The following is a 56659-nucleotide window of genomic DNA, read 5'->3' as shown; positions in this document are numbered from 1 at the left end:
GCCGGTAATAGTCGAACCCGGCCAGTACGTTGTGCTCCACCGCGCCGACCGCGAAGGTCTTTTCAAGCGAGTTGTCGGCAGTGACGCCGTAGGACACCTCGTCACGCACGCTTGCCCGGCGATAGAGCTGCCCATCTGTGACGGGCAGGAAATTGGCCTGCATGTAGTCCCACTGCACATCGGCCTGGTAGTAACGCGCCTTGCTGCGCAGCTTCAGGCCGTTGTCGAACTCGTGCTCGAACAGATAGCCGAGCGTGTACATGTCGCTCTCATAGCGATCGAAGTCCGGCACGCCGAGGAACAGGTTGCGCGGGATGGTTCCGCTGACGACGTCCTCATAGAGCAACGGCGTGGAGAACCGCGTATTCACGTGCTGGTAGCTGGCGAGCACGGTGAGGCTGGTGCTGTCATTGGGCGCCCAGGTGATGGCGGGCGCGATATAGACCTTGTCGTCGGGCGTATCATCGACCCAGTTCCCGGCGTCGCGATACAGGCCGGTGAGGCGATAGAGCAGCGTGCCGTCCTGCGTCAGCGGCCCGCCGAAATCGGCGGAGATCTGCTTGCGGTCATAGCTGCCATATTCGAGGTTCACTTCGTGCAGCGGCTGCTCGGTCGGCCGCTTCGAGATGGCGTTGATGATGCCGCCCGGCGCCAGCTGGCCATAGAGCATAGAGGAGGCACCGCGCAGCACTTCCAGCCGCTCCAGCCCATAGGGCTCCTGCCCGCCGTCATAGACGTTGGACTGCAGCTTCATGCCGTCCCGGAGAAAGCTGCCATAGGCGGCCGCAGCGTTGAAGCCGCGGATCATGACGTCGTCGACCATGCGGCTGAAGGATTGCGACTGCGAGACGACGCCGGGCGTATAGACCAGCGCGTCGGATACCGAGACCGCCTTCTGGTCGGTGATCTGGTCCGCGGTCACCACCGAGACGGATCGCGGCGTCTCGATCAAGGGCGTGTCGGTCCGGGTAGCGGTCGCGCTGCGTGTCGCCACATAGCCGTCCACCGGCCCCCAGGCGTTCTCGCCCTCGACGCTGATGGTGTCGAGCGCGATGGTGCCCGGCTCGGCACCGCCATCGCCCGCGCTCGCCGCAGTGGCTTCCACCAGCGCCGCGCTCCGCGGGCCGGTATAGCGGACACTGATGCCGGTTCCGGCGAGCATCGCCTGCAGCGCCTCGCGCGGCGCCATCGCCCCGGACACCGGACGGGTCCGGGTCTGCGCGATCTGCGAGGAATAGCCGACCTGCCACCCGCTGGCGCGGCTGAAGACATCGACAGCGCCGGCGAGCGGTTGGGCCGGGATCGAGAAGCGGATCGTCGGCGCAGCCGGTTCGGCCTGCTGGGCAAGCGCCACAGGCGTGCCCGCAGCAACGGCTCCGCCCAGTATGGTCGAGCCGAGCAGGAGCGATGCGAAACACCGCCGAACTCCTGCTGCCCCGCGAGCAGCCGCAACCTCGTGACCGACCCTGTCCGTCCGCCTCGCCATCAGAACCCACCCTCACTTATTGCGCCGAGGGCCGCATTCCGCATGGCACGGCAACCGGGGCCCTCGTCGATCTGACGCGCGAGGGGACAGGGCGTCACAAAATTAGATCGGGCTCAGCGAATGATCAGCACGCCGCCCGGCAGCCGCGTGGTCGATGCGCCCGCGGAAGCCGCGAGGGTGCGGATCGCGGCCTCGGGATCGGCAATGCGGAAGCTGCCATTGACCGGCGTGGCCGCGGCCTGGCTGTTGGCGATGAAGATCACGCCGTCAAAATATCGGCGCAGCTCATTGAGCGCTTCGCCGAGTGGCTGGTCGCTGATGACGATGCGGCCGTCGAGCCAGGCCAGCCGGCGGCTCGGGTCGACGGCGACGGCATCGGAGAGCTTCGAAGCGGTGGCCTCGACCATCTGTCCCGGCGCCAGCAGCCGGCTGTCGCGCGGATCGGCGAGCCGGCTCACCTCTACCGCGCCGCGCGTCAGCAGCACCCGATCCTCATCGTCGTCGGTGCGCACCGCGAACGCGGTGCCCTTGACTTCGGCCGCGCTGAATTGCGCCGTCACCCGGAACGGGTGGTCGGGGTCCTTGCGGACGTCGAAGAACGCCTCACCCTGCAGCAGCGTCACCCGCCGGCGTCCGTCGGCGAAGTCGAGCGCCGCTGCAGAGGCAGTGTTGAGCGTCATGGACGAGCCGTCGGGCAGCGCGATCGTCCGGATGTCGCCGGTTGCCGTCGCATAATCGGCCTGCCATCGGATCGCCAGCAGGGGATATTGGTGGAGGCCCACAGCGAGCAGGATGATGGCCGCGGCCGCCATCGCCGCCATGGTCCAGCGCCGCGGCCGCGAGCGCCGCGGCATCGCGACCACGCCGCCCGGCGCAGCGCCGAGGCGCAATGCATCCTGAAGGGTCGCTTCGCGAAGCGCGGGAAGCGCGCGCATCCGCTCCAGCCGCGCAATCGCCTCTCCCCTGGCGGGGTCGCCGGCCAGCCATTGCTCGAAGCCACGCCGCATCGCGGCGTCGCCGGGCGCATCCTGCAACTGCATAAGCCAATCCAGCGCCTCGTCGGTCGCCGGGTCGCGATGGCTGTAGCGATCCGGCCGTGCGCTGTCGTCGTGTCCGTGTCCCACTCAGGCTATCCGTTGTTCGACAGTCCGGATGCTCTCATGGAGAAGACGTCTCACGAGCCTGCCTTTCACAAAGATTCCGGCGATGCGCATTGGTGCCTGAAGCACGCCTCCCCGGAAAGGCCGAAGCGGCGCAGGCGGCGGGATTGTGAGGGAGATTACCGGTCCATGCGCGCGAGGGCGTCATGGCAATGGCCCATGACCAGCTTTACGTCGTTGTAGACGGTGTTGCGCGAGACGCCGAGGTGCTCGGCAATGCTGGCGTACGACCAGCCTTCGAGGAACGACAGCGCCCAGGCACGCCGGGCACGCTCCGGCAAAGCCTGCATGACCTCCTCGAACAGGCGCACGCGCTCGCGCTCGATCAGCTTGGTCTCGATCGAAGGGCAGTCGGCGGCAATGTTCTCGACGTCCTGCGCGTCGGCACTCGCGTCTTCGTAGCGCTCGCGCGTGCGCCGGCGGCGGACATGGTCGAGCGCGAGGTTGCGGGCTGTCTGGTGCAGGAACGGCTCGACATTCTCGATCGGCCCTTTCTCCGCGGCCTTGCGGGCGCGCAGATAGGCCTCCTGCGCAAGGTCCTCCGCGGTCTCGCGGTCACGGACAATGCGCAGGACGGTGCCCAGCAGGGAACGGCGCTGGCTTATGAAGGCGGTGTTCAGGAGGAGCGACATGCCATGGCGAGCGGTGAAAAATTTCGCGCACAATGGAGAATGAGAAATTCACGTTCAATATTAATGATTTAGAATGGGTCTAGGGAGTTCTCCGTGCCTCGTGCGGCGTTTTCCGGTCGGCACGCCGGCATCGCGTCGCCTGTTGATTTCGCGTGCTTTTTTGTTCCGGTTCATCGTGTGATGCGGGAGGCGACTGTGCAGCGGGGATGAGTATTTCCGTCGCGATGTTGCCGGGCGGCCACGAAGCATGGTGCCCCGGGCAACCGGCGGCGGTTCAGGCCGCACCTAGCAACGAACAAGGCAAGCCGGTATTCGTGCCAAGCCGGTATTTGAGGGAAGCATGATTATTGACGCGCACACCCATGTCTGGTCCGGCGATGTTCGGGAATACCCCTGGCAGCCTATCCTCGCGCATGTGCCGCCGCCGACAATCGCCGCCCCGGTCGAGATGCTGCTGGCGGATATGGATAGCGCGGGCGTCGATCGCGTCGTGCTGGTGCAGCCGAGCGTGTATGGCTGGGACAATCGCTATCTGATGGCCTGCCTCGCCGCCTGGCCGCAGCGCTTCGTCGGCATTTGCCTGATAGACCCACGCTCGACCCGCCCCTATGACGATCTCGCCCGATGGTGCGGCCCCGGCGGGTGCAAAGGGCTGCGCTTCAATCTCATCCGCCAGGGCGATGCCTCGTGGCTGGCAGCCGACGAGCGCCGGCCGCTGTTCGAAGCCGTCGCCGCCCACAGGCTCTCGCTGTCCTTCCACATGGATATCGATCAGGCTCCGGTCATCGCCGCGCTCGCGGCGCGCTATCCGTCCACGCCCTTCATCGTCGACTATCTCGGCGCCGGCATTCATGGCCGAACCGACGCCGTGTCCTATCTCGATTTGCTTGCCGCACGGGAGAACGTCTGTTTCAAGCTGCTGTGCGTGGCGGAAGATGCGCGAACCCCCTACCCGTTCGCCGACATCATCCCCTTCTACAGCGCCGTGCTGGAGCGCTTCGGCGCCGCGCGCACCATGTTCGGCTCGGATTATCCCGGCGTCGGCACGGTTTGCTCGTATGCGGATGCCATTGCGTGGGGCGCGAATTTCCCGGGCCTCACCGGCCGCGAGCGCGACCTGGTGATGGGTGGCACCGCGGCACGCATCCTCGGGATTTCGCCTCCCGAGATGTAAGACAAGTTTACGCCTTGCCTTGACAGCCCGGGGCGCCACCCTAGAATGCGACACACGATCCGGTCGTGCCGAGGTGGCGCCTGCCGGGAGGGTGGCACACCGGCCTTCATCGCCGGCCATGAAAGAGCGACCATGCACGGCGATCTGACGAAATCGGTCGTAGCGGTACCTCCGCTCGCCCGGAACACCGATCTCACGCTCAATCGCGCGGCGAATGCGGCGCTGATCCGGCATATGGAGCAGGGCGGCGTCTCGACGCTGATGTATGGCGGCAACGCCAATTTCTACAATATCCCGGCCGGCGAATATGCCGCCACGCTCGACATGCTGCTGGAACTGGCCTCCCCCGGAAGCTGGATCATTCCCTCGGTCGGGCCGGATTTCGGCAAGATGATGGATCAGGTCGAGGCGCTGCGCGCGCGGCCGTTTCCGACCGCCATGGTGCTTCCCGCGTCGGTCGCCTCGACGGTCGCCGGCGCGGAGAACGGCATTGCCCGCTTCGCCGAGCGCCTCGGCAAGCCGGTCATCGCCTATGTCCGCGCGGAGAACTACCTGTCGCCGGCGGCGATCGCCCGCCTCGTCGACAAGGGCCTGGTCACCGCGGTCAAATACGCCATCGTGCGCGACGATCCGAGCGAGGACAGCTTCCTCGCCGAGCTCATCGAGCGGATGGACAAGTCCCGTATCATCAGCGGCATAGGCGAGCGCCCGGCCATCATCCACTGGCGCGAATTCGGCCTTCACGCCTTCACCTCGGGCTCGGTTTCGATTGCACCGCGCGCCTCCACCGCCGTGCTCGAAGCGTTGAAGGCCGGGGACTATGAGACAGCGGAACGGCTGCGCGCGGCCTTCCTGCCGTTCGAAACCCTGCGCGACACCATCAACCCGATCCGGGTGCTGCATGACGGCGTGAGCCTCGCCGGCATCGCCGACATGGGCCCCATATTGCCGCTGCTGTCGAACCTGGAGCCGGAGGCGCGCGAGCGCGTGGCGCCCGTGGCGCGTGCGCTGAACACGTTCAGCGGCACACTGGGCCAGATCGCCGCGTAGAGATTACGGCTCGGTGCTGTCGGTCAGCACGCGGATGCGGGCATTGTCGATATGGGTGCGCATCGCCTCGCGCGCCTCTTCCGCCTCTTCGGCCTCGATCGCCTTCATGATGCGCAGATGCTCCATCTGCACCGTCTGCAGCCGTCGCGCACTGCGGCGGAGCGACAGCTTGCGGGCAAGCTCGATGCCGCGCAGCGTGTGCTCGCCGAACACGTCCATGGCGTGCACGAACAGGCGGTTCTGCGTGGCGGCGGCGATGGCGATATGGAACGCCTGGTCGGCCTCGCTGCCGATCTCCTCATTGGCGATCACCCGCTCCAGGTCGTCATAGGCGCGCTTGATTCGATCAAGATCCGCTGGGGTTCGGCGCAGCGCCGCGAGGAAGGCGGACTCGCCCTCCAGCGCGACGCGGAACTCCATGCAGCGCATCAGGTCGGCGACATCGCCGATCGGCGCCAGCTGAGACAGCGCCTGGTTGGGCCGGCGCTGGACGAACGAGCCGGAGCCGTGGCGCGAGACCACAACGCCGTCGGCCTGCAGGCGGGAGAGCGCCTCGCGCACCACGGGACGGGAAACGCCATAGATTTCAGAGAGCTGGCTCTCGGACGGCAGCTTGTCGCCTTCCACCATCGAACCGGTGACGATGCGGTCGAGTATCTGCTCATAGAGCTGGTCGCCGAGGCGGGAGGGCCGCTGCGGCGCCTGCGAGGGCCATTCCATCCTGTGCCGCAGCTTGAGTTCGGCGGGTTTCCGGGCCAAGCCTCTACCTCCTGTTTCTGCTTCCGGCTACCACTGGACCGCGCGCTCGAGGCGACTTGAAACCAGTTTGGCGATTCCCTGGTATTTTGTAAAATCGTCCGACAAGTAAAGCTCTATATTATCCCTTGAATAACGGTTCCATGACTCCGGTGACGCCGGCATGCACCGCGAACAGGCTGCCGGCCTGCGGCTGGCCCTCCACCGCGGCCGGCCGGATCGAGGTGACATAGATGGTGTCGAGGCGCGGGCCGCCGAACGCCAGCATGCTCGGCTTGGCGACCGGCAGCGCGATGCGGCGATCGACCTCACCCTTCGGCGTGAAGCGGACGATCTCCCAGCCATCATTGGCCGCCGTCCAGTAGCAGCCGTCGGCATCGACCGCGCCGCCGTCCGGGCGGCCGGGCATGCCGTGGGTGTCGACGAAGACGCGGCGGTTGGTGATGGCGCCGTCGTCGGCGTCAAGGTCCCATGCCCAGATGGTGCGCACCGGCGCATAGGAATCCGAGTGATAGAGCGTGCGCCCGTCCGGGCTGAAGGCGAGGCCGTTGGCGACGAACAGCCCGTCGCAGGCCGGCACGCAGCGATGGTCGGCACCGAAGCGGTAGAGCGATCCCATGGCGCGCGACGGCTGCACCGGGTCCGCCATGCTGCCGACCCAGAAGCGGCCCTGGAAATCGCAGCGCCCGTCATTCAACCGGTTGCCCGGCAGATCGGGCTCCGGGCTTGCCAGCAGGTTGAGCGCGCCGCTCGCCAGATCGTAGCGGGCGAGGCCCGATTTCAGCGCCAGCAGCACGCCGCCATCCTCGCACAGTGCGAACGAGCCGATCGGCTCGGGCAGCGTCCACACCCGGTTGGCGCCGCTCGACGGGTCGAAGCGGTTCAGCCGGCCAGCATATATGTCGATCCAGTAGAGCGCATTCTCGCGCGGCGACCAGACCGGGCATTCGCCAAGCTCGGCCCTTATATCGAGCACGCAGTCGACGTCAGGCTGGCTCATCGGCGGGTTCCTCGCGGCACGAAGGCACGCCCGGACTCAGGGCGCGGTTTCCAGCTCATAGCGGATGCGGGTGGTCCTGCCGCGCTGGCGCGGATCAGGCTTGGGGATGGCAGAGATCAGCGAGCGCGTATAGGCGTGCTGCGGGTCGTCGCACACCGACTGCGTCTCGCCGAGCTCGACGATGCGGCCGCGATGCATCACCGCCACGCGGTCGCACATGTAGCGGATCACCCCGATGTCGTGGCTGATGAACACGTAGCTCATGTCCAGCTCCTGGCCGATGTCGAGCAGCAGGTCGAGCACCTGCGCGCGCAGCGACACGTCGAGCGCCGAGGTCGCCTCGTCGGCGACGATGAGCTGCGGCTTCAGCGCGATGGCCCGGGCGATGCCGATGCGCTGGCGCTGGCCGCCGCTGAAGGCGTGCGGATAGCGGCGCATCGCCTCGCGCGGCAGGCCGACGCGCTGGAGCAGTTCGGCCACGCGCTCCTCCAGCTCCGGGCCGTGCACGATGCCGTGGTTGCGCAGCGGTTCGGCGACGATCTGCAGCACCGTCATGCGCGGATTGAGCGAGGAGAACGGATCCTGGAAGATCATCCGCATGTCGCGCCAGTACGGCTTGACCGCGGAGCGCGGCAGCGGGGCGAGATCGACGCCGGCGCTGTCCCGGCCCTTGAAGACGATCTGGCCGGAGGTCGGGTCGAGGATGCGCATGATGCAGCGCCCGAGCGTGGTCTTGCCGGACCCGCTCTCGCCGACGATGCCGAGCGTCTCGCCGCGCTTGAGCGAGAAGCTGACATTGTCGAGCGCCTTCACCGGCCCCTCCTGCTTGCGGCCGAAGAAGGGCTGCCGGCCGCCGAACGACATCGACAGGTTCGACACGTCGAGGATGGCGTCGTCGCGGTTCGACTTCGCCGTCTTGCCGGCAAGGTGCGAGCGCTGCTCCAGCGCCAGCACCGAATTCAGCAATTGCTTGGTGTAGGCGTGCCGGGGCGCGAAGAAGATGTCGTCGACCGGGCCGTGCTCCACCACCTTGCCGCGGTACATCACCGCCACGTCGTCGGCGATCTCGGCGACCACGCCCATGTCGTGGGTGATGAACATCAGCGCCATGCCGTGGAGCTTCTGCAGCCCCTTCATCAGATCGAGGATTTCGGCCTGCGTGGTCACGTCCAGCGCGGTGGTCGGCTCGTCGGCGATCAGCAGCTTGGGCTCGCACACCAGCGCCATCGCGGTCATGGCGCGCTGGCGCATGCCGCCGCTGAACTCGAACGGATAGCTGTCGAAGCTCTGCTCCGGACGCGGGATCTTCACCTGCGCCAGCATCTCGATCGCCCGCTCGCGGGCCTGCGCCCGGCTCATCGGGCGGTGCAGGCGGATGGCCTCGGTGATCTGGTGGCCGATGGTGTGGACCGGGCTCAGGCTCGACATCGGTTCCTGGAAGATCATGCCGATGTCGCGGCCGCGGATCGCGCGGATCTGCCGGCCCTTGGGGTCGAGCGCGGCAAGGTTCAGCGCGGTGCCGTCCGGGCCGGCGCCGTGCAGCAATATCTCGCCGCCCATGATGCGGCCGGGCTTCGGCACGATGTTGAGGATCGAGCGCGCGGTGATGCTCTTGCCCGAGCCGCTCTCGCCCACCACGCACAGCGTGCGCCCACGCCTGAGCGTGAGGTCGATGCCGTCGACCGCCTTCAGCACGTCGCGGCCGGTGTCGAACCAGGTCGACAGGTTCTTCACCTCCAGCACGATGTCGTCGGGCCCGCTGGTCATGCGCTCTGCCATGCTATTGCCGGTAGGGGTCGGCGGCGTCGCGCAGGCCGTCGCCGACGAAATTCAGGGAAAGCACCGCGATCACCACCGCAATGCCGGGGAAGAACAGCCAGGGCGCGGTGGTGATGGAGCGGATATTCTGCGCCTCCTGCAGCAGCACCCCCCAGCTCACGATCGGCGGCTGCAGCCCGAGGCCGAGGAAGCTCAGGGCGGTCTCGGCGAGGATCATGGCCGGGATGGCGAGGCTCACCTCGGCAATGATGTGGCTGACGAAGGACGGCGCCATCTGGCGGAAGATGATGCGCGGCTCGCTCGCCCCGTCCAGCCGCGCGGCGGTGACGAAATCCTCGGTGCGCAGCGACAGGAAGCGCCCGCGTATCACCCGCGCCAGGTTGGTCCAGCCGATCAGCGAGAGGATGATGGTGATGGCGAGATAGATGCGCAGCGGCGGCCAGTTGGTCGGCATGGCGGCGGCAAGGCCAAGCCAGAGCGGGGTGGTCGGCAGCGACAGGATGAACTCGATGACGCGCTGGATGATGTTGTCGACCCAGCCGCCATAATAGCCCGATATGCCGCCGAGGATGATGCCGAGCACCAGGCTCAGCGCCACGCCGATGAGGCCGATCGACATGGAAATGCGGGTGCCGTAGATGATCCGGCTCAGCATGTCGCGGCCGAGGCGGTCGGCGCCGAGCAGATACATCGGGTCGCCTTTCTTCAGCGGCCCGAACAGCTTGGTCTCCAGCGTGAAGATCCCCCACATGTCGTAGGGATCCGACTTCACGAAGAAGCCGACCGGATATTTCTGGCTCTCGTCGACCACGAAGATGCGGCGCAGCGCGGTCGGCTCGATGGTCACCTTGTAGCCATTGACGTGGGGGCGCCATACCAGGCTGCCCTCGGCATCGCGGTCGAAGAAATGCAGCGCCTGCGGCGGCGCAAAGGTGTAGCGCGGGGTGAAGGCGTTCGGCGAGAACGGTGCCAGGAACTCGCAGAACACCGCCACCAGCAGGATGAAGGCCAGCACGACGGTGCTCACCATGGCCAGCCGGTGGCGGCGGAACTGCCACCACATGAGCTGCCACTGCGAGGCGGAGCCCTTGTGTGCCAGTGCCGGGACGTTTGGCGGCAGGTCCGGCAGCAGCGCGGTTGGCGGGGACGCGTCAGTTGTCATAGCGGATCCGCGGGTCGAACCACACGAGCAGGATGTCCGACAGCAGCGTGCCGATCAGCACCAGGATGCACTGGAACATGATGAGGGCGCCGCCGAGATACATGTCCTGCGTCTTCAGCGCCTGGATCAGGATCGGCCCGGCGGTGGGCAGGCTCAGCACGCTGGAGACGATCACGTCGCCCGACACCAGCACCGGCAGGATCCAGCCGACCGTCGAGATGAAGGGATTGAGCGCCACCCGCGTCGGATAGCGCAGGATCAGCTTCAGCTCCGGCAGGCCCTTGGCGCGGCCGGTCTCGACATAGGGCTTGCCGAGCTCGTCGAGCAGGTTGGCGCGCATGATGCGCACCAGCGAAGCGATGCCGGCGACGCCGAGCACCACCACCGGGATCCACAGATGGGTGAGCAGGTCCCCCACCCGGCCGAGATCCCACGGCGCGTTCACATAATCCGGCGAGAACAGCCCGCCGACCGAATAGCCGAGGAACTCGACCGACAGGTACATGACGAACAGGGCGAGCAGGAAGTTCGGCGTCGCCATGCCGAGGAAGCAGAGGAAGGTGATGATGTAGTCGCCGATGCTGTATTGCCGGACGGCGGAATAGACCCCGATCGGAAACGCGACGATCCACACGAACAGCAAGGTGCAGAAGGCGACCAGCGCCGTCATGCCCAGCCGGTTCCAGATGATGTCGGCGACCGGGGTGCGATACTCGAACGACATGCCGAGATCGCCGTGGAGCGCATTGCCGACCCAGCGGAAATACTGGACCACCATCGGCTGGTCGAGGCCGTAGCGCAGCCGCATGGCGTCGAGCGTCGCGGGGTCCGCGGGCGAGCCGGACGTGGCGAGGTCGGCGGCGTAGCTCGTGACGAAATCGCCCGGCGGCAACTGGATGATGGTGAAGGCGACGACCGACACCGCGAAGAAGGACGGGATCATCCAAAGCAGGCGGCGAAGGATGAAGCTGAACACGGTGCCTCCTGCATGGTCGGGAAAGCAGAGGCGCCGGCCGCTGGGGGCATTGAGCGGCCGGCGTCTCCTGTAATCGCTACTTCGCGGGATCGAAGTAATAGGTCTCGGTGCCGCTCGCCACCGGGGTCGGATAGGTCCAGGCGAACGGGCGGGGATAGACGTTGTGCAGGTTGGTCTTCGACACCGAGTAGAGCGGACCGGGCGAAGAGATGCCGATGGCATAGAATTGGTCGGCCGAGATCTCCAGCAATTGCTGCATCAGCTCGTTCTGCTTCACCGGATCGGCGTAGCGGGTGATCTGGCGGTAGAGATCCATCTGCTTCTTGACGATGGCCGGCGGCTCTTCGCCGGACTTGCCGCCGGAGGCGAACCAGTTGCCCCATGGCACCGCGAACAGGGATTCGTTCCAGAACGGGAAGTAGAAGGTCGGCTCGAACAGCGCGTCGACCATGCCGCCGCTGCCGAGGAAGACCGCGGCGTCCTGGTCGTTATTGTCCTTGCGATCGTAGAACAGGGTGCGATCCACGGTCTGGACCTTGGCGTCGATGCCGACCGCCTGCCAGTATTGCGCGGCGAGCTGGGTGGAATCGAGGAAGTCGCCCAGCGCCGGCATCACCATGATGTTGAAGCTGATGCGCTTGCCGTCCGGGCCGAGCCGGAAGCCGCCGCTGTCTTTCTTCGGATAGGCCTTGTCGAGCGCGGCATTGGCCTTTTCGACGCTGTACTCGGTGTACTGCGTGGCGAGGCGCTCATTATAGAAGGGCGACTCCTTGCGCGGTGCCGCCTGCCAGGGATCGCCCTGCCCGACAAAGGCCGCATCGATGATCGCCTTGCGGTCGATCGCGTAGCTGAGGCCGATGCGGAAATCCTTGTTGTTGAAGATCTCGCGCTTGACCGGATCCTTGTGGGTCAGGTTCAGCGAGATGATCGTGGTGTTCATGTCGGCATTCGGGCCGTCGGTGATCTTGATCTTGGCCTTTTCCGCCGCATCGGTGAACACCGCGCGGTTGGAATTGGCGTTGATGTGGCGATCCTGATAGTCGATCTCGCCATTCACCACCTTCAGCACCAGCGTCTGCTTATCGGCATTGACCGAGATGCGCAGGTCGTTGATGTAGGGAAGCTGGTTACCCTCGGTATCCACCTTGAAGTAATAAGGGTTGCGCACGAGCGTCACGAGCTGGGCGCCGCTGACATAGGGGTCCTTGATGACCCAGGGCTCCATAGTCGGGCGGTCGGGGTTCTGCCAGCGCTCATTGGCTTCGGTGTCGACAGCGCACTTCTTGATGAACAGCTCGGTCCAGCTCTGCACGCCCGCGGCCTTGATCAGGGCGTCGAGGCCGGCCTTGTTGTAGGCCGGGTGGAACTGCGAGCAGTAATGCTTGGCCATCATCGCCATCTGCACGCCATAGACGCTGGCGAGCTTCTGCGGGAACAGGCCGTAGGGTTCCTTGAAGGTCAGGGTGAAGGTGGTGTCGTCGACCTTGGCGAACTTGGCGAGCTCGCCGCCCGCCACCACCCAGTCGACCGCATTCGGCAGCAATTCCTTGTTGCCGGCGATGTCGTTGATGAAGAAGCCGATGTCATCGCTGTCGAACGGCTTGCCGTCCGACCATTTCAGGCCCTTGCGCAGCTTGATGGTGAAGACGGTCGCGGTGTCGTTGCTGCTGACGCTTTCCGCGAGATTGGGGATGACCTTGCCGCTCCACTCGCGGTCCCAGGCCAGCAGCGGCTCGTAGCCCGCGATGCGGAACAGCCAGTTGCGGTCGGAGCCGCCCACCATGCCGGAACGCCAGGTACCGCCATATTTGCCGACCTTCTCGAACGGCGTGACGACGCGCGGGCTGTCCGGCAGACGGTCGGACACTTTCGGCAGCTTGCCGGCCTTGACCAACTCGCCGAGCATCGGGGCTTCCTTGTAGTCGGCGGCGCTTGCGGCGCCGAGGCTCAGCCATGCGGCGCACAGCGCGACCACGCTCGGCCGCAGCGCCGTTCGGCTGACCCGCCATAGCCCTCCAGCACCAGTTGTTCGGGGACTACGATCACGCACCGCCATGACAACCTCCGCTGTTCAACCAGTCGAATTGGGAAATTCCCACCGTTACTTCAGCCTTGGTTCGAAGGCTTGCATGACGTACCGGACCTGTCAATAATTCATAAACTTGTCAGGCAGGTATTAAGCGCCTGATCTTCCCGGCGCCGGAAGCCGGCGCGCCGAGGCGCGGTAAAACCTCTTGCCTATCGCCAAGCAAGCATTCACCTTCCTCGACCGGGACCGGCGGAAACGGCGACAATGCCGCTCTCCGTCAGGATGTAAGACGAGTTACGCGACCTATCCCGCCAGATTTGGAAGGCGTTCATGAGCACCGCACCTCTTTCCGACGAGACGCGCAGCCTGCTGGCACAGCTCAGCACCGCGACATTGACCTCGCAACTCATGGCGCGCGGCCTGCGCAATACTTTCATGCAGGGGGTGCGGCGGCTCACCACCGGCGGGCCCTCCATGGTCGGCGAGGCCTTCACGCTGCGCTACATCCCCTCGCGCGAGGATATCGACGTCTCCGCCGTGTTCGAGGATCGCAACCACCCGCAGCGCAAGGCGGTGGAGACGGTGCCGCCGGGCCATGTGATGGTGATCGACTGCCGGCAGGACAATCGCGCCGCCGGCGCCGGCAGCATCCTCGTCACCCGCATGATGGTGCGCGGCGCGGCGGGCGTCGTCACCGATGGCGGCCTGCGCGATTCCCCGACCATCGCCGAGCTGGATTTTCCGGTGTATTGCGCGGGCCCCGCGGCGCCCAGCAACATCACCCGGCATCACGCCGTCGACATCAATGTGCCGATCGGCTGCGGCGAAGTCCCGGTCTATCCCGGCGACATCATCGTGGGCGACCGCGAGGGCGTCGTCGTCATTCCCCGCCATCTCGCCGACCAGGTCGCGCGCGACGGCCATGAGCAGTCGCTGATGGAGGATTTCGTCACCGAGCGGGTGATGGCCGGCGAGTCCATCTTCGGCCTCTACCCCGCGAATGCCGAGAGCATCGAGCGGTTCAAGGCGTGGCGGCAGGGGCGCTGACGGGTCGCCTGAGCCGTCTTCCCCGTCGGAGCCTGACCGCAAACTCCAATTGGCCTCATCCCCGGACTTGATCCGGGGATCCAGCCCATCCGCATGCACCCGCTCCCAAGTCTGGATCCCCGGATCAAGTCCGGGGATGAGGGTGGAACGGTGGCTCCTTCAACGGATAGGTCCAATCTTGGGTCAAGCTCTCAGGATGAGGGGGAGGGTCTCGCCGCCGCGTTTCAGATCAGCCTGTCAGCGGTGCGAGAGCCGGGCGAGCCGGTCACCTCACAGTACGTGATCGCCCAGCTTCGGGATGGTCTCGACGCCCCAGATCATGCGCTCGCGGATGATAGCGCGCGGGCGCTCGGGATTGACGCTCTCGAATTCGCGGGCGATGCGGTGGCCGTCGAAAATGGCATCGGCCAGATAGCGCGGGGCGAGGCAATCGCCGGAGCGCACCACCACTTCCAGGCCGACATCCGCCCAGCGCTCCTTGCGCGCGACCAAAGCGTCGTAAAGCTCGCGCTTCGACTCGCGCGCCGTGCACAGCACGACGGTGTCGCAGGCCAGCACCTCGACCGCGTCGCCGACCCGGCGCGGATACACGCCGGTCTCAGGCTGCGTGGTGCGGCGATAGCCGTCGCGATAGCGGTCATAAAGCACGACCTCGACCGCGCCGGGGCCGCCGCGCACCTCCTCGACCCAATGGCCGACCCGCTCATGGATGCCCTTCTCGCGCATCATGCGGCGGATGTTGTAGCCCTCAAGCGTGCGCTCGGTCATCGGCGCCACCGTCTCGTAATGGGTGACGAGGGTGACGTGCTTGCCCTGGTCCACCAGCGCCTCGGCGATGCCGATGGCCATGAAGTAGCCGTCGGAATCCATCACCACCACGCGGTCGCCGATCGGCTTGCCGGCGAAGTATTGTTCCGGCGTGACGAAGTGATCGAGCCTTGCATCGACGCCCGGCACCGGGTCCGGCCCGCTGGCGCCAAGCCCGTTGCCGACCCAGGAGGCGCCGTTCGCCAGCACCACGCGCGAGGCGCCGTATTCCAGTATGTCGTCCGCCGTCACCAGCCCGGTGCCGCGCATCAGCGTGACGTTGGCCATGCGCTGGATCTGGCTCTCGCGGTAATGCACCACGCGCGCCCATTCGGCGAGGCCCGGCAGCTTCACCACGTCCTGCATGTGGCCGCCAAGGGTGTCCCTGGCCTCGCACAGATGCACATCGTAGCCGCGGCGGCCGAGCACGCGGGCGCATTCGAGGCCGGAAGGCCCGGCGCCGACCACCAGCACGGTCTTGGCATGCGGCGTAGCCTCGAAGCGCTCGGGATGCCAGCCACGCCGGTATTCCTCCAGCGCGGTCGGGTTCTGGGTGCAGATGATGGCGTTGCTCATATTGTAGCGGGAGATGCAGGCATTGCAGCCGATGCACTCGCAGATATCGTCCACCCGGCCTTCGTCGATCTTGCGGGGCAGCCACGGATCCGCGATCGACGGGCGGGCGCAGCCGATGATGTCGAGCTGGCCGGTGCGCACGATGCGCGCCATCTCGTCGGGATCGGTAAAGCGGCCGACGCCAACCACCGGCACATTGGCGATGGCCTTGACCGCCGAATTCCACGGCGCCTGGTGGTTGGACTTGTAGAAGCGCGAGGGGCCGGAATCCTCGCCCCACATGTCCTCGCCCGAGCCGCCGATGATGACGTCCCACATGTCGACGAGGCCGAGCTTGGTGATGTACTCGACGAAGGCCAACCCCTCGTCGCGCAGTTCCAGCCCCCACGGGCCGGCAAGGTCGTCGATGGAGATGCGGGTCGCCACCGCGCAATCGTCGCCCGCCACCTTCTTCAGGCGCTCCAGCGCCTCGACCCAGAAGCGGGCGCGGTTCTCGAACGAGCCGCCATATTTATCGGTGCGCCGGTTGTAGTGGCGCGACAGCGCATGGACCGGGAACACACCCGCCGCGCCATGGACATAGAGAATGTCGAAGCCGGCATCGCGAGAGCGCCGCGCCGCGTCCTCATACATCTGCATGACGCGGTCGATGTCCTCTTCCGCCGCGGGATAGGTGTAGACCTTGGGGATGCCGCCGGAGGGAAAGCGGTCGAAGGCCGGCGCGACATAGCGGGTGAACAGATTGTCCTTCACGCCGCCGGCGCCGAGCTCCACGGCGGCGAGCGCACCCCATTTGTGCACCTCGTCCACCATGTGGCGGTGGTTGATGACATCGCCCTCGTCCCAGATCGTCGCATTGGTCGAGCTCGTCTGGTTGACCTCGGGGTGGATCGAGCAGGATTCGGTGCAGAGCCCACCCCAGCCGCCCTCGGCCTTCACCGCGCGATGCGCGGCATTGGAGCCCGGCCGCACATGGCCGATGCCAGTGCATTGCGGCACCTGGTAGAAGCGGTTCTTCATGGTCTTCGGGCCGATGCGGACCGGCTCGAACAGGATGTCGTAGCGGGGATCGCGCTGTGTGTTGCGCGGCGCGGCGGGATCCGAGCGGGTGTCCTCAGAACTGACGAACGGCGCGTTCATGGCTGGCTTTCCCGTGTCTCGAATTCCGGCAGATGCGAACCCGCGCAGGCTCCCCCCTGCGCGAGACGCCGCTCAGGGTTCTATTTCGGCGATGGCTTCCACCTCGACGCCGACGCCGCGCGGCAGGGTCGGCGCGCCGACCGCGCTGCGCGCATGCCGCCCGGCCTCGCCGAAGATCTCGATGAACAGGTCGGACGCGCCGTTGATGACCTTCGGCATATCGGTGAAATCCGCCGTCGCATTGACGAAGCCGGTCAGCTTGGCGATGCGCTTCACGCGGGAGAGCGAACCGCCGCAGGCGGCCTGCAGCTGCACCACCAGATTGAGCGCGCACAGCCGCGCGGCGGCATAGCCCTCCTCCACCGTGAGGTTCTCGCCGAGGCGACCGACGCACATCAGCCGGTCGTCGCGGCGCGGCACCTGGCCGGCGAGGAAGACGATGTTGCCGACCACGACCGCCGGAACGTAATTGGCGCCGGGCACGGTGGCATTGGGCACCTCGGCGCCGAGGGCGGCCAGCTTCTCGTCGAACGTCATGCTCATGCCCGGATCCCCGTCGGCTCGGAAGAAGTGTCGGCTCAGAAGAAGGTGCGGATGGCGTCCACCACGGCATAATCGTCATCGACCACCGGGATGACCTGCCATTTGTCGAAAGTGGTACAGGGATGCGAGATGCCGAACGCCACCATGTCGCCGACCTGGAGCGGGCTGTCGGCCGGCAGCACCAGATGGCAATGCTGGTCGTTGAGGCCGGCGACGGCATGGCGCTCGGGGATCGGCAGCGGCGGCCCGGCGCGGCCCGGGCGGTGCCAGTACAGCGGCTCCGGCATGCGCGAGTCATAGGACACGTCGCGCTTGCCCATGGCGAGGATGGCCTTCTCGGCCTCCGGGCGCGACTGCACATAGGCCCAAACTTCGAGCGCGTGGACCGGGCGCACGTCCAGCCCGTCGATCCCCGGCATGCGCTGGCGCAGATCGAGGAAGCGGTCCTCATAGGTGCCGGAATCATGGGTGAGGTAGCAGCCGCTGCGAATGACCACCTGGAACGTACGCGACAGGCCGGCCGCCTTGAAGCGGGCGGCGACGAGGTCGTAAAAGCTCGATCCGCCGGCGGTCAGCAGGATCGGGCCGGGCGCGAAGGCGCCGCGCTGCTCGCAGGCCAGCGCGATCTCGACGAGGAAATCGAGGAAGCCATCGACCCTCGCGGCCGCGTCCTTGCCCGCCAGCAGCCCCTCATAGCCGCCGACGCCGCTGAGTTCGATATAGGGCGCGGCGGCGATGATCGCCGCCATGACCTCCATCGCGTCGTCCAGCGTGCGGCAGCCGGTGCGCCCGCCGGGAAAGCCGCCTTCCAGTATGACGCGGAGCGGGCGCCCGCCGCCGGCCGCCTTCACCGCCGCGGCGAGGCGCTCGACGCCGGCCACCGAGTCGACGAACGACCAGAACTGGAAGTCGGGATCGCGCGCCACCTCCTCGGCCATATAGCGCGCGGCCTGCGCCCCGGTGACCTGGTTGGCGAGCAGGATGCGATCGAAGCCGTACTCGCGCGCCACCCGGATCTGCTGCACGGTGGCGAGCGTGATGGCGAAGGCGCCGTCGGCGATCTGCCGGGCGAACAGTTGCGGCGACATGGTGGTCTTGCCGTGCGGCGCGATGCTAGCGCCGGCCATGGCGAGGAAGCCGCGCATATAGGCGCTGTTGCGCTCCAGCGCCGAGCGCTTCAGCACGGCGAGCGGCAAGGGAAGATCTTCCCGCAGCACGTTCCAGCCCTGCCCGCCCACCGCGGACAGCGCCAACGGCCCGGCGCCGGGTGGAAGACCCTTGGTGCGGCCATCGACAAGGCTGCCCTCGATCCCGCTCAGATCGATCGCCGACATCCGCGCTCCCCATGCCCGCTGTGACTGGACAATTGTAAACTTATCAGACAGCTTCGTGCAAGAAGCTCAAGACGCCCAGCGTGATGATGGAGAAAGCGCTGTGTCCGGGGACGATCTGCTCGCGCGCCATGGCCTCACGCCGCTGCTGAACGCCTCAGGCACGGAAACCGTGTTCGGCGCCAGCCCGGTCCATGCCGACATCATCAGTGAGATCGCCGCCATATTGGCGGTTTCCGTCGACATGGCCGAATTGCAGGCGCTCGCCAGCCGGGTGATCGCCGGGGTCACCGGCGCTGAGGCCGGCTACGTCACCAATTGCACTTCGGCCAGCATCGTCATCGCCGCGGCGGCGGTCATGACCGGCGACGATGCCAGCCGCGCCGAGCGGCTGCCGGACACCCAGGGCCTGCGCAACGAGATCGTTCTGCAGAAGGGCCATGTCGTCAACTACGGCTCGCTGATCACTGGCGACATAAGGCTGAGCGGCGCCCGCCCGGTCGAGATCGGCGCCGCCTTCGATGCCGCCCCATACCAGCTGCGCGCCGCGCTCAGTCCCGCCACGGCGGCGGCGCTCTATGTGGTCTCCCACCACACCGCGCAGAGCGGCATGATCGCGCTCAAGGATTTCATCCATGAGGCGCATGCCGCCGGCGTGCCGGTGATTGTCGATGCCGCCGCCGAATATGACTGGCCCGGCATCATCGCTGCCGGCGCCGACCTGGTGCTGTTCAGCGGGCAGAAGGCCATGGGCGGCCCGACCGCCGGCATCATCGCCGGGCGCGCCGATCTGGTGCGCGCCTGCGTCATCCAGCGCCACGGCGTCGGCCGCCCGATGAAGGCCGGCAAGGAGGCGGTCATCGGCGCCATCGCCGCCATGCAACGCTGGAGCCGCCGCGACGAGGCAGCGGTGCAGGCGGCGGTGCTGGAGCGTGCGGAAAGGCTGGTCGCGCTGTTGCAGGGCCTGCCCGGCATCGGCGCATCCATCGTGCCCGACGAGACCGGCAACCCGTTCCACCGGGTGATCCTCGAGGTCTCGCCGGCGCTGGCGGGCGGCAATGCCCACGCCTTGGCCCGCGCCATCGCCAACGGCACGCCGCGCATCATCGTGCGCGACCTGCTCGCCGATCGCGGCCTGTTGCAGGTCGACGTCCGCCGGCTGGACGCCGACAGCCTCGCCTTGCTGGCCACCCGCATCCGCGATGCGGCGGGCGCGCTTCAGGCCTTGCGCGGCACATAGCCGGGGGTGATGAACGGCCCGCCCTGGTACTTCACCGCGGGATCTTCCATGTCGCGCGTGTCGCCGTCCGGGATGAGCGCATCCTTGAAGCTCTCGGCATTGTCCTGCGGGCGGTAATCCACATTCGGCGCCGCCGCATTGCTCCACCAGGAGCGGTCATTGTTCGACACGCCGTAAAGGATGGTGCAGCCGAGATGGGGCGCGGCGAAGCACGCCTCGATCAGGCGCAGCAGGTCCTCATAGCTGTGCCAGGTGGAGAGATGGCGGGGGTCGATCGGATCCAGCCGCGCGGTGCCGATGCGCAGGCACGCGCTCTCCACGCCGTATTTGTCGTAGTAGAGGCTCGCCAGATCCTCGCCGAATGCCTTGGACACGCCATAGAGCGAGTCCGGCCGGGTGCGCACATTGGCGTCCAGCCGGTCGTCGCGCGTGTAGAAGCCGATGGCGTGGTTCGAGCTGGCATAGACGATGGGCCCTGCCCCGAAGCGACGCGCCGCCTCGTACACATTGTAGGTGCCGAGAATGTTGGACGACAGGATGCGGTCGAAGCTGGTCTCGTAGGAGATGCCGCCGAAATGGATGATGCGCCCGGCGCCCTCCACCAGACGGTCCACCGCCGCGGCGTCCGCGAGATCGGCGATGACGATTTCCTCGCCGGGCAAAGCCGGCCCAAAATCGACGATGTCGGTCGAGCGCAGCGCGCCGTATGTCTCGATCAGCCTAGGCCGCAGCCACTTGCCGAGAATGCCGCCCGCGCCGGTGAACAAGGTAGGACGGTCATTCGCCATTCGCGGAGCCCTTCAGCAAACCGGAGGCATCTCCGGCGGAATCGACAACTTGTAAGACGATTTTATAAGACTGTCTCCGCTATACAATGCCCTCGGCAATATGTGCCGCGACGGGCGCTCTCAATGAGGTTTCCCGGCTCCGACCTGGAAATCGGTAGCCGGTCGACCGACAGGGTGTCGAGGCGCCCGTCCGGATGGAAGGGCGTCGCGGCGACGACGTAGGCGCCCTTGGCGGACGCATCGTGCGTCAGGCAGTGCCGTCCTTCTTCGCCGCCTCATAGCGGGCCTTGGTATCCGCATTCATCGGATAGAGGCCGGGCAGCGGCACATCGCGGCCAACCTCGTTCATGATCCAGGCCTCAGTCCGCTCCTGCTCCGGTGCTTCGGCCAGGACCTCGGGCAACAGCGCGGCGGGTATCAGCACCGCGCCGTCGTCATCGACCACGATGACGTCGTCCGGGAACACCGCGACGCCGCCGCAGGCAATCGGCTGCTGCCAGGCGACGAAGGTGAGCCCGGCGACCGAAGGAGGGGCTGCGACACCGTTGCACCAGACCGGAAGGCCGGTGCCGAGCACGCCGGCAACGTCACGGACCACGCCGTCGGTGATCAGCGCGACGACGCCGCGCTTCAGCATGCGGGCGCACAATATGTCGCCGAAAATGCCGGCGTCGGTGACGCCCATGGCGTCTACAACGGCGATACAGCCGGCCGGCATCGCCTCGATCGCGGCGCGCGTGGAGATCGGCGAGGCCCAGCTTGCGGGCGTGGCGAGATCCTCTCGGGCGGGAACGAAGCGCAACGTGAAAGCCGGGCCGACGAGGCGCGGTTGGCCGGGCGCGAGCGGCTTGGTGCCGCGGAGCCAGACATTGCGCAGCCCCTTCTTCAGCAGGACAGTGGTGATCGTCGCCGTGGAGATTGCCTTGAGCGTGTCGACGACGCTTTGTTCGAGTGCCATTGGTTTCCTCAGATGCTCTGGATAAGGCCGCCATCGATGCGGATGACCGAACCGGTGATGTAGGACGCGCGCGCGCTGGCGAGGAATGCGACAACGTCGCCATATTCCTGCGGATCGCCGTAGCGGCCGACCGGGATGGAGCCGGTGCTCTCGGCGGCGACGTCGGCGACGCTGCGGCCCTCGCGCTCGGCCTTGCGCTCGTCGAGGAAGCTGATGCGTGGGGTGGCGATGCGGCCGGGAAGCACGATGTTGCAGGTCACACCGTCGCGACCGACTTCACGCGCCAGCGTCTTCGACCAGCCCACCAGCGATAGCCTGAGCGCGTTGGAGATGCCGAGATTGGCGATCGGCGCGACAACGCCGGACGAGGTCGAGGTGATGACCCGGCCCCATTTGCGCGCGCGCATGCTCGGCAGCACGCGGTCCGTGATCGCGATGACCGAGAGCACCATCGACTGGAAGCTGCTCAGCCAAAGGGCTGGATCCTGCCCGGCGGCCGGCGTCGGGGGTGGCCCGCCGGTGTTGTTGACGAGCACGTCCACGCCGCCGAAATCAGCCTCGATGCCGGCGATGTTCGCCTCGATCACCGACAGATCCGCCAGATCCCAGCCGATGGGCCGGGAGTGGCCGCCGGCACCGGCGATCGCGGCGGCAGTCGCCTTGGCGGCGTCGAGATTGATGTCGGCGACGATCACCGCCGCGCCTTCCGCTGCCAGCGCCTTCGCGATAGCGCCGCCGAGCCCGCCGCCAGCACCGAACACGAGTGCGGTCTTCTGCTGAAGTCCGAGGTCCACTAGGGCATCTCCATGTGCCGGTTTGTGTGGCGGCGGAGCCGCCACAATGTGCGAGCGGCGGTGCGGACGCCCGGGAGCACCGCCGCGAAGCCATACGCATTTCCTTCCGGCAGTCTGGCTTCGGCGCGGAAGATTGGAAATATCAACGATGCTATTTTCTAATGATATAAAATGTATATGGACACGCGCTTCCTCGAGAGCTTCCTCATGGCATAGCTCGGTTATCCGACGACTGGTCATGCTTTTGGTGGACCGTGCTCAACTCTCTGTCGTCGCCGGCCGGAAGCCGGCCCCTGCGAGCGCGGCGTGGCTCTCGGGGGATACCAATGCAGCGAGGAATGCTTGCACTGCCGGTCGCTGCTTTCGTGATGTCACTACCGCGAAATCGTAGTGTTCTTCCGCCAGCGGAATGAAGCCAAGCCCGGAGGCACGCGCCACTGGCGCGGTGGTCATACCCCAGTCGGCGCGATGCTGGCCGACGGCGGCGGCTACGGCGTTATGCGACTTCGGCTGATTCCAATAGCCATTCGGCCGCGCCGACCCGAGAAGGCGATCGATCAGGATGCGGGTGCCGGCACCCTGGTTGCGGTTGACCATGATGCAGGCGGGGTCGGCCAGTGCCGCATGTACCGCGTCCTGCGCATTCAAGCCCTCGAAGCGCGGATCGTCCACACGAAACACGATCCCCTGCATGCGGCGCCAGCCAGGCACCAGTTCGAGACCTTCGGCGAGGAACGGCGTGTTGTAGCGCCCGGTCTTTTCGTCGAACAAATGAATCGGCGCCAGGTCGCACTCGCCACGCTTCGCTGCCGCGATGCCGCCGAGGCTCCCGACCGAAATCGAGCGCACCGAGAGGCCGGCGCGCGCCAGCGGCGCAGTGACCAGATCAAGTCCGGTGCAATGGCTGCCGATGATCACCAGATCCGGTACGCGGACATGCGGCGTGAACAGCGTCACCGCGGTCTCGGTGCCTGCCGGCATCTGGTCGGCCAGCGCATCGATTCGCAAGAACCCGTCGGCCTGAGCAAAGGATGTGATCGCGCCCGATCCCTTGCCGCTTGGATAGGCTATCAGGCCGCCGTCTGCAGCGACCAGCGACACCATCACGAATTCGGTACGGCCGAGCTCCGACGCGATCCGCACCGGGATCTTCGCCGAGACCTGCGCCTCGGCGCGCGGCGGCAGCCCGGCGAGGCGTCGCAGAAGGGGGACAATGATGTCGTGGAAGGTGAACATCGCCGAGGTCGGAAAGCCCGGGAGGATCACGACGATTTTGCCGTCGCACACCGCCAGGCACAGCGGCTTGCCGGGCTTCAGCGCCACGCCATGGGCAATGATGCCGGGCAAGCCTAGCCGCGCGATGATCCGGTGCGAGACGTCGCCCGCCCCCTTCGAGGTGCCACCGGACAGCACCAGCATGTCGCAATCCGCCAACGCCTCGCGCATGGCGGCTTCCAGGATTTTCTCGTCATCCGCGATGGCGCCAACGAAGATCGGATCGCCGCCGTTCTCGATCACGGCGGCGGTGACGATGGCGCCGTTGGTGTCGTAGATCGCGCCGGGCCGCAGCGTCTGACCGGGCTGCACCAGTTCATCACCGGTCGACATCACCGCGACCCGCGGACGCCGCACCACCGACACATCGGCGATGCCGCAGGCGGCGAGCATGCCGATCTCTCGCGATCCGATCATGGTGCCGCCGCGCAGCAGCGTCTCGCCGCGCGCGATGTCGGATCCGGCATAAGACACGAACTGGCCGGGGGACGCGGCGCGGCGAATCTCGATCGCATCGGCGCCAAGCGGCTGGGTGTGCTCGACCATGACGATGGCATCGGCGCCGCGCGGGACCGGCCCTCCGGTGGCAATCGACGTCGCCGTGCCCGTGAGAACCGGCTGAACCGGTGCTTTGCCGCAGGCAATCACCTCGTCATTGAGCGATATGCGCGCCGGCGCGCTTTCGCCGGCACTTGCAAGATCGGCGGAGCGCACCGCAAAGCCGTCAACGTTCGAGCGATCGAACGGCGGCACGTCGATCGGCGCGACGATGTCAGCAGCCAGCGCGCGGCCCAGGGAGTCGGCGAGCGACTTCCGCTCACTCGGGACGTCGCGCGGAAACAGCGCCGCCTCAAACCGCTCAATGGCGTCCTCGCGCGACAGGATGTTCAGAAACTGGTCCTGATCAACGCCCTCACGAGGCTTCGCAACCGTGTCATTCGGCATCGTGAACTCACAGGTGGGTCTTCAGTCGCAGGTCTTCAGTCGCAGGACTTCAGAAGATAGGCATCGACGACCGCTCCCGCCGCAAAACCCTCGCTGCCTGCCGGAATGGCGCACCAGGCATCGGCCGAAGCGATTGCGTCCAGCGAAAGATCGCCAACCGCAAGCGGCATCCATGTCGCATTGGTTTGCCTGAGCAGTGCAATTTCGGCAACACCGACGCCCGATGCGATCTTTCGCGCGAGCGGTAGCGTCACCATTGGTCGCGATACCCGCAAGGCGAGGTGATCCACCATAGGCAGTGCCAGCGTCCACCACGCCGCCAGCGCCTGATCCGGTGCTCCAGGCAATGCAATGACGGGGATGTTCTCGTTGATGCCGATGGCAGTGGTCCGGCCGGGCTGTAGTGCGATGCCATGAGCCAACACCACGCCGGATTGCGCCAGCGCGAGGACGGTAGCGTCGCCGCGGCCGACGCCGGTGCCGCCAATGGTGATAAGCAGATCGCTGGCGTCGCCCCGCAGTGATGCGGTATCGCCGCGCGTGACCATGGTGCCGGCGGCCTGCGCCAGCTCGGCGATAAGGTGCACGGTAAGATCGCGCTTCTTCGTCGTCGGCATGTCGATCAGCCGCAGGCTCGGTCGCCGCACCGATATCGATGTGTATCCTGCCCCCCTCGCCCGCACGAGGTCGAGGCTGCGGATCGGATGTCCCGCGGCGACAAGCGCGCCGCCCCCGGCGATATCGCTACCCGCGCGACGAACACCCTGCCCCGGAATGGCTTCTGCCGTTACCTGCACCAGCGGACCGAACGCATCGACGACATCGGCGTCAACCACGCAATCGCAATCTTGAGGCATCGCATCGCCGGCCTCGACCCAGCAGGGTGCGGCGGCCATCGCCAGCGGCGCATAAGACGACGCGCCGACCAGATCGCGCGCGGCAAAGGCCCAGCCGTCGAGGGTAGCGATATCGCGCGGCGGAAATGGTTCTGTCGCCGCCATCTCGGCGGCCACGCATCCTAGTGCATCTGCCAGCAAAACATCCCGCGGTGCCACCGGCTGCAAACCACCGCACAGCATCTGCCGCGCCACATCGAGGGACGTCAGCGACAGTGGCAGGCGCTGCGTCATGAAGCAGTCTCCAGAGGCGACGCCAAGCGACCACAACCAGCTTCGGATTGTCGTCGAAACTAGGTCCGTTGTCCGGCATAGACAAGCTAAGCCGCCATCAGCCGCATTAGCGATCATACGGCTCGACTGACCATCGCACCGCGAGGCTGTACCCCACGCTTGATCGTGCGGATGCCCTCAACAGCTGGCGCGTCGCGAAAGTCGTCTTGTCCGCTCACTTTCCAGAGCAAGATGGCTGGACGCATCGTGACATCGGGGTCGACCGCGCAACCGCAACCTCTGACCTCGTATCGTCGGCTTTAATCCACTCCAACGCGACGGCCATCGTTCGCACCGGGAGGAGGAACCAAGCGTGACCCCCAAGGCTTCTCCATTTATCAAGGAGTGCCACCATGCGTATCGCCATCGTCCTCCTTTCGACATTTGCCTCGGTGTTTGCCGCATCCGCGCAAACCGGGACAAATTCCAATGACAAGAAGCCGGGGGACTCGCAGCACAGTACCGGGAGGACCGTGCTGCCCGAAAGCAACAAGGGACAATTGCAGCCGCAGGGCTGGACCGGTCCGATCAGTACCGAAAACGGCGGCGCGCCAGCGGGAAGCCCGCAGGGACAGTCCGCGCCTGGCATGCAAGCGGCGCCCGAGGGATCGTCAAAGACAATCGTGGATACAAAATAATTTACCGGCCTCTCACGCCCGGCTGATGTCAGAGGCGCACACTTGGCTCAGCAAAGGCGTCAGCGGCTGATTTCTGGACAAATTGGTCGAGCACCACGCCACCGGTAACTGCAATCAGGACGGCAACTAGACAGGCCGCGATGAACGCCCGCATCAAAGCCTCCAATTTTTGTCTCTGCTCGAGAGCATTGTATGGTCTATTCGCAATATGATCATTTGTCGATGTCTCGCCAATATTCCGCTTTGTGCCGCATCAACCTTCTAAGCTAAATGCCTCGGTTTCGATATCGATGAAGACGCGGCCAAGCGTGCCGACATGCACGTAGAACGCTGTCGCGTTAGACTTTTCCAGATCGACGAAGAACGACCTGAACCACGGCACCACATGCGCCTTGAAGAATTCGCGGTCGGCGCCGGCCGGCGCTGCTATGTTCCCGCCGATCAATCCGGCCATGATCTCGCACACGATCGCGGCGTGATCCTCAGGTTCGGATTGCGAGGTCTTCTCGATTGCCAGCTCCCGCAGCGTTTCCCGCAGCCGTTCCAGAGGTCGGCCATATAGCGAGCCAGCCAGATAAAACGACGCGTAAGGCATTAGCCCGTTTTCGCCGAGGCCAGCGAAAAGATCGAAATACTCCCGCCGTACCGTCTCAGCGTTGGCACTGGCCGCGGCAGCGCCGAGCGCCGCATGGGCAAGCCCGAGCGGACTGTCGTTACCACGCAGCAAGGCCAGGCGTTCCAATACGGCCGCGTCGGGATTGCGCATGAGCAATGTTGCCAGCAGCGCATATTCCTGCGCGCGTGCGTGATCGAGATCGTCGATGGTGGGGTCTAGATCAGTGTTCACCTCGGCAGTGCTCCGCCCTGCGGCCGCCGCCGGCGCGACATCCCCTCCCCGACCGAGACCTGGCTGTCTTCCAATGCGACAGCGCCGGGAGATCCGTCTGCCTCTGTGTTGGTCACGGCTTCAGCCACTGGCGGCGGCTCTCGGCGAACCGCAGAGCCTTCAACAGGATTTGCCTCCGGAGCAGCGTCCGACGCCGCAATTACCCTTTCCGCGATGTCTTCGGGTCTTCCGAGTGCCTGCGCCAGCAGCGCCGGCAAATTATCGGTGGCACGCAGCGGACCGAAGCCAAAGATTGAACTCGGATCGTTGAAATTCCACTGATTTTCGGCAATGCCGATGAAATCCCGGATCGATGGATCCCTTGCCCAGGCTCGTCTCAGCGCCGCCCGCGTCAATTCCGGCGGAACATGCGGTTGCAGGAAGCCGCGAATATCGGTGCCGATCTCGATCGACTCGATCGGCGGCAGGCTGGCCGGATCGAAAGCCGGGTCAGGCTCGTCGACAGGCTGGGAATCGACGAGTGTTTCCCGAGAGGCGCCTTCATCATCGCCTATCGCGGGAGGCGCTTCGACACCAGAGGTCTCCACCGCCCCTGGCCCGACCTCCGGTTCGCTCTTCAGTCGCGACCAGCGGCTGAAGAAGTTCTCGGTGCGGCTCATTTGCCGACATCCGTTTCCGGACCGAGCGCATCCGAAGGCGTCCGGCGTCGTTTCTTGAACGGCCGCTCGACGTGATATTCGGCGATGAATTGGCGGACCGTCTCGAGCACATCCGCGGGCATCGGCAGCGCCTCCACGATATTGTCACCACCATCCGTAAAGGCCTCTCCCTCGCCGGGATCAGCAGTGACAGACAGCACGCGGTACGGAAACTCGGAAAGCACCGGCTGCAGCACGACCCACAGCATCGGTGCGTCGGAGTTGATATTGTCGCGGTAATAGACAGTTTCGGTGCGATGCAGTTCGATCGCGGTCTCACCGGCATAAAACAACGTCGCACCGGTAGTGGTTTCAATCGGCGTCCCCGGCATAGCAGCGGGCGTTCCGATCAGGACTGATACCGGGCGCCACAGATAGTCTGCCCACTTGCTCCTTGCCGCGCGACGTTCAACCACGACGCCGACGGGAATTACCAACAATGCGGTCGATCTCATTTGACCAACTCCGCGCTACGGATCGGCAATCCGTTGATGATGTTGTGCGGCTTCATCTGCAGCAGTCCATCTTCGTCGACGGCCATCAGGACATAGACCGGCTCGCCCCTGACTGACTCGATCATATCTGCTGGATGGACGAATATCAGGCGGTAAAGCGCGATCAGACGCGCGCGCGCGGCGTCATCGATGCTACCGGAGCGCCACAGCAAATCGCCGATCCGGGTAGCCTCGGCATCGAGGCCGACATACCAGGACAGCGGTGCCTCGCGCAGTTCCGTCAGCGGATCAATCACGGTGTCGATCGCCAGCAAATGGGAAATCCACCGGGTCAACACCAAGATGAACGCCGCGGCGCCCGGCTCGCCGCCGCGCAGATCAAGCGCAAAGTCGAACAGGTCACTGCGATCCCAGTAGCTATCAGCATTGCTGGCGCAGAGCGTCTCATTTCCCGACTCGGCTGGCATTCCAAGCAGCGAATACAGCGGTGACGCTGCATGAGGGTTGAAGCACGGCGTGTTCTCGTCATCGCTGACGGTCAGTTGTCCCCCATCCAACCGAACCTTTTGCGGACGAAAAAATAGCTCGCTCGCGCGCAGTACGAAAGCGTCGTCGCAATCATCCAGCAAGTTGCGCAGGATCAGATGAACCAGTTGGTCGATGAAGATGCGCGGATACACCACGTTATGACGGACAAGATTGAGATAGGCGGCCTCGATCGTGTCGTGCCGGACCAGATGATCGCGCCAGGCAATCATCATCTCCCAGTTTTCACGTGCATCGGCGTCGGCGATATCGGCAATCTGCAATACCGTAATTGCCGCTCGCGGATTCCGAAGCAGCATCTGATGCAATCCGCGTTCGGCGTCGCAGGCTTCCGGCGGCGGTACCAGCTCCGGCCGCGCCAGATAAGCCTTCAGGAATTCTTCGGTGACCACGAGTCGCCCCTCGGCATTGCGGTCCAGCAAATGGTGGCCGCTGGAGAGCCAGAAATCACGCCGCGTACTCACGTCCGGTCCCCGCGCTCCAGCGTTGTGAGGTCGAAATGTTCCTCGGGCGCCTCATCATCGCCGATCACCTCGACGAACTGGAACGGTCGATGGCCATCGGTATCGGCGCGCGGACGCAGCGTGCGAAACACTTCGCGAATCCCAGTTTCTTCGCAGCTGCGCGAGACCGCGATCAGCAATCCATCGGGATGCTCGCACAGCGATTCAACGAAGGCGACCTCCTCTTCCGCCGCGGGCATGGCGGTGGTGAGATCGGGCGCGCCGCAGCGGGCAATGAGCTGGGACGCGAGCGATCCAACCAGTTCATGGCGATCCTGCGCGCTGGCCTCTACCACTTGTGCCAACGACGAATGGCCGAACGATCCCACGCCGAGAAAGCCGGCACGAAATGCGGTACGCGCCTTACCTTGCAGTTCAGTGATGTTATGTCGCGCGAACATGAAAGCGCCGGAGACCGCCCACTCGCCAGGCTCGGCCGCCTGTTCGAACACGAATGTGTCCGAAATATCCAGCCGGATGGTGCGCAGTAGCTTCACGTGCGCCTCCTGTCGTTTCGCGATCCAGGCCGAGGCCAAAGCCGCGCGTGAGATTATAAATTTCTCGTGATACATCGCCAAATATCGGCAGGTGCAGGCATTCGCATTCGGATATCGCGCTCTGTATTTGTCGAATGCTGAGCATATAGTGTAATCAGGTTTTCGACCAATTGGCGTCGGCCCGTGCAGCCCGGTTTGCGGAGCAATTCGGCTTCATGACATCTCCTTCCGAACAAATCCTGATTTGCTCCTGTGAGGACACAGTACCACTCGACGCGGATGCGGTCGGACGTGGTTGCAAAGGCAGCGAGATTCTGACGGCGCGAAACCTTTGCGGCCGTGAAATGGACCGCTTTCGCGTGATCGCCGCAGCGGATAGAGCGCTGACAGTCGGGTGTACGCAGGAAGCTGCCTTGTTCTTGGACGTGTCATCGGAGACGGCGCGGGCCAATGCCATCAAATTCGCCAATATCCGCGAGACCGCGGGCTGGTCCAACGATGCCGCCAGCGCAAGTCCCAAAATGGCTGCGCTGCTTGTGGCTGCCGCCGAGCCGATGCCCGATGTCGCCTCCATCAAGCTTGAAAGCGGCGGCGTCATCCTGATCTATGGCCGCGACCAAGCCGCGGTGGATGCCGGCAAGCTGCTCAAGGATCACCTCGACGTCACCGTGCTGGTTGCGCCTGGTGCCCATATCATTCCCGGTGCGACGACGAGCTTCCCGATTGCGCAGGGCAAGGTGCGCACCGCAAGAGGCCATCTCGGCACCTTCGAGATTACCGTCGACAGCTTTGCGCAGTCCCTGCCATCGTCCCGTGACGTGCTGAAGTTCGGGCCGGTGCGCAACGGCGCGCGGTCGAACTGCGATGTCGTGCTCGATCTGTCCGGCGGCAACGCACTATTTCCGGCGGCTGACCTGCGCGACGGGTATCTGCGCGCCGACCCCGGCAATCCGACAGCGGTGCTGGAAGCTGTGCTGAAGGCCCGCGATCTGATCGGTACCTTCGAGAAGCCGCGCTATATCACCTTCGACGCTTCGCTGTGCGCGCATTCGCGCTCGCAGATCGTTGGCTGCACGCGCTGCCTCGATCTTTGCCCGGCCGGCGCGATAGCGCCGGCTGGCGATCACGTGGCGATCGATCCGAATAGCTGCGCCGGCTGCGGCCAATGCGCCGCTGCCTGCCCGACCGGCGCCGCCTCTTACGCGGTTCCGCCCGAAGACGCCTTGATGCGCAAGCTGCGCGCGCTGCTGCTGACCTATCGCGAGGCCGGAGGCGAACAGGCGATTTTGTTGTTTCACGACGAGCCGCACGGCGCGCCGCTGATCGATGCGCTGGCCCGCTTCGGCGACGGGCTGCCGGCCAACGTCCTGCCGGTCGCAGTCAACGAGATCACCCAAGTCGGGTTGGAGAGCATTGCCGCGGCCATGGCGTACGGTGCTGCGGCGACACGCTTCCTGCTGCGCGCGCGACCGCGGCATGACCTTTCCGGACTGACGCGCACAATAGCTCTGGCAGATTCCATCCTGACCGGACTTGGCTTCGGCGGCAGCCGGATCGCGACGATCGAAACCGATGACCCCGATGTGCTGATTGCGACGCTGCGTGCAATTCCCGAATTGCCGATCGCGCCGCGCCCTGCAAGCTTTCGGCCGGTTGGCGCAAAGCGCGGCGTGCTGCGCGTTGCAATGGGCGAGTTGCAGCGCGCGGCGCCAGCGCCGGTCGATGTCATTGCGTTGCCGACCGGTGCGCCATTCGGCGCCATCGAGGTCGACGTCGGCGGCTGCACACTGTGCCTGTCTTGTGTCTCGGCCTGTCCGACCGGCGCGTTGCGCGACGACCCCGAACGCCCGATGCTCCGGTTTGTCGAGGACGTTTGCGTGCAGTGCGGCCTGTGCCAGGCGACATGTCCGGAAGACGTCATCACGTTGAAGCCGCAGATCGACTTTCGTGCGGTCACCGCCCCCGCAAGGATCCTGAAGAAGGAAGAGCCGTTTTGCTGCATCAGTTGCGGCAAGCCGTTTGGCGTGAAAAGCACGATCGACCGCGTTATCGCCAAGCTGGAAGGCAAACACTGGATGTACAGCGGATCATCGCGGCGGATCGACGTCATCAAGATGTGCGAGGACTGCCGCGTCGCATTCGTTGCCAGTGAAGGGTTCGATCCCTACGCAAATAAGCCGTCCATCCGCACCACGGACGACTATCTGCGTGAGCGCGAGGGCATCGCAAAGCCGGACAAGGATTCGAACTGAGCGCCTATTCCGCCGGAGTGGGCGCGGACCGGATCGGTTCCTTTTCAAGCTTTTGCGCCAGCCACTGGTCGTGATGCTCTTTCGCCCAGTTCAGGTCGACCTCGCCCGATCCCATCGCCTCGAACGCGCCTTCCATCCCGAGCGTGCCGATATAGATGTGCGCCAGGATCAATGCGACGAACATCACGGCGACAACGGCATGCACCACCTGCGCGACCTGCATGCCCGCAATATTGGTAAGAGCGAATGGGAACAGTAAAAAATAGCCCGAGACAGATACGACGATGCCGGCCCCAAGCGACAGCCAAAAGACGGCCTTTTCGCCCAGATTGAACCTTCCGGCGGGCGCATGTCTCGATTTAATGAAGCCGCCGCCTTTCTTGACCCACTCGATGTCTACCTTTGCCGGTACATTATCCTTGATGAAGATTACAGCAATCAGGACGAGCCCGACCACAAAGGCGAAGCTGACGAAATTGTGCACGTACTTGGCGATCTGCGACACGTCGGAAAACGCCTGCGGACCGATCAGCGGCAACAGCAGCAGCTTGCCAAAGGTGATATTCAGCCCGGTGATGCCAAGCACTACGAACGACACCGCTGTAAGCCAGTGTGAGAAACGCTCGATCGCCTTGAAGCGCACGATCTTGAGCCCAGACCTCCCGCCCTCGATTCTCAACCGCCCCATCAGCAGATAGGCCAGCGCCAGAACCGCAATGGTGCCCAGGATGACGATGGCCGCGCCCCAATGCAGCAGTACCTCATGAAAGTAATCCCAGGTCCGCCCCATGGGCTGGATCAACACCGCGGCCTTCGTATCGGGAATGTCGATGCGCCCCTCGGCGCGCGGAAACTGCTTGAGCACCTCCTGTTCGCTGACGTGGCTGGCGTCAGGATTGGGCGAACCATCCGGATTGAACTTTTCCGCGAATGCCGACCCAGACAAGGCAACGGTCAGCAGCGCCAGCGTAACCAACATGCCGCGCAGCGACGCCAGAAGCGATCTTGCCATGATCGTCATCCCGTCTCTCAAACCTCGATGCCCTCGTGGTAAGCCGTCATCCAGCCCCAGGCACCTGAACCATAGCCGCGCTTCAACACGCGCTCCTTGTAGATCTGCGCAATGATGTCACCGTCGCCGGCCAGCAGCGACTTCGTGGAGCACATCTCCGCGCAGAGTGGCAGCTTGCCTTCGCCGAACCGGTTCGAGCCGTACTTCGCGTATTCCTCGGCGCTCCCCGACACCTCGGTGCCGCCGCCGCCGGCACAATAGGTGCATTTGTCCATCTTGCCGCGCGAGCCGAAGTTGCCGACCTTCGGGTACTGCGGGGCTCCGAACGGACAGGCATAGAAGCAATAGCCGCAGCCGATGCAGACATCCTTGGAATGCAATACGATCCCGTCCTCGGTCGGATAGATGCATTCCACCGGGCAGACCGACGCGCATGGCGCATCGGTGCAGTGCATGCAGGCCATCGAGACCGAGCGTTCGCCTGGCTTGCCGTCATTGATGGTGACGACGCGACGGCGGTTGATGCCCCATGGCACTTCGTTCTCGTTCTTGCATGCGGTGGCGCAGGCGTTGCAGTCGATGCAGCGGTCCGCGTCGCAGAGAAACTTCATGCGAGCCATAGTCAGTTCCTACGCTGCTCTTATCTGGCATAGAGTGGCCTTGGGCTCCTGCATGCCTGTCGCAGGATCGAAGCCGTAAGTGGTGATCGTGTTGACGCTTTCGCCGAGCACGAACGGGTCCGCGCCCTTCGGGTATTTGTCGCGCAGATCGGTGCCCTCGTACCAGCCGGCGAAATGATATGGCATCCATGCGACGCCCTTGCCGACGCGCTCGGTCACAACCGCCTTCATCCGCGTCTTCGAGCCGCTTTCCGCGCCCGTCACCCAGACCCATCCGCCATCAACGACCCCGCGTTCGGCGGCATCCGCCGGATTGATCTCGACGAACATGTCCTGCTTGAGCTCAGCAAGCCACTTGTTGGATCGCGTTTCCTCCCCGCCACCCTCATACTCGACCAGCCGGCCGGAACTCAGGATCAACGGAAACTGCTTTACGGTGCCGCCGTCGACTGCCGCCTTCTGGACCGTGAAGCCGATATTGGGTACGCGGAACTGCCGAGCGTCCGGCAACGTCGGATAGTCAGCCACGAGATCCGGCCGCGGCGTATAGATTGGCTCGCGGTGGACAGGAATCGGGTCAGGCAAATTCCACGCAATCATACGAGCCTTGCCATTGCCGTAAGGCGAGCAGCCGTGTTCGATTGCGACGCGCTGAATGCCGCCTGACAAATCCAGCGCCCACGACACGGTATCGGGATTGGCCGTGTTGATACCTTGAATGACGGCCAATTCGGACGCCGTCAGATCCTTGTCCCAGCCAAGCTTCTTCAGAACGCCCAGGGTGAATTCCGGATAGCCGTCCTTGATTTCGGAGCCGACCGAGTACGACCCTTCCGCGAGAAGATTGTCGTGCTCCTCCTTTTCGACTTCCTGGCCGTTCTCCATCACCTTGCGCTTGACCACGCGCTCCACGCCGAAGCGGGCGCGGAAGGTGGCACCACCTTCCTTCACTGGAAGATTGGTGTTGTAGAGGATGGGCGTGCCCGGATGCTTGAACTCGGGCGTCCCCCAGCACGGCCAAGGCAGACCGTAATATTCGCCCCCGACCTCGGGGTCATCCTTCGGCGCCATCATCGTGACGAGGTCGAACTTGTGCTGGTTCTTCATATGCGCCTTGAGACGCTCCGGCGATTGCCCGCAATAGCCGGTCGACCAGCCGCCGCGGTTAATCTCGCGTAGGATGTCTTCTGCCAGCACGGCGCCGTTCTCGACCTTGATGTTCTTGAACATCTTGTCGGCGAAGCCAAATTTCTTCGCGAACATGTACATGGTGTCGTAGTCGTTCTTGGATTCGAATACCGGCTTGACGATCTGTTCGCCCCACTGGATCGAGCGGTTCGACGCAGTGCGCGAGCCATCCATCTCGAAGCTGGTGCAAGCCGGCAGCAGGTAGGTGCCGTTCTTGCGCTCAGACAGCACCGACCATTCGGTCGGATAGGGATCGCACACCACCAGCATTTCAAGCTTTTCGATGCCGCGCACCGCTTCCGGCATGCGGGTGATGGTGTTGACGCCGTGCCCCATGATGAACATCGCCTGCAGCGTATCAGGCTGGCTGACCTGATCCTTAGGCAATAGCGTGGCATCAAACCAGCGTGTGCTCGGAATACCCGGGCCTTCCATCAACGCCTTGTTGGCAAAGCGCGACCTCAGCCAGTCGTAGTCAATCTCCCAGACGCGCCCCCAATGGCGCCACGCTTCTTCCGACAGACCGTAGTAGAGCGGCAGCGTTATGACATCGAGGCCGAGATCAGTGGCGCCCTGCACATTGGTATGGCCGCGGAAAATGTTGGCGCCGGCGCCGGCATGGCCGACGTTGCCAGTGGCCAGCAGCAGGATGCAGCTTGCGCGGACATTCGCGGTGCCGGTGGTGAACTGGGTCTGTCCCATGGCCCAGATCAGCGTCGCCGGCTTCTGCTTGGCGAACACTTCCGCAATGTTCCGGACCTGCGCTTCCGGCAGGCCCGTGACACGCTCGCATTCGGCCGGATTCCACTTCTTCACCTGGGAGCGGATTTCATCGATGCCGTAGACCCGCTGGCTGATGAATTCCTTGTCTTCCCAGCCGTTTTCGAAAATGTGCCAGAGCATGCCGTAGATGGTCGCGATATGGGTGCCCGGCCGCACACGAACATACTCGGTGGCGTGCGCCGCGGTCCGCGTCATGCGCGGATCGACCACGATCATGTTGGCGCGGTTCAGCTCCTTGCCCTCAAGGATGTGCTGCAACGAGACAGGATGCGCTTCCGCCGGGTTGCCCCCCATCACCAGTATGGTCTTGGCATTGCGGATGTCGTTGTAGCTGTTGGTCATGGCCCCGTAGCCCCAGGTATTGGCTACTCCGGTGACCGTGGTGGAATGACAAATTCGCGCCTGATGGTCCGAGTTGTTGGTGCCCCAGAGTGCCGCCAGCTTGCGATTGAGGTAAGCTGCCTCGTTGGTGAACTTGGCCGAGCCAAGCCAGTAGACCGAGTCCGGGCCCGACTTCTCGCGGATCTCCAGCAGCTTGTCACCGATTTCATCGACCGCCTGCTCCCAGGTCAGCCGCACCCATTTGCCGTCGACCAGCTTGACCGGATAGCGCAGACGACGCTGGCTGAGGACGTCGTCGCGCACAGCCGCCCCTTTGCAGCAATGCGAGCCGCGGTTGATTGGGCTGTCATAGTCCGGTTCCTGACCGATCCAGACATCGTTGGCGACCTCGGCGATTACCGAGCAGCCGACGGAACAATGCGTACAAATATTCTTTCGCGTAATTACCTTTGCGCCGACCGGCGGCGGGGGACCGGCTTCAGCCTTGCGCACCGCGCCAAGCGGCAGATTGCCCAGAACGGCAAGACCGCCCGCGGCCAGCCCCGATCGCTTCAGGAATGTGCGTCGATCGGTTCCGCCAACGGGCGCAGCGGTCGATTCCGGCGCAATCGCCGCACGGGGCCGACGCCGGTCCGAAGTCCTGATCAACATCGGCGCCTCACTTCTTCGGGGGGTAAGCGTTGACGCGGTAAAACTCTTGGACCTCGGTGGAGTTGGCGTTGTAACGGGCCTTGCGCTTGTCCATGCCGAGGCGGGATTGCGCCGCGGCAGGCTCGATTGCGACCGCGCCGGTGGCCGTCACGGCGACTCCGGCAATGGCTCCACGTAGCAAGTCGCGCCGAAGCAGCGGTGTCGAGAAAGGCGCCTTCATGCGATCATCCGATCTAGAGCCATTCCGAAAGCGACTGTAATCGTCTTTGCGCCCAGTGGAAATGGCATCTTGGTTGCCACTGCCGGCACCACGCTCACGAGCCGGTGTCCTGGAGTTTGGCCGGTTCGATCGTGCCGGGCCGGCTCGACAAGAACGAGCATCTGCTCAGTATGGAGAGAGCGGAGTCGTCCCGAGTATCATCTGGCTTTCAGGTCCATTCGAAGCCGCCAGACGCAGCATTCTCGCGTGGCTAGCACAGCCCGGGGGGGCATGACCTCGGCTCATCGGTGCTCTCCGGGTTAGCCGCGCCCCTGGAGACGCCATCGCTTTCCTTTCCTGAGAAACCGACCTCCCCTCTGCGGAGGCGTCTTGCGGTCACGGCCTCGCGCCGGGACGCTGCGAGCCAGACGCACGACTTTTTGAAGACATCCATTCCAGCCTGAAATAGTCGCCATAGACCCAGGCGACGCTCACCTCGGTGTGCCGATGCGATGTTGCTAGTCCGCGGCGCGGATGAGATCCCGGCTTATCAATGAGAATTTGGCCCAACGGGATCCGAAGCGCAAACTCTGTGACCGCAGGCGCAAGCAAGTATATGATGTCGAACCGACGTCAGCCGAGCGGATCAGTTCGCCTTCGGCTCCCACAGCGTGAATCCGGTCGAGAACGCCGTCAGACGCCCTCACCCTTTCGGTCCACGCGGGCCGAAGCCTGCCGTCGAATCTGAGGCGCAGCCAGCTTCACAGGTCTTTCTACTCGGCCGAGCTCTGGAGTTGCGACGGAGCGAGGGAGGAACCGGCATGTTCGGATTTACTGCGCTTGAGCTCGCTCGTATCCAGTTCGGCTTCACCATCTCGTTCCACATCATCTTTCCGGCGATCACCATCGGGCTTGCCAGTTATCTCGCCGTGCTGGAAGGCCTGTGGCTGTGGAGAAAGGACGAGGTTTATCGCGCTCTCTACTTTTTTTGGTCGAAGATCTTCGCCGTCAACTTCGCCATGGGCGTCGTCTCTGGTCTCGTCATGGCCTATCAGTTCGGAACGAACTGGAGCTACTTCTCCACTTTTGCAGGCAGCATCACGGGACCGCTCCTGGCCTACGAGGTGATGACGGCCTTCTTCCTCGAGGCCGGATTCCTCGGTGTCATGCTGTTCGGCTGGAACAAGGTTGGGCCGGGCCTGCATTTCTTCGCCACGATCATGGTGGCGATGGGGACGCTCATGTCGACGTTCTGGATTCTCGCCTCCAATAGCTGGATGCAGACACCGCAAGGCTTCGAAATAATCAATGGCCGTGTCGTGCCCGTCGATTGGTTGAAGGTGATCTTCAATCCCTCCTTCCCCTACCGCCTCGCGCACATGACAGTCGCCGCCTATCTTGCCGTGGCGCTGTTCGTCGGGGCTTCCGGGGCGTGGCACCTCCTGAAAGGACGTGACACGCCCCCCATGCGAACGATGTTATCGATGGCAATGTGGATGGTACTTATTGTTACACCTGTACAGATCGCGATTGGTGACCAACACGGGCTCGTGGACCTTGAATATCAACCTGCGAAAATAGCCGCGGTCGAAGGGCATTGGGAGAACAAACCCGGTGAGAGTGTGCCCCTTATCCTCTTTGGCGTGCCTGATATGAGCGCCGAGATGACGCATTATACTGTTGAAATTCCCCATTTAGGCAGCTTACTTCTCACACATAGCTGGAGCGGCCAGATCCCGGGCCTGAAGGACTTCCCGCCCCAAGACCGTCCGAACTCGACGATCGTCTTCTGGACCTTCCGGATCATGGCTGGGCTCGGCTTTCTCATGTTGCTTCTCGGATTCTGGAGCTGCTGGGCACGCTGGCGCAAACGGTTGTATCAGTCGAAATTCTTTCTACGCTTCACCGTGCTAATGGGCCCCACAGGCCTAATCGCGATATTGGCCGGATGGCTGACCACCGAGATCGGGCGCCAGCCTTGGGTGGTCTACGGCGTGATGCGGACGCGAGATGCGGTGTCGAATCACTCGGCGCTCGCGCTATCGACGACGCTGTTGGTGTTCATCGTCATGTATTGCGCCGTCTTCGGGACGGGGATCAGCTACATACTCAAGCTCGTCGCCAAAGGGCCCCAGGAGGGCGAGGCTTACGAACACGTGCCTGAGCGAGGACAGTCACGGCGACCGGCACGACCGCTCTCCGCCGCGCCCGACGATATCGATCCGGCGATTGGCTAAGGAGACTGACCATGGGCATCGATCTTCCTCTCCTGTGGGCCATCATCATCGGATTCGGGCTCATGATGTATGTCATCATGGACGGCTTCGACCTCGGGATCGGCATTCTATTTCCCTTCGTCCGCGACCGGGAGGACCGTGACACGATGGTGAATACCGTGGCGCCGGTGTGGGATGGCAACGAGACATGGCTAGTGCTAGGCGGTGCGTCGCTGCTCGCGGCCTTTCCGTTGGCTTACGCGGTCATCCTGAGCGCGCTTTATTTGCCGCTCATGCTGATGCTGGCAGGTCTGATTTGGCGGGGCGTCGCCTTCGAGTTCCGCTTCAAAGCCGACGAGGCCCACAAGGCGTTCTGGGACAAGGCATTCGCGTGGGGCTCCTATGTTGCCACCTTTTCGCAAGGGGTGGCTCTCGGCGCCTTCATCAACGGCTTCGAGGTCCGTGATGGTGCATATGCTGGCGGCCTGTTCGACTGGCTCACCCCGTTCAGCCTATTCACCGGTGTCGGTCTGTTGGTGGGTTATGCCCTCCTTGGGGCGACCTGGCTGGTGATGAAAACCGAGGGCGGACTCCAGCACCGCATGCGCCAGCTCGGCCGACCGATCACAATCGCTCTTCTAGTGGTGATCGCCGTCGTCAGCCTCTGGACGCCATATACTCATCCCGAGGTCGCGGACCGATGGTTCTCGTTCCCCAACCTCATCTTCTTTGCGCCTGTGCCCGTGCTCGTGCTCTTGGCAACGTGGGCACTCCTGAAGACGCTTTCTCGCGACACCCATGCTGGACCATTCCTCCTGGCACTGCTTCTGCTTTTCCTCGGTTATTCAGGCTTTGCCATCAGCCTTTGGCCGACCATCATCCCGCCCGCCTTCTCGATCTGGGATGCAGCAGCGCCGATGCAAAGTATGGGTTTCACCCTGGTAGGTGCGCTCTTCATTATTCCCTTCATCCTCGCCTACACCGCCTGGTCCTACTATGTCTTTCGCGGCAAGGTGAAAGCCGGCCAAGGTTATCACTAATGATGCCGGATAGTCCTTCTCGCGCAGACTGGGCTCGGCGCCTTGGCTGGATGGTCTTGTTGTGGACGGCGAGTGTCGCCGTACTGGCGATTGTCGCCTTGATCTTCCGGTTTATCATGAACCTGGCCGGAATTACAGCCTAACCCGTTCGAGTTCATTGATGGAGAAACTATCGGAACGCCCTGCAGCGAGAGCACACAGTGGACGGTGTGGTTGCGCGTTGTCGTCTGATATATCCCGGCGGCGCTGGCGCGGCGGGTTAAAGGCGGCGCCTTGGAGAAGGCGATAGGCATGGTCCAGCTGTCGAACGATTGCTTTGCGTCGTCTTCCTCGACCCTGACGGTCGAGCAGGCCGTCGCACTTGCCCTCGAGAACCTCCCCGTTGCGGCCGCAGTCGAACGGGTTCCGCTGTCAAGAGCCGACGGGCGCATCGCCGGGGCCGACATCTTTGCCTTGAACGATGTGCCGCCTTTCGCCAACTCCGCCGTTGATGGCTACGCCGTTCGCCATGCCGACCTAAACCCCGGAAGCAAAACCGTGCTGCCGCTGCGCGGACGTCTTCCGGCGGGATCGTTTGAAGCCCTCTCGGCCGCGGGCCACGCTGTGCGCATCTTCACGGGCGCCGCCATGCCAAAGGATGCCGACACGGTCTTCATGCAGGAAGACGTCCACTCTGAGGGCGACTTTGTGCAACTACCGGCGGGCCTGAGAGCGGGATCCAATATGCGCCCAGCGGGAGAAGATGTCGCTCGCGGTGAGCGTATCATCGCGAAGGGGCGCCGCCTGAGACCGCAGGATCTCGCACTCGCAGCCGCCTCCGGCCATCGCCTTCTGCCCGTCCGGCGACCGCTCCGGGTCGCGCTTTTCTCCTCGGGGAACGAACTGGTAAAGCCGGGCGTCCGTCTCGAGCCCGGCAAGATCTACGACTCCAACCGGATCATGTTGGCTGCCATGCTGAACAGGTTTGGCGTCAAGGTGCTCGATGGTGGTATCCTTCCTGACAACCGGGAGAAGCTCGCCGAGCGTCTGGGAGATGCGGCCGAACTGTACGATCTCATTCTCTCGTCAGGCGGGGTGTCCACCGGCGAGGAGGACCACATGAGAGCAGTGATTGAGGCGACCGGGCGAGTTGTATTTTGGCGCCTCGCGATTAAGCCGGGGCGACCGCTGGCGATGGGAAGCATCGGAAGGACCCCTTTCATCGGATTGCCTGGCAACCCATCGGCGGCCTATGTGACGTTCGTGATGTTCGTGCGCCCTCTTCTCGCCCACCTTGCAGGTGCCCTGCCCGAACGTCGCAGCCCGATGCGCGTGAGGTCGGCCTTCGCGCACAAGAAGCGCCCGGGTCCATGCGAATACGTGAGGGTAACCGTCGAAGCAGCTGCAGACGGCATCCTGGAGGCGCGCCGCTTCCCGAAAGAGGGTGCCGCGCTCCTGACATCGCTGACGATGAGTGACGGCCTTGCTGAACTCGACGCCGGCATGACCGTCCTATCCGTGGGTGACATGGTGCCCTTTCACCCCCACGATGTCGTCTGGTGAGCGGCAACACGGCGCCGCAATCAAGCCTTGGGTTGAAACCGCCCTGCCCACCAACCCCAACGAATCAGGAGGCCACCCGGGCAGGGGTGACCTCCTGACAACGCGGGACCTGCGCCGTTGGGGGCGGATACGGCTCGGCCTCGAGGAGCGGACTATCCCAAAGCGTAGCGCACCGGCCAATTATCCGGTCGGTCGTCCCGGCCATACGTATGGACGTGACTAATTGTAGCGACCTAGAGCCCTTTCCGTTCGGATGGAAACATCCGAACGACAGATAAGTGCTCTAGATTCAATAGACTGGAGCAATCCCTCTTCGATCAGATGATTCCATCTGATCGGGAAATGCTCCAGCCATGGACGCCCGGCACCGAGTCAAAAAAGTGGCCCGCCACGGCGATGGGGCGGGCCTCGTGAAGTGCGGCAGCCCGGTCAGGAGGGGAAGCGGGCGGCCAATCATCACAACGTCGCTTAACACCGGCTATCTGGGAATCATCCCTAGGTAATGTGGGCCATACTTGCGTATAGCGGTGGCATCAAGCGCGAGAACTTGGCACACGTGTGTCCCGGTGACGGGGGATGCCATCGCTTTCCGCGCAGTCGGCAGCTTACCGCCCCGGCGGAAGCCTCGGAACCGTTCCGCTGAGGCCACGCGGATCGCGAACATCGACAAGTTCTTCCACTACGATCGAATATCCAGACGCCTTCGAAAGGCGCTTCGAATTCTCGGCAGGAATTGATCGTTCCGGCTCCCAGTTCAAGCTGATGATCCGCTCGCCACGCTCACTGATTTCGTTGAGCAGCTCTCGAAGCACGCTGTGATCGTCGGGGCAGAGAACGAGTTTGTACTGAGGCATCACTAATCCTTCGCAGCGGCGCAGCGGCCCGGGCGCAGTATAGCGAGTGTCGCCGATATTGCTGCCGTCCTGCCGGAACCAGCGATCACGGCCGATCTTAACCCGGCATCTCCTCCCTCGGGGACGCGGCGCCATTCTTCCAAATCCCTGCCTGGAGGACGATGGCGCCGCGGCGGGGGCCCGAGGCCGCTAACGCACGTTCCGCGCATTCTGGTCGTTGGTTCGCCACACCGTCGGGTAGGCGTGCTGAAGTTCTTTGTCCGGGGGTGTCGCGCAAGCCGTGGACCTGGCCTCCACCCGCGGCGCCCTCGCACCGCACCGCTCGAAGCTAATTGAACGCTTGCGCCATGTTAGAATGACATGCCGTCGGGACGACTTTCTTGACCGCCTGTCGTCATGTTTTCCTTGCCGGCAAGGCGGCGGTGAGAAGCAGGCAGACAAACGCACCTGCTGCAGCAGCCAGAAAACCGTCAATATAGGCCAAGACTGCGGCCTGCTTGGCGATTGCCGAGGCGAGCAGATTTGTAGCTTGGGCATTTGCGATGGCGAGATCCGCGGTCTGGGCACCTATCGCGTTGCGATAGGCGGCGAGCCTGTCGGCGGTGAGGGTGCCCAGGCTGTCGACATGCAGGCCGATCAGGTTGGAATGGAGTTGCTCGCGCTGGCGCACGAACGTCTGCATGAACGCCGTTCCCATCTCTCCGCCGAAAAGACGACTGGTCTGCAGCAACGCCCCGATGGTGAGCGCGTCGACTGGGTTGATGGATTGCACGACCAGGACCACCAGGGCGGTCAGCGCGAAGGATTGTCCAAGTGCCTGCAGTATCTGCGATTGAAGGAAATCGTCGGTCGCCCAGACGCTCGTCAACTGTGCGGCCATCAGACAGGCGACCCCGACAAGCGCGGTGCCGGCCGCGAGCACCCACCGCCCATCAACGCGCGACAGGAGGTAACCGAGAGGCAAGACGATGATGAATTGGGGAAGAGCAATCCAGAGCAGAACTGATCCCACCTGCAATTCACGGAAGTTCTGCACCGTTTGGAGATAGTTCGGAATTATGTAGCTGGTCGAGAGAATGATGAAACGGTAGCCAGCGAGCACAAGCATGAGCAAAACAAGATTATGCTGCATCAATAGTCGCAGATTGAGGAATGGCGTGCGCGTAACCCAAAGCTCACGAACCACGAACGCCGTCGTGACTAAAGCTCCCGAGATGAGAAGTCCGTTGACCAGCCCGTTATTGCTCCAATCCAGGCGATTCCCCTGGTCCAGACCGGCATAGAGTAAGCTGAAACCCAGGCCCGCATAGGCTAGGCCCGGCCAGTCGAGATGCCGAAGCAATTCGATTTTCACTTCCTCGCGCGGTATGCCGTACCATACGCAGGCGAACATCACTGGAAGAACCCCGCAGTATTGCCAATTGATCCATCGCCAGGAGAGATTGTCGGCGTACCAGCCCTCCAAGGAGGCGGCTACGTTCTGTGAAAGCTCGGAGTTCATGGCGTAGATGGCGATGCCATAGACGACCAAGCGCGTCGGCAAACTGCGGGCAATGAAACTTATTGTCAGTGGAATGAACGTCCCGGACCCCGCTCCAGCGAGGAACTGCATAGCAAGGAAAGCGTCGAGATTGGGCGATAGGGGAGCAAGCAGACTTGCGACGAAGAAGAGCACGATGCCCTGCAGCAGTACCCGCCTGACACCCAGTATGGCGCCGAAATAAGGACAGCATACGCCGACCAGCATCTGGCCGACGCCGAAGCTGGTCGTCATCCAGGCGCCCTCATCGAAACCCAGATGCAGCCCACCGCGCAAATCCGCGATACCGAGACTGCTAACCCGAGTGCCCAGCGTCGCGGCAATCGACCCCAGAAGCACGCCCGCAATGCCGACATAGGGTCGCCACGTATCGAGTTCTAATCGCGGGTGGACATGGGCGATCGAGTGCAACGCCCTGCCGACCGAGGTGACCGGGGTAAGATGCAGGCTCATGGCTTTGCCGTTGAGGCGGCACCCGTATCGACCGTAGTCTCGACAGACATGCCGGGCCGGACCAACGTACCCAGCGCGGCATTGGCGTCCAGCACGATCTTGACGGGTACGCGCTGCACCACCTTGGTGAAGTTGCCGGTGGCATTGTCGGGCGGTAGCAGGGCGAAAGTGCTGCCGGTGCCGGGCGACCAACTGTCGACATGGCCTGTCAAGGCGAACTCGGGGAAGGCGTCGACGGTGACACGTGCGGGCTGGCCGAGCCGGATATTGGTCATCTGCGTTTCCTTGTAGTTCGCGATCACCCAGATGTTCGGCAGCGTCACCACGGCAATGACTTGCGTTCCTATATTGACGAACTGGCCTGGGCGCACCTGTCGCTGGCCGACCAGACCATCGGCCGGAGAAACGATGCGGGTGTAGTTGAGATTGTTGGTCGCGAGCGCGACCTGGGCCTCGGCCGCCTGGATCTGCGCCTGTATCTGCTTCTCCTGTATGTCGAGTCCGGCAAGAATGGCCTTCTGCTGGTCAAGCTGGGCTTCGTTCAGCGATTTCTGCGCGACTGCGCGCTTGGCATTGGCATCTGCCTGTTCGACGAACTGCTGGGTACCTGCGTTCCCGCCCTGGAGAAGAGCATGTTGGCGTTTCGCCTCGAGCTGGTAGCGCACGACATCCGCTTCCGAGGCCTCGATATTGGCGTTTGCCTGGCGCACCAGTGCGCTCTGAACGTCCTTCTGGTTGGCAATATTGGCCAGCGTAGCTCGTGTGGCCGCAAGATTGGCCACCGCCAGCGCGAGTTGGGCCTGATAGTCGGACGGATCGATCTCCACCAGCAGGTCATTCTTACGAACGGGCTGATAGTCTGTGACGGCCACGTTTGTGACATAGCCCGACACGTGCGCCGCCAGGGGCGTGACGTCGCCGGAGACAAAGGAGTCATCCGTCGTTACGAACCGCACGGAGCCTGTCCAACGGTTCCAATGGCCGGCAATGTACCAAACCAGATAGACCGACAGGATGAGAAAGCCGACGCGCAGCGCGGGATAGAGCCATCGCCTGGCTGGACGCTGGCTGGACGCCTCGACGGAAGCTTGATTGTCCGTTCCGTCACTCATTCAGCACCCCAAATGACAACCTGACCATCGACACTCTACGTCGCCCGACGTCGTTGGTCGCGGTCTGACTGTGCCATCGTCACATGGCGTCGATCGCCGATGTCTCGCACCATAATTGTCGCCAGCATGTTCGAGGGCATTTCCATACGATCGATATCCAAACGCTACCCGGATGTAGATTTCGAGCGTGGTGCTGAAAGGATAGACTTGACGACGCACAGACTTGGGTATGGAGTACTGCCATAGGGCTGCCGCCATGTTCATCGTCCGAAATGCCGCGGGAGTTCCTATCCCACCCCTCACATTGTGTGCTGAAGGCGCTGACTTCCGGCATGTCGCCCCGTAATCTGATGGGGATGGGTTCTGGTGCGACGCCCAGGAGCGGATGTCGGCGCAATTCCCAATTGCTGATGCTAAAAATAATGCGGCGGTCGTTGCAGTTCTCGGGCACGAAAGCGAGGGCGCGCAACGCGCGCGACGCCGATACCGAGTCGCTCGACGTTCGGGTTCTGCTGTTCCACGTCCGTGACAACAGCCTTACCAGCGTCGCGACGGGCCACTCGCCAGTCGGGTTGGTCGAGTTCCCCGGTCTTCGCAAGGTCGCGCGCCTGATTGTCGGCGTCACTGAAATCATCGGCTTCAATCGTGACTTCTGCCACCTCACGAGTGGTGACAACTCGCTCCAGCTTGATCGCATAGATCGCCATGCGGGCCTCCTCGGAATGTCAGCTGAAGCTATCGGTCGCCGCAGTCGCGGTCTTATGAATGAGCCCGGTGATTGCGGATCTGCCGGTTGCTGGGATCCACGTCTCGGCGATGATGCCACCACCCAGGCCAGCCGTGTCGGCGTTTTCACACAGCCTTGGTGGCGAGCTGAAGCTAAATTCCACGGATCGGAGCGTCAGCCATCTACCCCAGGCGGAGAGAGTAGCCACAGGGTATTTAACGGCGGGACTGCCGGTAAACAGCTGGGAGCAATCGCTATGGCGCCCACCTGATCGCGCCGGCCTCGGAGACATCCAGGCCGCGAAGTGCGGCGGCCCTTGCGGCGAAGGCCGGCGTTTGAACAAACGCGAGAAGGGTCTGCATCGGCCCGCGGAAATAATCCCGCTGGCGCATCACCAGGTCGAAGCGCTCGGTGCAAAGCGGTATGAAGCCGAGCCCGGCCGCCGTCGCTACCGCGCGGGTGGCGACGCCGCAATCGCCCTGATTGGTGCGAATGGCCTGGGCGATGTCCGGTCCGGTTGGGGCGTAGGCGGATTGGACCAAGTCGGCTAGCGAAAGACTGTCGCGGCGCAAAAGGCCGATTAGGAGTTGCTGAGCGCCCGCCCCTTCAGGCCGCAGGATCATGCGCGCGCCTTTCGTCTTTGCATCGACTACGCTTGTTAGCTGCAGCGGATTGTCCTCCGCCACCAGCAGGCCCTGCTCGCGGCAGGCAAAGCCGATGAGCACGGCGTCATCGAGCCCCGGTTCGCGGCTAACCACAGCCAGATTGCCGTCGCGCTCGGGATCGGCAAGATCGTGGAAATGGATGGCCGCCGCAAGTACTGTTCCCTCAAGTAGCCGCCGATAGCCGGTCTCACTGCCCTCGGGCAAGATCGCAAGGCCCGCGCGGCTTTCGCTAAGCGCCCATTGCAGCAGCGGGTCATGACTACCCCCGACGATCGGGGGCGCGCTGGCTGGGGACACGCCAGCGGGCCGCATCATGCCCGCCAGCAGCCACCGATCAAGATCGGCGCGCGGAAAGAGCCATTTACCGGCCACCTTGGTGCATGGCACTTTCCGCTCCGAGATCAGCTCGTAAAGTTTGCGCTCCTTGACGCGCAGATATCCCGCCGCTTCTGCGGTGGTCAGCAGCTCCAATCCTGCGTCTTCCTGCATATTCATGCATTCTTTCTACTGTTTGACAGCGGAGGGGAAAATACGAAAATGAATCCGTCGCCGCCAAGACATACAGAATTGGGCTGGCCAGCATGTTCGACCTAATACTCACCGCGGACCCAAACTTCCTCGCTATCGTTCGCTTGTCTCTTATCGTCACCGCCTCTGCGACAGTTTTGGCCGCGTCAATCGGTATGCCGCTCGGAGCCTTAGTGGCTCTTAACCGATTTCCCGGGCGCGATGCCCTCATCGTAATCCTCAACGGCCTTATGGGCCTCCCGCCCGTTGTCGCTGGCCTCATCGTCTATCTTCTGCTGTCGCGCTCGGGACCGCTCGGGGCGCTTGGGCTGCTTTTCACTCCGACCGCGATGATCATTGTCCAGGTGGTTCTGATCACCCCCATCATTGCCGCGCTGACCCGCCAAGTGGTGGAAGACCTCTGGGCCGAGTATCGCGAGGAACTCTCCGCTATGACAGTCGGCTCCTGGGCCCGGGTCGGGACGCTCTTGTGGGACGCCCGCTTCTCCCTTGTCACCATCCTGCTTGCCGGCTTTGGGCGTGCGGCGGCGGAGGTCGGAGCGGTGATTATCGTGGGCGGAAACATCGACGGCTTTACCCGCGTAATGACCACAACCATTGCGCTCGAAACCTCCAAAGGCAATCTGCCGCTCGCGACTGGGCTAGGCGTCGTTCTGATCACCCTAGTGATGGTCGTGAACGCCTTGGCATGGGGGGTTCGGCGCTGGTCAGAGCACCACGCAGGCTGACACCATGCGCGATGCGTCAAGCGACCTTCCGATATGCTTCGAACGAGTGGGCTTCAGGGTCGGCGCGACCCGCATCCTCAGCGACATCGACCTGACATTCGCGCCAGGGCCATTGACGATGCTGCTCGGACCAAACGGCTCGGGCAAGACGACGGTGCTGAAACTGGCCATGGCCTTGCTCGAGCCCACCGAAGGCAGCATCACCTTTGGATTCCGGTCCAGTCCGGTCGGCCGACGCCGCGCCTTCGTGTTCCAGAAGCCCGTAATGCTGCGTCGGAGCGTGGCCGCCAATGTCGCTTATGCGTTGAAGATGGCCGGCTACGTTCCTGCCCCCGCACGGATCGGGCAGTTGCTGGAGCAAGTCGGGCTGTCCGCTCTGGCTGACCGCCCGGCGCGCCGGCTCTCGGGCGGTGAGCAGCAACGTCTCGCGGTTGCGCGCGCGCTCGCCCGTGACCCTGAAATCATCTTCCTCGACGAACCCACTGCCAGCCTCGACCCCTTCGCGACCAAGAGTGTGGAAGACATCATCGCCCGGATTGCCGGAGCGGGGGTCAAGATCGTGATGACCACTCACGATCTCGGACAGGGGCGTCGCCTGGCTGGCAATGTGCTCTTCCTCGCCAAAGGCCACCTCTATGAGGATGCACCGGCCGCCACCTTCTTTGAAAATCCTGCCACACCGGAAGCAAGGCGCTTCCTCGCCGGCGAACTCGTCATCTGAACATCTTCAGGGAGAGTATCAATGATCACACGCCGGGTTGCCCTCGCCGTCGCGTTGGGCTTGAGTTTCATTTCAGGCCCACCGCCGGCGACAGCGCAGGATAAATCCATCGTCGTCGCCTCGACCACCTCCACTCAGGATTCCGGCCTGTTTGGCTATATCCTACCCATGTTCAAGGCCAAGACTGGTATCGACGTCCGGGTCGTGGCGCAAGGCACCGGCCAGGCGTTGGATACCGCACGCCGCGGCGACGTCGACGTGGTGTTTGTCCATGCCAAGGCGCAGGAGGAGAAATTCGTAAACGAAGGCTTCGGCGTGAAGCGCTTTGACGTCATGTACAACGATTTCGTCGTAGTGGGGCCCAAGGCCGATCCCGCTGGCGTGAAGGGCAGCAAGGACGTGCTGGCGGCATTCAAAGCCATATACGAGAAAAGCGCGCCGTTCGTGTCGCGCGGGGACAAATCCGGCACCCATTCGGCGGAGCTCGCCCTGTGGAAGGCGGCCGGACTCGATCCAGCCAGCGCCAAACCGACCTGGTACAAGGAGATTGGCCAGGGCATGGGCGCGGCCCTGAATACGGCCCACGCGATGGGTGCCTATGTGCTCGCTGACCGCGGCACCTGGATCTCGTTCAAGAACAAGGACGGCATGGAAATCTCAGTCGAGGGCGACAAGAAACTCTTCAACCAGTACGGCATAATACTGGTGAATCCGGAGAAGCACCCCAGCGTAAAGAAGGAGCTTGGACAGTCCTTTATCGACTGGGTGGTCTCAGCCGAAGGACAGGCCGCTATCGCATCCTACAAGATCGACGGGCAGCAGCTGTTCTTCCCGAACGCCGCAGCTACAAATTAAAGCTACGCATAGCCGGCGTCTTCCTGTCGCTCGTTACACTTGGAGCCAGCCGCGCCGGTTGAGGGCAAAGGCTCATTCCAACCGCGAACGCAATTCCGACCCTCCATGGCGAACGTTACGCCGCTGCATTGGAATATCTTGCAGTGTACGACCCGGGCGGCCTAGGTCACATACCCATAAGGGGATTCCCTGCGGCCCGGTGTTCTGATTCACTGATCTCAGCGTTGGAGGTTGAGATGGCGCGATTTGACCTGACGGATTTCGAGTGGTCGGTGATCGAGCCACTTCTGCCGACGAAGGTGCGCGGGGTTGCACGCGTGGATGACCGTCGCGTTCTGAACGGCATCTTCTGGCGCCTGCGCACCGGGGCGCCATGGGCCGATATCCCTTCGCGCTATGGCCCTCATACGACCTGCGTGAACCGCTTCAACCGGTGGCGCAAGGCCGGCCACTGGGCGCGCATTCTGAAAGCCGTATCAGCTGCTTACGATGGCGATATCCAGATGATCGACGCCTCGTCGATCCGCGTTCACCAGCATGCCGCCAACGGCCAAAAAAAGACGAGCGATCCCGTTGCATGGGTCGCTCGCGCGGCGGCCTGACCACCAAGATCCACGCGCTCGTCGACGCCGAAGGCCGCCCGATCCGCCTGAAGCTCACCGAGGGCCAAGCTCACGACGGGCGCTCGGCCACCGACATGCTGGACGCGGTCGAGCCGGGAAACATCCTTCTCGCCGACAGGGCTTATGACAGCGACGCCTTGCGAGACGAGATGGCTGGGCGCGGCGCATGGGCCAACGTTCGCGCCATGCCCAACAGGGTCAAAACCCTCGCCTTCAGCGCCTGGCTCTACCGCCAACGCAACGCTGTCGAGCGCTTCTTCAACAAACTCAAACACTTCAGGGCCGTCGCCACCCGCTACGACAAGCGAGACGACAATTTCCTCGCCTCAATCCAGCTCGCTTCAATTCGCATCTGGCTGCGAAGTTATGAGTCGGTCACCTAGAGCCCTTTCCGTTCGGATGGAACCATCCGAACGACAGATGAGTGCTCTAGATTCAATAGACTGGAGCAATTCCTCTTCGATCAGATGATTCCATCTGATCGGGAAATGCTCTAGCCGCGCAGTAGTGGAAGCAGTTGATTGCCCTGTCGCTTGATCTCGGACAGATACGGCGTATCGGAAAGCACGAAGTGGGTCACGCCCACATCCCGATACTTGCGCAGCGAAGCGGCCACATCCTGCGCCGAGCCGACCAGCCAGGTGGTGCCCGCACCACCGCCGCCGAACTTGCCCGGCGCAGTATAGAGGTTGTCGTCGAGCACCTCACCGCGGGTGTACAGATCGAGCAGACGCTGCTGGCCCACGGCGACCGCCTGCCGGTGGTCGTTCCAGCCCTCCCCTTTGCTCCTGGCCATCTCTGCGACCTTCGCTTCGGCGTCGGCCCAGGCCTGCTCTGTGGTGTCGCGGACCAGCGTCGTGATACGCAACCCGAACTCCAGCGGAGGGAGGTCCCTACCAAGTTCCCTGCTCAAATGCCGGAGCCTTTCGATACGCTCCTGGACGCCGCCGACCGGTTCACCCCAGAAGAGCTGGACATCTGCCTCGGTCGCGGAGACGCGCTCCGCCGCCTCCGACGCCCCGCCGAAATAGAGCCTTGGGTGCCGGCGCTCGCCCCGGACCTGGAGGCGCGGTTCCACGGTCGCCTCTGCGACCCTAAAGTGCTCGCCCGTGTAAGTGACATTCTCTTCGGTCCACAGCCTGCGAACCAGCCGCATGAACTCCTTGGTGCGGGCGTAGCGATTGGCCTGGTCGCCCTCGCTGTCGCCATACGCTGCGAGCTTGTCCTGGCCCGACACGATGTTGACCCGCACGCGGCCACCGGTCAGTTGGTCGAGCGTGGCCGCGGCCGATGCGAAGTGCGCCGGCCGCCAGTAACCGGGCCGGATGGCGATCAGGGGCTCGAAAGTGGTGGTCCGCGCGGCAAGCGCGGCCGCGACGGTGAAGGTATCGGGCCTTCCCCAACCGGCGCCGATCAGCGCACCCTTCCAGCCATGCGCTTCCAGCGCCGTGGCGTGGCTGGTCAACGTCTCCAGGCTATTGTGGCTATCGATCGTGGAGTCGCCACGGTGGCCGGATTTGACGTCGTTCGGGATATACCAAAGGAATTCGGACGGACTGCTCATGCGATGGGCCTGCTATTGTGGTTCGGTGCCTTTATCGATCCGCAAGGTCCGAAGACGCCAACGGAGGTGTAACGTCATATTCCACGCACGCCCAAAGCCGGCGATGGTCCGAAGCTGCGTTCGAACCGCTCAGTGAGGTCAGCATGCCAGAAGTCAGGATGGGCGCCATCCTCGTTGTTCGGCCTGATCCGGGCGACACCAGCCGGCGCGCTGCCGGTCGGCACCGATCGCTTCAGCTTGATCCTGTCCGCCGAAGCTGTGCGAGGCCGGCTGCAGCGTACGCTGCCTTGCGCTCAGATCATATTACCATTGGTAGCGGCATTCAGTTTCGAAGTACGGCAGCGCATGGGCACGCCGCCTTGACGGTCGTGCCTTTATCCAAAAATGCCAACATGCGGAACATTGAGTGTTGCCCGGGCATGCTATGAAATCAGTCCTTCCGTTTGGATTACCATGGTCCAAGCCCGGGGCCTCACACGCCTTAAGCACTTCGGCTGAGGTTTATTCTCAACGAGGACCTCACATGACCAACGACATCCAATCCGGCGACAAGACACCCGTAAGCCCGCGGCGTAATTTGGGAGGTATCATCCTCCTAATTGCCGGACTCGCAGTAATATTTCTACTTTCAATACTGTTCTTGATTTTTGGCTGGCGTGAGGGAAGTGCGGCCAACGTTCCCGTCTCCGGATATATCGCAATGGGTATCGGCGTTGTGGTATCACTGGCATGTGGCTTCGGGCTCATGATGCTCTTGTTCTTTAGCAGCCGGAAGGGATACGATGATCCCCCCACGTATATTTTGCCGCCGTCTGACCCGGATGCCGAGCGCTGAGCCGGTGAAGTATGACGTGATCTGCGCCACCAAGCCTTTCAGCGCTGGCAGGAGCAAATATTTGGACCCACTTCACCGCCGCTTCATTTTTTGATTTGTCGTCGTGTCCATCCAAGGGGTGGCGCGGCCCTCTCGTACTCCAGCACCCACCCATCGACTTATCTTGAATTCTTGATCACTCGAAAGGCTGGCTCGGGTACGAAACCATCACGGTTTGGCATCTGTATGGAGGGAAGACTTCGCCTGTCTACTTTGGCTCCGTCGAGCGGGATGCCGTTGAGATCCAACAAATAGGCGACCACCGCGTAAGTATCATCATCACTCAGCGAACCCGGAGCTGGATATGGCATCGCTCGGCGGATGTAGTCGAACAAAGTAGTTGCGTAGGGCCAAAAACTCCCGATCGTCTTGATGGGATGATCTGAGGCCAGCGAGCCCCGCCCGCCCACCAGCGCATCTTTGGGGCCACCCACCCCCTTCGAGCCATGGCAGGCGGAACAATTGTCGTTGAACACAATCTCGCCTTGCGTCACGGTTCCGCTGCCGTCCGGCAGCCCCGTCCCGTCGGGCAACACATCAATATCCCAAAGGCTAATCTCCGACGGCGCCGCGCGTCTGCCGAACTCGGTCGCGAAGCTACAAGCAGGCATAGCGACGAAAGCCACGGAAAGTAGCACAACCGACCTATTCAAGCACATTTCGCACCGCCCCTGTCCCCGAGATCGCCCAAGTCTGCTGGGCATTGTAGTGAAAGAGCGCGTTTGTCCCCATCATGGCGATAAATGTCTTTCGATCCGGCTGCACGTTGCCTTTGTCATCAGTGGAACGGCTGCGGATGCTGGTCGGCTGACCGTCCCATTGCCAGTCGATCTCAAAGCGGACCTGTGCCTTGGGTAATACGGGATGGCTAAGTTGTGCGTCACGCCAAGTCGAGCCGCCATCCGTGCTGACCTCAACTTTACTGATCGCGCCGTATCCGCTCCACGCCAGTCCCGAGATGCGATGATAGCCCGAATTGATGTGCATGGTTCCCGATGGGAATGTAATTACGGAATTGGTCTCCTGGACGAGTTGAAATTGCCGGGCCTTCCCGCTCGGCAGCAACTGCGTGTAACGGGCGGTCTCCCAGCGGGTCATAAACGGACGATCGCCGAACTTGAGACGGCGAAGCCATTTTATACTTAGGTTTCCCTCCCATCCGGGAATCAGCAATCTCAACGGGTAACCATGAGCCGGCCGCAATGCTTCACCGTTCTGCCCGTAGGCGAGAATTGCCTCGCTCATGATCTCGTCGGTGAGGGGGATACTTCGAGCAACAGCCGCCCCGTCTCCGCCTTCCGCGAGCATCCAGGTCGACCCTCTATCTTTGTTCACCAAGTCAATGACATAGGAGAGCGGCACGCCGGTCCATTCGTGTGTGCTGACGAGCCCGTGCGTGTTCTGCACGGTCAGGTTCTCATCAGCCCGCTTCCAATTCTCCCAGCCGTTCCCGGTGCATTCAAGGAACGCTATCCGGGAGATAGACGGCATCGATCGTATCTCGTCCATTGTGAGGACAATCGATCTCTCGGTCATTCCATGGATCAGGAGGCGATGGGATGACGGATCCAGGTCTGGAACGCCCGCGTGACTGCGCTCGTAATGCAGGTCAGACGGGGTGATGGTCCCGACGAATTTATGAAGGGGTGCCTTGGAGTTGATTGCATCAGCGGGATCAACTTCCCTTATCCCTGGGCCTGCTTCCGGGATCCTGGCGATAGACTCGTACTGGGAGCGCTTACTGCTGGGCGTCAACTCGTCCCCGAGTGCCCGCGCTGGGACGTCACGGAGGTCATCTCCATAAGAGGGGCTTGCTGCCACGACGCCGGCGACGCCAACTGCGCTGGCCGATGTGGAAAGAAACTTTCGCCGAGACAGGAGCGGCTCCCGGCGAACACGATGCCGCGGATCTTCCTTGGCTTGCATGGTTTCGTTCCTTTCACGCGAGATGCTATCGAGCCTGCGTTCTCATGTTTGGGGCCGCAATCGCGCCAGCAATAATCATCTCGGCGGGAGCGAGCTTTGCGGCCATGCCGGTGGGCAGGCCGTGCTTGCCTTCCAGATCGCTTGAGCTGTTCAACGTCACAAAGGTCTCGCCATCGTTATCCTGCCTGACGAGCACACGAAGCGGCAGCTCGAGAGCAAAATCCGGAGCTGCGAGCATCAAAGGGGTGCCACCCTTTGGATTTCCATAGATCAGCACCGTTGTTGGCGGCATATCGAGACCGACGTCCCTTGCCGCGGCCTGGTGGTCGATCGTCGCGAAGATCCTGAACCCGCTTGATTGCAGGGCGCCCTTTATCCGGTCCATCGAGTCCGAGTATGAGTAGCCGCTCTTTAATCTCATTGCGCTCTCCTGCGTCTTGTCGCTTGCGTCCAGATTGCCGGTGGCAAATACGAGCACGATCAACAGCAACAGCGTCGACCACACCAGCATTGGATAGGTTGTCTTCTCGTGAACGGTCATCGGTGAGGCTCCGATCGTCAGTTGCCGCAGATCTCCACCCCGCTTCCGCATCGCTCTTCACCTGTCGCTTCTCAGGCGCCGACGTCTGACGTCGGTATCGCGTCAGGATCGCGCCAGGCAGTCATTACGTTGCGTCCGCCATCGGGGTGTGCGTCTATTTATTCGAGAGCCGGCGGCACGTACCTCATCACGGAAACGGCCTAACGTTACGGCGTTATCGAAGGAAGAGTTACGTTACTCTTCCAGTGTCGATAGTCTCCCGAAGCAAAATGCGTTCGCTCGAATGCGATGTTGGCCGGCCGTGACCGGGACACCGGCGACAGTCGCAGTGCCCCACGATTCGTGCGGATTATGACCGGCCGTGGGTGTTACCTGACCGCGATGTAGACACCAAGAATCCCAACTCCGATAGCAAGCACTGCCGATAGCCCCGTCTCTAAGCAGGTCCGCGGTAGTTTTTTGACCTCTTCGCCATCGATTTCGCTACGCATGCGCTCAAATGAGACGCCGCCTCGCGCGATGATTGCGATTCCTACGACTAACAGCGCCAATCCAAACCAATGCCCGATCGCAGCCACAAGCGCCGGCGAGCCATCCACTGAACCGTGAGATGCGCACAGGCTATCCGACTTCCCGACTAGGGCGTTCATCTTCGCTAGTAGTATTCCGAATGCCGCTACCGCCAGGCCGGTGCGTATCCAGGCCAGAAAGGTTCGTTCGTTTGCAGCGTGGGTCGTGTAGTTCGCGATCATGGAGAGTCACCTGCCGCATCGAATTCTCTATGCGAAGCCACCTGCCGACCGTCGGGCCGCCTTAGGTAAGCCCGTTCGGGGCTACCGGGCGCCCCTCGTGAAGCTCTGGATCCTTGCCAAGGTCACCCGGCGGCCGCGTGCGTTTCGGCATGAGAAGATCGGTCGATGCCACGCGATGTATCAGGCAGACATGCGTAAGCTCGCGACGTCCGAAAGATTACGCTTGAGGAAAGCCCGGATCAGCGGCACCATTTCGTCGGCCTTGTCTTCGAGCGCGAAATGACCGGTATCCAAAAGATGAAACTCCACATCGGGGAGATCGCGCTTATAAGGGTAAGCACCATCCGCGG

At 63.4% G+C, this 56659-nt stretch carries 53 protein-coding genes (2 of these 53 cut by a window edge); 15 read left to right on the top strand and 38 right to left on the bottom strand.

Going from position 1 to position 56659, the window contains the following annotated elements:
* From G3545_RS26475 to G3545_RS26465, 3 genes are all read right to left on the bottom strand, one after another.
* Positions 1-1354, bottom strand: the 5' portion of a protein-coding gene (locus G3545_RS26475) for a TonB-dependent siderophore receptor (RefSeq protein WP_170017283.1). The gene continues 980 nt to the left of window position 1, outside the view; the window shows 1354 of its 2334 coding nt (coding positions 1-1354); the start codon lies at positions 1352-1354; its stop codon lies off the left edge, out of view.
* A 245-nt stretch (positions 1355-1599) separates the two neighbouring features.
* Positions 1600-2610, bottom strand: a complete 1011-nt coding sequence (locus tag G3545_RS26470; protein ID WP_246702574.1) for a FecR domain-containing protein — start codon at positions 2608-2610, stop codon at positions 1600-1602.
* 155 nt (positions 2611-2765) lie between these two features.
* On the bottom strand, positions 2766-3278 hold the full coding sequence (locus tag G3545_RS26465) for a sigma-70 family RNA polymerase sigma factor (protein WP_170017281.1): 513 nt from the start codon (positions 3276-3278) through the stop codon (positions 2766-2768).
* 340 nt (positions 3279-3618) lie between these two features.
* Between G3545_RS26465 and G3545_RS26460 the strand changes: the two genes are divergently transcribed.
* Positions 3619-4452, top strand: coding sequence for an amidohydrolase family protein (locus G3545_RS26460; RefSeq protein WP_170017279.1), 834 nt, complete (start codon positions 3619-3621; stop codon positions 4450-4452).
* A gap of 132 nt (positions 4453-4584) precedes the next feature.
* Positions 4585-5502 carry a dihydrodipicolinate synthase family protein gene (locus G3545_RS26455; RefSeq protein ID WP_170017277.1) on the top strand — a complete coding sequence of 306 codons (918 nt, stop codon included), beginning with the start codon at positions 4585-4587 and terminating at the stop codon, positions 5500-5502.
* 3 nt (positions 5503-5505) lie between these two features.
* Here the strand turns inward: G3545_RS26455 and G3545_RS26450 are convergent, their stop codons facing one another.
* The 6 genes from G3545_RS26450 to G3545_RS26425 all read right to left on the bottom strand — a co-directional run bounded on the left by G3545_RS26450 (position 5506) and on the right by G3545_RS26425 (position 13231).
* Positions 5506-6261 carry a FadR/GntR family transcriptional regulator gene (locus G3545_RS26450; protein ID WP_206151340.1) on the bottom strand — a complete coding sequence of 252 codons (756 nt, stop codon included), beginning with the start codon at positions 6259-6261 and terminating at the stop codon, positions 5506-5508.
* A gap of 118 nt (positions 6262-6379) precedes the next feature.
* Positions 6380-7258: an SMP-30/gluconolactonase/LRE family protein gene (locus G3545_RS26445; protein ID WP_170017275.1), complete on the bottom strand. Its 879-nt coding sequence runs from the start codon at positions 7256-7258 to the stop codon at positions 6380-6382.
* 36 nt (positions 7259-7294) lie between these two features.
* Positions 7295-9037 (bottom strand): ABC transporter ATP-binding protein, encoded by a 1743-nt coding sequence (locus G3545_RS26440; RefSeq protein ID WP_170017273.1) that lies wholly within the window; start codon positions 9035-9037, stop codon positions 7295-7297.
* Between the two features lies 1 nt (position 9038).
* Entirely contained in the window at positions 9039-10199 is a 1161-nt protein-coding gene (locus G3545_RS26435; protein ID WP_170017271.1) for an ABC transporter permease, read from the bottom strand.
* Positions 10189-11175, bottom strand: coding sequence for an ABC transporter permease (locus tag G3545_RS26430; RefSeq protein ID WP_170017269.1), 987 nt, complete (start codon positions 11173-11175; stop codon positions 10189-10191). Before G3545_RS26430 ends, G3545_RS26435 begins: the two co-directional genes overlap by 11 nt.
* Before the next feature lie 76 nt (positions 11176-11251).
* Entirely contained in the window at positions 11252-13231 is a 1980-nt protein-coding gene (locus G3545_RS26425) for an ABC transporter substrate-binding protein (protein WP_170017267.1), read from the bottom strand.
* 303 nt (positions 13232-13534) lie between these two features.
* Here G3545_RS26425 and G3545_RS26420 point away from each other — a divergent pair, with 303 nt between their 5' ends.
* Complete coding sequence (locus tag G3545_RS26420) at positions 13535-14251, top strand: ribonuclease activity regulator RraA (RefSeq protein WP_170017265.1); 717 nt, start codon at positions 13535-13537, stop codon at positions 14249-14251.
* A 270-nt stretch (positions 14252-14521) separates the two neighbouring features.
* Here the strand turns inward: G3545_RS26420 and G3545_RS26415 are convergent, their stop codons facing one another.
* The 3 genes from G3545_RS26415 to G3545_RS26405 all read right to left on the bottom strand — a co-directional run bounded on the left by G3545_RS26415 (position 14522) and on the right by G3545_RS26405 (position 18651).
* The gene (locus G3545_RS26415; RefSeq protein ID WP_170017263.1) at positions 14522-16774 is read right to left on the bottom strand and encodes an FAD-dependent oxidoreductase; all 2253 of its coding nucleotides are present in this window, start codon (positions 16772-16774) and stop codon (positions 14522-14524) included.
* A 72-nt stretch (positions 16775-16846) separates the two neighbouring features.
* Positions 16847-17317: a RidA family protein gene (locus G3545_RS26410; protein WP_170017261.1), complete on the bottom strand. Its 471-nt coding sequence runs from the start codon at positions 17315-17317 to the stop codon at positions 16847-16849.
* Positions 17318-17352: 35 nt separating this feature from the next.
* On the bottom strand, positions 17353-18651 hold the full coding sequence (locus tag G3545_RS26405; RefSeq protein WP_170017259.1) for an amino acid deaminase: 1299 nt from the start codon (positions 18649-18651) through the stop codon (positions 17353-17355).
* Positions 18652-18751: 100 nt separating this feature from the next.
* Here G3545_RS26405 and G3545_RS26400 point away from each other — a divergent pair, with 100 nt between their 5' ends.
* Positions 18752-19888 carry an aminotransferase class V-fold PLP-dependent enzyme gene (locus tag G3545_RS26400; protein ID WP_170017257.1) on the top strand — a complete coding sequence of 379 codons (1137 nt, stop codon included), beginning with the start codon at positions 18752-18754 and terminating at the stop codon, positions 19886-19888.
* Here G3545_RS26400 and G3545_RS26395 read toward each other — a convergent pair.
* From G3545_RS26395 to G3545_RS26375, 5 genes are all read right to left on the bottom strand, one after another.
* Positions 19867-20676 (bottom strand): NAD(P)-dependent oxidoreductase, encoded by an 810-nt coding sequence (locus tag G3545_RS26395; protein WP_170017255.1) that lies wholly within the window; start codon positions 20674-20676, stop codon positions 19867-19869. The two genes, G3545_RS26400 and G3545_RS26395, sit on opposite strands and share 22 nt — an antisense overlap.
* 247 nt (positions 20677-20923) lie before the next feature.
* Positions 20924-21634, bottom strand: coding sequence for a ribonuclease activity regulator RraA (locus tag G3545_RS26390; RefSeq protein ID WP_170017253.1), 711 nt, complete (start codon positions 21632-21634; stop codon positions 20924-20926).
* Between the two features lie 8 nt (positions 21635-21642).
* Positions 21643-22428 (bottom strand): SDR family oxidoreductase, encoded by a 786-nt coding sequence (locus tag G3545_RS26385; protein WP_170017251.1) that lies wholly within the window; start codon positions 22426-22428, stop codon positions 21643-21645.
* A 258-nt stretch (positions 22429-22686) separates the two neighbouring features.
* Positions 22687-24648, bottom strand: a complete 1962-nt coding sequence (locus G3545_RS26380) for a molybdopterin biosynthesis protein (protein WP_170017249.1) — start codon at positions 24646-24648, stop codon at positions 22687-22689.
* 35 nt (positions 24649-24683) lie between these two features.
* Positions 24684-25778, bottom strand: a complete 1095-nt coding sequence (locus G3545_RS26375) for a molybdopterin-binding protein (protein WP_170017247.1) — start codon at positions 25776-25778, stop codon at positions 24684-24686.
* A gap of 392 nt (positions 25779-26170) precedes the next feature.
* On the opposite strand from G3545_RS26375, the gene G3545_RS26370 reads away from it, so the two are divergent.
* Positions 26171-26455, top strand: a complete 285-nt coding sequence (locus G3545_RS26370; protein WP_170017245.1) for a hypothetical protein — start codon at positions 26171-26173, stop codon at positions 26453-26455.
* 28 nt (positions 26456-26483) lie between these two features.
* On the opposite strand, the gene G3545_RS29955 is transcribed toward G3545_RS26370, so the two are convergent.
* From G3545_RS29955 to G3545_RS26345, 6 genes are all read right to left on the bottom strand, one after another.
* The gene (locus G3545_RS29955; RefSeq protein WP_281411692.1) at positions 26484-26609 is read right to left on the bottom strand and encodes a hypothetical protein; all 126 of its coding nucleotides are present in this window, start codon (positions 26607-26609) and stop codon (positions 26484-26486) included.
* Between the two features lie 99 nt (positions 26610-26708).
* Positions 26709-27302 (bottom strand): molecular chaperone TorD family protein, encoded by a 594-nt coding sequence (locus G3545_RS26365; RefSeq protein ID WP_246702573.1) that lies wholly within the window; start codon positions 27300-27302, stop codon positions 26709-26711.
* On the bottom strand, positions 27299-27961 hold the full coding sequence (locus tag G3545_RS26360; RefSeq protein ID WP_170017243.1) for a DUF3306 domain-containing protein: 663 nt from the start codon (positions 27959-27961) through the stop codon (positions 27299-27301). Before G3545_RS26360 ends, G3545_RS26365 begins: the two co-directional genes overlap by 4 nt.
* Positions 27958-28455 carry a DUF3305 domain-containing protein gene (locus tag G3545_RS26355; RefSeq protein ID WP_170017241.1) on the bottom strand — a complete coding sequence of 166 codons (498 nt, stop codon included), beginning with the start codon at positions 28453-28455 and terminating at the stop codon, positions 27958-27960. The genes G3545_RS26360 and G3545_RS26355 overlap by 4 nt, the downstream gene beginning before the upstream one ends.
* A complete protein-coding gene (locus G3545_RS26350) occupies positions 28452-29465 on the bottom strand; it encodes a DUF6352 family protein (protein ID WP_170017239.1) in 1014 nt (337 codons plus the stop codon). The genes G3545_RS26355 and G3545_RS26350 overlap by 4 nt, the downstream gene beginning before the upstream one ends.
* The gene (locus G3545_RS26345; protein ID WP_170017237.1) at positions 29462-30001 is read right to left on the bottom strand and encodes a DUF6505 family protein; all 540 of its coding nucleotides are present in this window, start codon (positions 29999-30001) and stop codon (positions 29462-29464) included. The genes G3545_RS26350 and G3545_RS26345 overlap by 4 nt, the downstream gene beginning before the upstream one ends.
* A gap of 215 nt (positions 30002-30216) precedes the next feature.
* On the opposite strand from G3545_RS26345, the gene G3545_RS26340 reads away from it, so the two are divergent.
* A complete protein-coding gene (locus tag G3545_RS26340; RefSeq protein ID WP_170017235.1) occupies positions 30217-32253 on the top strand; it encodes a 4Fe-4S binding protein in 2037 nt (678 codons plus the stop codon).
* 4 nt (positions 32254-32257) lie between these two features.
* On the opposite strand, the gene G3545_RS26335 is transcribed toward G3545_RS26340, so the two are convergent.
* Genes G3545_RS26335 through G3545_RS26320 form a run of 4 tightly spaced genes read right to left on the bottom strand, consistent with a single transcriptional unit; the run spans position 32258 to position 37069 of the window.
* A complete protein-coding gene (locus G3545_RS26335) occupies positions 32258-33274 on the bottom strand; it encodes a formate dehydrogenase subunit gamma (protein WP_246702572.1) in 1017 nt (338 codons plus the stop codon).
* 8 nt (positions 33275-33282) lie between these two features.
* Positions 33283-33885 (bottom strand): formate dehydrogenase FDH3 subunit beta, encoded by a 603-nt coding sequence (gene fdh3B / locus G3545_RS26330; RefSeq protein WP_170017233.1) that lies wholly within the window; start codon positions 33883-33885, stop codon positions 33283-33285.
* Positions 33886-33894: 9 nt separating this feature from the next.
* Positions 33895-36849, bottom strand: a complete 2955-nt coding sequence (locus G3545_RS26325) for a formate dehydrogenase subunit alpha (protein WP_170017231.1) — start codon at positions 36847-36849, stop codon at positions 33895-33897.
* Positions 36850-36856: 7 nt separating this feature from the next.
* The gene (locus G3545_RS26320) at positions 36857-37069 is read right to left on the bottom strand and encodes a formate dehydrogenase (protein WP_170017229.1); all 213 of its coding nucleotides are present in this window, start codon (positions 37067-37069) and stop codon (positions 36857-36859) included.
* An 800-nt stretch (positions 37070-37869) separates the two neighbouring features.
* On the opposite strand from G3545_RS26320, the gene G3545_RS26315 reads away from it, so the two are divergent.
* The 4 genes from G3545_RS26315 (at position 37870) to glp (ending at position 41846) form a co-directional block, all read left to right on the top strand.
* Entirely contained in the window at positions 37870-39285 is a 1416-nt protein-coding gene (locus tag G3545_RS26315; protein ID WP_170017227.1) for a cytochrome ubiquinol oxidase subunit I, read from the top strand.
* Between the two features lie 11 nt (positions 39286-39296).
* Positions 39297-40304 (top strand): cytochrome d ubiquinol oxidase subunit II, encoded by a 1008-nt coding sequence (gene cydB, locus G3545_RS26310; protein WP_170017225.1) that lies wholly within the window; start codon positions 39297-39299, stop codon positions 40302-40304.
* The gene (locus G3545_RS29805) at positions 40304-40447 is read left to right on the top strand and encodes a DUF2474 domain-containing protein (RefSeq protein ID WP_206151339.1); all 144 of its coding nucleotides are present in this window, start codon (positions 40304-40306) and stop codon (positions 40445-40447) included. Before cydB ends, G3545_RS29805 begins: the two co-directional genes overlap by 1 nt.
* A 148-nt stretch (positions 40448-40595) precedes the next feature.
* Positions 40596-41846, top strand: coding sequence for a gephyrin-like molybdotransferase Glp (glp, locus tag G3545_RS26300; RefSeq protein ID WP_170017221.1), 1251 nt, complete (start codon positions 40596-40598; stop codon positions 41844-41846).
* 605 nt (positions 41847-42451) lie between these two features.
* Here glp and G3545_RS26295 read toward each other — a convergent pair.
* The 5 genes from G3545_RS26295 to G3545_RS26275 form a co-directional block, all read right to left on the bottom strand.
* Positions 42452-42835 carry a hypothetical protein gene (locus tag G3545_RS26295; RefSeq protein ID WP_170017219.1) on the bottom strand — a complete coding sequence of 128 codons (384 nt, stop codon included), beginning with the start codon at positions 42833-42835 and terminating at the stop codon, positions 42452-42454.
* Positions 42836-43094: 259 nt separating this feature from the next.
* Entirely contained in the window at positions 43095-44693 is a 1599-nt protein-coding gene (locus G3545_RS26290; RefSeq protein WP_170017217.1) for an MFS transporter, read from the bottom strand.
* The gene (locus G3545_RS26285; RefSeq protein ID WP_170017215.1) at positions 44690-45805 is read right to left on the bottom strand and encodes an HlyD family secretion protein; all 1116 of its coding nucleotides are present in this window, start codon (positions 45803-45805) and stop codon (positions 44690-44692) included. Before G3545_RS26285 ends, G3545_RS26290 begins: the two co-directional genes overlap by 4 nt.
* 413 nt (positions 45806-46218) lie before the next feature.
* Positions 46219-46512 (bottom strand): hypothetical protein, encoded by a 294-nt coding sequence (locus tag G3545_RS26280; RefSeq protein WP_170017213.1) that lies wholly within the window; start codon positions 46510-46512, stop codon positions 46219-46221.
* Between the two features lie 274 nt (positions 46513-46786).
* The gene (locus G3545_RS26275; RefSeq protein WP_348644605.1) at positions 46787-47692 is read right to left on the bottom strand and encodes a helix-turn-helix transcriptional regulator; all 906 of its coding nucleotides are present in this window, start codon (positions 47690-47692) and stop codon (positions 46787-46789) included.
* 86 nt (positions 47693-47778) lie between these two features.
* Between G3545_RS26275 and G3545_RS26270 the strand changes: the two genes are divergently transcribed.
* The 4 genes from G3545_RS26270 (at position 47779) to G3545_RS26255 (ending at position 51035) form a co-directional block, all read left to right on the top strand.
* On the top strand, positions 47779-48453 hold the full coding sequence (locus G3545_RS26270; protein ID WP_170017211.1) for an ABC transporter permease: 675 nt from the start codon (positions 47779-47781) through the stop codon (positions 48451-48453).
* Positions 48454-48457: 4 nt separating this feature from the next.
* Positions 48458-49174: an ATP-binding cassette domain-containing protein gene (locus G3545_RS26265; protein ID WP_170017209.1), complete on the top strand. Its 717-nt coding sequence runs from the start codon at positions 48458-48460 to the stop codon at positions 49172-49174.
* 21 nt (positions 49175-49195) lie between these two features.
* Positions 49196-50029, top strand: a complete 834-nt coding sequence (locus G3545_RS26260; RefSeq protein ID WP_170017206.1) for a substrate-binding domain-containing protein — start codon at positions 49196-49198, stop codon at positions 50027-50029.
* Between the two features lie 236 nt (positions 50030-50265).
* Positions 50266-51035 (top strand): IS5 family transposase gene (locus G3545_RS26255; protein ID WP_170008969.1). Its coding sequence is split into 2 segments (ribosomal slippage): positions 50266-50580 and positions 50583-51035, totalling 768 coding nucleotides; the frame shifts between segments, so codons are not numbered across the junction.
* A 110-nt stretch (positions 51036-51145) separates the two neighbouring features.
* On the opposite strand, the gene G3545_RS26250 is transcribed toward G3545_RS26255, so the two are convergent.
* Positions 51146-52216: an LLM class flavin-dependent oxidoreductase gene (locus G3545_RS26250; protein ID WP_170017204.1), complete on the bottom strand. Its 1071-nt coding sequence runs from the start codon at positions 52214-52216 to the stop codon at positions 51146-51148.
* Positions 52217-52739: 523 nt separating this feature from the next.
* Between G3545_RS26250 and G3545_RS26245 the strand changes: the two genes are divergently transcribed.
* Positions 52740-53051 carry a hypothetical protein gene (locus tag G3545_RS26245; protein ID WP_170017202.1) on the top strand — a complete coding sequence of 104 codons (312 nt, stop codon included), beginning with the start codon at positions 52740-52742 and terminating at the stop codon, positions 53049-53051.
* 158 nt (positions 53052-53209) lie between these two features.
* Here the strand turns inward: G3545_RS26245 and G3545_RS26240 are convergent, their stop codons facing one another.
* The 5 genes from G3545_RS26240 to G3545_RS26220 form a co-directional block, all read right to left on the bottom strand.
* Entirely contained in the window at positions 53210-53701 is a 492-nt protein-coding gene (locus tag G3545_RS26240) for a cytochrome c (protein ID WP_246702946.1), read from the bottom strand.
* A gap of 34 nt (positions 53702-53735) precedes the next feature.
* Positions 53736-55016, bottom strand: a complete 1281-nt coding sequence (gene soxC / locus G3545_RS26235; protein WP_170017198.1) for a sulfite dehydrogenase — start codon at positions 55014-55016, stop codon at positions 53736-53738.
* A 25-nt stretch (positions 55017-55041) separates the two neighbouring features.
* Positions 55042-55557, bottom strand: coding sequence for a DUF302 domain-containing protein (locus tag G3545_RS26230; protein WP_206151338.1), 516 nt, complete (start codon positions 55555-55557; stop codon positions 55042-55044).
* A gap of 368 nt (positions 55558-55925) precedes the next feature.
* Positions 55926-56309 (bottom strand): DUF202 domain-containing protein, encoded by a 384-nt coding sequence (locus G3545_RS26225; RefSeq protein WP_170017196.1) that lies wholly within the window; start codon positions 56307-56309, stop codon positions 55926-55928.
* A 180-nt stretch (positions 56310-56489) separates the two neighbouring features.
* Positions 56490-56659 carry the final stretch of an alpha/beta hydrolase gene (locus tag G3545_RS26220; RefSeq protein WP_170017194.1) on the bottom strand. The gene runs 751 nt beyond the window's last position, so the window shows 170 of its 921 coding nt (coding positions 752-921); the start codon falls outside the window, past its right edge; it ends in the stop codon at positions 56490-56492.

This window comes from Starkeya sp. ORNL1 (genome assembly GCF_012971745.1).
In the GTDB taxonomy this organism is placed as follows: domain Bacteria; phylum Pseudomonadota; class Alphaproteobacteria; order Rhizobiales; family Xanthobacteraceae; genus Ancylobacter.
This window is presented reverse-complemented; position numbering and strand designations above follow the sequence as displayed.

What these genes read in the sequence shown, in the direction of transcription:
- G3545_RS26465 (WP_170017281.1), bottom strand. Translation starts at nt 3,278, where the DNA reads ATGTCGCTCCTCCTGAACACCGCCTTCATAAGCCAGCGCCGTTCCCTG.
- G3545_RS26460 (WP_170017279.1), top strand. Translation starts at nt 3,619, where the DNA reads ATGATTATTGACGCGCACACCCATGTCTGGTCCGGCGATGTTCGGGAA.
- G3545_RS26455 (WP_170017277.1), top strand. Translation starts at nt 4,585, where the DNA reads ATGCACGGCGATCTGACGAAATCGGTCGTAGCGGTACCTCCGCTCGCC.
- G3545_RS26445 (WP_170017275.1), bottom strand. Translation starts at nt 7,258, where the DNA reads ATGAGCCAGCCTGACGTCGACTGCGTGCTCGATATAAGGGCCGAGCTT.
- G3545_RS26440 (WP_170017273.1), bottom strand. Translation starts at nt 9,037, where the DNA reads ATGGCAGAGCGCATGACCAGCGGGCCCGACGACATCGTGCTGGAGGTG.
- G3545_RS26435 (WP_170017271.1), bottom strand. Translation starts at nt 10,199, where the DNA reads ATGACAACTGACGCGTCCCCGCCAACCGCGCTGCTGCCGGACCTGCCG.
- G3545_RS26425 (WP_170017267.1), bottom strand. Translation starts at nt 13,231, where the DNA reads ATGGCGGTGCGTGATCGTAGTCCCCGAACAACTGGTGCTGGAGGGCTA.
- G3545_RS26420 (WP_170017265.1), top strand. Translation starts at nt 13,535, where the DNA reads ATGAGCACCGCACCTCTTTCCGACGAGACGCGCAGCCTGCTGGCACAG.
- G3545_RS26415 (WP_170017263.1), bottom strand. Translation starts at nt 16,774, where the DNA reads ATGAACGCGCCGTTCGTCAGTTCTGAGGACACCCGCTCGGATCCCGCC.
- G3545_RS26410 (WP_170017261.1), bottom strand. Translation starts at nt 17,317, where the DNA reads ATGAGCATGACGTTCGACGAGAAGCTGGCCGCCCTCGGCGCCGAGGTG.
- G3545_RS26405 (WP_170017259.1), bottom strand. Translation starts at nt 18,651, where the DNA reads ATGTCGGCGATCGATCTGAGCGGGATCGAGGGCAGCCTTGTCGATGGC.
- G3545_RS26395 (WP_170017255.1), bottom strand. Translation starts at nt 20,676, where the DNA reads ATGGCGAATGACCGTCCTACCTTGTTCACCGGCGCGGGCGGCATTCTC.
- G3545_RS26390 (WP_170017253.1), bottom strand. Translation starts at nt 21,634, where the DNA reads ATGGCACTCGAACAAAGCGTCGTCGACACGCTCAAGGCAATCTCCACG.
- G3545_RS26380 (WP_170017249.1), bottom strand. Translation starts at nt 24,648, where the DNA reads ATGCCGAATGACACGGTTGCGAAGCCTCGTGAGGGCGTTGATCAGGAC.
- G3545_RS26375 (WP_170017247.1), bottom strand. Translation starts at nt 25,778, where the DNA reads ATGACGCAGCGCCTGCCACTGTCGCTGACGTCCCTCGATGTGGCGCGG.
- G3545_RS26370 (WP_170017245.1), top strand. Translation starts at nt 26,171, where the DNA reads ATGCGTATCGCCATCGTCCTCCTTTCGACATTTGCCTCGGTGTTTGCC.
- G3545_RS29955 (WP_281411692.1), bottom strand. Translation starts at nt 26,609, where the DNA reads ATGCGGGCGTTCATCGCGGCCTGTCTAGTTGCCGTCCTGATTGCAGTT.
- G3545_RS26360 (WP_170017243.1), bottom strand. Translation starts at nt 27,961, where the DNA reads ATGAGCCGCACCGAGAACTTCTTCAGCCGCTGGTCGCGACTGAAGAGC.
- G3545_RS26355 (WP_170017241.1), bottom strand. Translation starts at nt 28,455, where the DNA reads ATGAGATCGACCGCATTGTTGGTAATTCCCGTCGGCGTCGTGGTTGAA.
- G3545_RS26340 (WP_170017235.1), top strand. Translation starts at nt 30,217, where the DNA reads ATGACATCTCCTTCCGAACAAATCCTGATTTGCTCCTGTGAGGACACA.
- G3545_RS26335 (WP_246702572.1), bottom strand. Translation starts at nt 33,274, where the DNA reads ATGACGATCATGGCAAGATCGCTTCTGGCGTCGCTGCGCGGCATGTTG.
- fdh3B (WP_170017233.1), bottom strand. Translation starts at nt 33,885, where the DNA reads ATGGCTCGCATGAAGTTTCTCTGCGACGCGGACCGCTGCATCGACTGC.
- G3545_RS26325 (WP_170017231.1), bottom strand. Translation starts at nt 36,849, where the DNA reads ATGTTGATCAGGACTTCGGACCGGCGTCGGCCCCGTGCGGCGATTGCG.
- G3545_RS26320 (WP_170017229.1), bottom strand. Translation starts at nt 37,069, where the DNA reads ATGAAGGCGCCTTTCTCGACACCGCTGCTTCGGCGCGACTTGCTACGT.
- G3545_RS26315 (WP_170017227.1), top strand. Translation starts at nt 37,870, where the DNA reads ATGTTCGGATTTACTGCGCTTGAGCTCGCTCGTATCCAGTTCGGCTTC.
- cydB (WP_170017225.1), top strand. Translation starts at nt 39,297, where the DNA reads ATGGGCATCGATCTTCCTCTCCTGTGGGCCATCATCATCGGATTCGGG.
- G3545_RS29805 (WP_206151339.1), top strand. Translation starts at nt 40,304, where the DNA reads ATGATGCCGGATAGTCCTTCTCGCGCAGACTGGGCTCGGCGCCTTGGC.
- glp (WP_170017221.1), top strand. Translation starts at nt 40,596, where the DNA reads ATGGTCCAGCTGTCGAACGATTGCTTTGCGTCGTCTTCCTCGACCCTG.
- G3545_RS26295 (WP_170017219.1), bottom strand. Translation starts at nt 42,835, where the DNA reads ATGGCGCCGCGTCCCCGAGGGAGGAGATGCCGGGTTAAGATCGGCCGT.
- G3545_RS26290 (WP_170017217.1), bottom strand. Translation starts at nt 44,693, where the DNA reads ATGAGCCTGCATCTTACCCCGGTCACCTCGGTCGGCAGGGCGTTGCAC.
- G3545_RS26285 (WP_170017215.1), bottom strand. Translation starts at nt 45,805, where the DNA reads ATGAGTGACGGAACGGACAATCAAGCTTCCGTCGAGGCGTCCAGCCAG.
- G3545_RS26280 (WP_170017213.1), bottom strand. Translation starts at nt 46,512, where the DNA reads ATGGCGATCTATGCGATCAAGCTGGAGCGAGTTGTCACCACTCGTGAG.
- G3545_RS26275 (WP_348644605.1), bottom strand. Translation starts at nt 47,692, where the DNA reads ATGAATATGCAGGAAGACGCAGGATTGGAGCTGCTGACCACCGCAGAA.
- G3545_RS26270 (WP_170017211.1), top strand. Translation starts at nt 47,779, where the DNA reads ATGTTCGACCTAATACTCACCGCGGACCCAAACTTCCTCGCTATCGTT.
- G3545_RS26265 (WP_170017209.1), top strand. Translation starts at nt 48,458, where the DNA reads ATGCGCGATGCGTCAAGCGACCTTCCGATATGCTTCGAACGAGTGGGC.
- G3545_RS26260 (WP_170017206.1), top strand. Translation starts at nt 49,196, where the DNA reads ATGATCACACGCCGGGTTGCCCTCGCCGTCGCGTTGGGCTTGAGTTTC.
- G3545_RS26250 (WP_170017204.1), bottom strand. Translation starts at nt 52,216, where the DNA reads ATGAGCAGTCCGTCCGAATTCCTTTGGTATATCCCGAACGACGTCAAA.
- G3545_RS26245 (WP_170017202.1), top strand. Translation starts at nt 52,740, where the DNA reads ATGACCAACGACATCCAATCCGGCGACAAGACACCCGTAAGCCCGCGG.
- G3545_RS26240 (WP_246702946.1), bottom strand. Translation starts at nt 53,701, where the DNA reads ATGCCTGCTTGTAGCTTCGCGACCGAGTTCGGCAGACGCGCGGCGCCG.
- soxC (WP_170017198.1), bottom strand. Translation starts at nt 55,016, where the DNA reads ATGCAAGCCAAGGAAGATCCGCGGCATCGTGTTCGCCGGGAGCCGCTC.
- G3545_RS26230 (WP_206151338.1), bottom strand. Translation starts at nt 55,557, where the DNA reads ATGACCGTTCACGAGAAGACAACCTATCCAATGCTGGTGTGGTCGACG.
- G3545_RS26225 (WP_170017196.1), bottom strand. Translation starts at nt 56,309, where the DNA reads ATGATCGCGAACTACACGACCCACGCTGCAAACGAACGAACCTTTCTG.